A 56,464-nucleotide genomic window follows, 5' to 3' on the forward strand; every position below is an offset into this window, starting at 1 on the left:
GAAGTGGGAAAATCTGTCGGCTTACTTCCGCTATCCGGCAAATATCCGTAAGGTTATTTACACCACAAATGTCATCGAATCGGTGCATCGCCAGTTCAGAAAGCTGACGAAAACCAAAGGGGCCTTCCCTAACGAAAACAGTCTGCTGAAGCTGCTTTATCTGGGGCTGATGAACGCACAGGAAAAATGGACAATGCCCATTCAGAGCTGGAATTTGACATTGTCTCAGTTAGCCATTTATTTTGACGGACGTCTGAATAGCGTGATGACGTTGTAGAGTTTTTAACGTGACACAGAATTCTGAACGCTCTCGTGTTGTCAGTCATACAACCAGCGACCCGCTTTGGCCGATTCAATAATCATTGCTACCGTTAGTGGTTTTATTTCTATCTCTGGTTTTTTCTGCCAGAACGGGTACTCATATTCAATATAGTTACGGGTATCCATGTCGCTGTAATCAATATTGAAATGAGTGAACACGTCCAGGAGCATATCTTCCGCATCTTCCGGAACAAGCCGAAAATCATCGTTAAGCGTCCAGTCTTTGGTAATTTGCTTGTATCCGGGCTTAAACCAGTGCGATCTGATGGGGTAGCGTTCCATCAGATAATCAATTACTTCTTTTTCGAAATCGCGATCGGCCATTAGAAATACGTCCATTGAATGCGGTCCTGAGGTCTGGCTATGAGATTGTATTGTGTTCGTGTTTTGCTCATCACCTGCTGGACAGCCACTAAGGCCATCGCGTACCCAACGTAAGGAATATACCTACCAACAAAGGTAGCAACCTTATTCGATGGAACCATTTTAAGAGAACGGAGTTTCCCCACGGGTGCCAGTGGCCGCCAGCCGAATGGGAAACGGGCATCTCTTAAAATCTTCCTGCTGACGATTGAGGCAATGCTGGTTCCCGGTGTATTTTGCCTCGCCGCCAGCTTCCCCGAAACCGGTATGTATGGCTGGCCGATAAGAACCATTGCAGCAGATGCAACATCTAAACCAAAACTGTCCGCAAAATTCTCAAGGAATATAAGGTTAAACAACTCACCAGCGGATACATTAGTATGTCCGTGATAAAAGTAAGTTCCATTAAGCTCTTCAACTGTATCCACCAGTATTTATCCCTTGTCAAACCTGAGTCTGAAAATACTGACCGATAATGAATGCCTGGTCCAGTCATGACGAGGACAATTCGGAATGTTACGCACCAGCTACCAGCAATAAGACCTTCCTTCAGGCGTCCCCTGAACGGGCCAGGAAAATTAACCTGGCGCGTTCAGGATCATATTTCCGTTCGTGAAAATATACTCGTAATACTTCCCATTCTGCTGGCTGTGCCAGCGCCAGCGGATACCGATCTGCCTGCCATAAAAGGCCGTATAATCATACCATCCGTATTTGATATACATCTCTGTGCCGGTACTGCTGGATGATAACTGGCTTATCCAGTCGCGCGGCGGTGGACAGTAGTTGGACGGGTTAACCGCAACGGTTACCCCATTCATCCGGGTATTGGTCACCACGCCATCTTTAAGCTCTACCTTAGTCCACATCTCATCCGATGTACCCGTGGACCAGACGCCAAAGGGCAGCACCTCCTGCGTATCGATGGCAATGATATCCAGCGCTGACCAGTCCACATCCGTATTACTGGAGGCGAGGTTTATTTTCAGGGGAATAACCAGTTTGTTTATTTTCCAGGCGTTCTGTGTGGCGCTTTCGGATGTTCGCGAAAGGGTCAGCGCCGGAATGGTGGCGCCGGTCATGTCATAATCAGTGGTTGGATCCGCATAAACGATATCGTGAAAAAATGCCCTGCTTACCCCCATACCGTTACAGAGAGGGCATTCGGGATTCGGATCAAGGGTGGCATCAAACCCGTAGCCTCCGTCATCACGCGGAGCGGCTTTTTTCTTTTCCTTTGCCTCTGCACCGGCTTCCTCAAACTCAATGCGCGGAAGATGGATTCTTTTTCGTAGCAGTGTTTTTCGGCGGCTGTCATGTTTTCACCAACCCCTCTTTCTTCCAGATGGCAAGCGTGCGCATTACGCCTTCAGCGTGCATGAGTCGCAACTCGTCGCGGCTGTATTCGGTTTTTACGCGCCCGTCGATGACATCATGGCAGCAGCTACAGGCGATCGCCGCCTGTGTATCATCCGGCTTAATTCCCGTGCCGCAGGTTCCCGCCAGGCAGTAATGTGCCAGCACGCTTGTTTCGGGATTACCGCTACAGATACCGGGGATACGAACCTGACATTCACGGCCGTGCGCCGCTTTGCGTAAATCAGCCAAGGCGACCTCCCCACGGGCGACCGCGTTTACCGTTTTGTTGTTCGGGAAGCCTGGCGCTGACAGTCCAGGTGATGAAATCGGGATTCAGGCTGCGCTGAACTTCAACGCCGCGGCACCGGTATTGTTCCACCAGTTCGTCGGCCTGTTGAGTGGTGCATTCGGTGTGCTGGAACCAGCTCTTTCTGGTCATCATCACGCGAAGCTCATCAGTTGAGATGCAGCGTTTTCTGCTTCTTGCTGCGAGCTAAATGAACTGGACAATATCCAGCACCAGAGGACATCCAGCGCGGCTTTGTAGAGCTGCTGGAATTCTGTTTCATCCATATTGCCAAAGGCGATGCTGCGGGGGTGTTTCCGGAGGGTGCCGTCTGGTAGCTCGATGGCGTCATAATGCCCTGCTTCTACAGTCACCCACGCGCGGTACGCATCGAAGGATTTGCAGAGGCTGATCCCGTTGGTGATGCGGCGATTTGCGACCTGCGCCAGATACTGCTCAGCAGCATCCAACAGTGCGGACTCGTTGCCGCCGAACGATGCGAGGAAGGCGGATGATCCACGCCAGCAGCTTGCTTACCTTGCGGTTAAGCGCTGGGCGCGACTCTTCTGCCCGGATGTGATCCCTGGCGTATACACACCGGATGAGCTTGAAGATCGTCAGGAAAGAATCATCAACCCAGACCCGGCACCACGCGTAAGCGTCCAGGAGATTACTGAGAGCGAGCAACAAAATCAGACGGCGATCGATAACACTAATGGACAGGAAACCAAAGCAGAGGCATTCCGCGCGCGCATTGATGCCGCTGAAACACTGGAGGCTGCGACTGCTGTCGGTAATCAGATTAACGAGGCGAAAAAAGCCAGAAAGCACCGCGGATGATTCATATTCAGGATCTCGCCGATTACATAGAGAAACAAAGGGCGGCAGGAAGAGAACTTTTTAAACAAATGAACAGCTAGTGACATGCCGGGCTTAGCCCGGCTTTTTCGTATTGTTTGATATTATTCTTTTATATTTTATCACAGCCCGGCACCCCATAAGCACCCCATGCAAGCATAAGGAAATGATAAATATATAATAAACCCCGACATTGTGTCGGGGATTTCCTTCAGTGCGTTATTTTTTCAGTTCAGCAAGTGAGAGCCACGTCTGCACCACGGTGTCCGGATTCAGCGACAGACTGTCGATCCCCTCCTCCATCAGCCAGGCGGCGAAATCTTCGTGATCTGACGGCCCCTGACCGCAGATACCGACATATTTGCCGTGTTTTTTCGCTGCGCGGATAGCCATCGACAGCAGGGCTTTCACCGCCTCATTGCGTTCATCGAACAGTTCGGAAACCACGCCGGAGTCGCGATCGAGACCCAACGTAAGCTGCGTCATATCGTTGGAACCAATCGAGAAACCATCAAAGTGCTCAAGGAACTGCTCCGCCAGCAATGCATTGGACGGGATTTCGCACATCATAATGATCTTCAACCCGTTCTCACCGCGTTTCAACCCCTGGCGCGCAAGTTCATCAACCACGGCTTTCGCCTGCTCCACAGTACGAACGAACGGGATCATGATCTCAACGTTTGTCAGCCCCATCTCGTTGCGCACGCGTTTTACCGCCTCGCATTCGAGCGCAAAGCAGTCGCGGAAACTGTCAGCCACATAACGACCCGCGCCACGGAAACCGAGCATCGGGTTCTCTTCTTCCGGCTCATAACGCTCGCCGCCGACCAGGTTGGCGTATTCGTTCGATTTAAAATCCGATAAACGCACAATCACGCGTTTCGGCCAGAACGCCGCGCCCAGCGTGGAAATCCCTTCCGTAAGACGACCGACGTAAAACTCAACTGGCGAGTCAAAGCCTTTCATCATCTCGCGAATTTCACTTTGCAGTTTCGCTTCCTGATCATCAAACTCCAGCAACGCGCGCGGGTGGACGCCAATCATGCGGTTAATGATAAATTCGAGGCGCGCCAGCCCGACGCCTTCGTTCGGCAAACAGGCGAAATCAAAGGCGCGATCCGGGTTCCCGACGTTCATCATAATCTTCAGCGGCAGATCCGGCATGGTATCGACGCTGGAGCTTTTCACACTGAAATCGAGCAGATCGGCATACACATAACCAGTGTCGCCTTCAGCACAGGAGACAGTCACTTTTTCGCCGGTCTTGATACGTTCAGTGGCATCACCGCAACCGACTACTGCGGGGATCCCCAATTCACGGGCAATAATCGCCGCATGGCAGGTTCGACCGCCACGGTTGGTGACAATCGCCGCCGCCTTCTTCATGATCGGTTCCCAGTCGGGGTCAGTCATATCGGTGACCAGCACATCGCCCGCTTCAATCAGGTTCATTTCGCTGATGTCATGGATCACTTTGACCGTACCGGCACCGATACGATGACCGATTGCACGACCTTCAGAGATGATTCGCCCTTGCGCATGCAGCGTGTAGCGTTCCATCACCTGCCCGCGGGAGCGTACCGTTTCCGGACGCGCCTGCACGATGAATAACTTGCCAGTATGGCCGTCTTTCGCCCATTCAATATCCATTGGACGACCATAGTGTTTTTCAATTTGCACCGCCTGTTTAGCCAGCGCCTGCACATCGGCATCGCTTAGCGAGAAGCGATCGCGATCGGCCTGCGGCACATCTTCAATCTGTACCTGTTTGCCGTGTTCCTGCGTTGGCGCATAAATCATGCGGATTTTTTTCGAACCCATAGTGCGGCGTACAATCGCCGGACGGCCAGCCGCCAACGTCGGTTTATGCACGTAAAACTCATCCGGGTTGACCGCGCCCTGCACCACCATCTCACCCAGCCCCCACGCAGAGGTGATAAATACCACCTGGTCGAAGCCAGATTCGGTGTCAATGGAGAACATCACCCCGGAAGCGCCGATGTCCGAACGCACCATACGCTGTACGCCCGCAGAAAGCGCCACGCCTCGGTGGTCATAACCCTGATGCACGCGGTAAGAGATAGCACGGTCGTTAAACAGCGAGGCAAAGACATGTTTAACTGCTACCAGCACGGCGTCATAGCCCTGAACATTGAGGAATGTTTCTTGCTGACCGGCGAAAGAGGCATCCGGCATATCTTCCGCCGTAGCTGAGGAGCGTACGGCAAACGAGGCCTGCGCGTCATCTTCCGACAATTTTGCATACGCATCTTGAACCGCTTTTTCCAGCGCCGGCTGGAAAGGCGTGTCGACAATCCACTGGCGGATCTGTGCGCCAGCTTTCGCCAGCTCAGAGACATCGTCAATATCCGTGTTATCCAGCAGCGCATAAATACGTTGATTTAAGCCGCTCTGTTCAAGGAACTGGTTAAACGCATCGGCGGTGGTCGCGAACCCATTCGGCACGGAAACACCCACGCCTGACAGGTTAGTAATCATTTCACCAAGGGAGGCATTTTTGCCCCCAACTCTGTCTACATCATTCATGCCGAGTTGGTCATACCAAAGCACCAGCGGAGACGAGCCATTGTTGGACATCGAAACAATCCTTTTGTGATATATGAATGGGTAAAATCTCAGACTGCGTGTTAATCCTGGCATAATTAATTCACCGGAAAAAACGGTGAATCGTGTAAGCAATTTCAGATTATGGTTTTTCGGACAGATTCGCACCAATAAATCACGCGGTGGGAATATTTCTTTTTAGAATAACCTCATTTTTTATGTGACATTAAAAAAGTGAACCATGCAGTTCATAAAAAATAAAAATAGCATTTCATTTTAAAATGAGAAAAAGGAGATACGCACAGTGAGGATTTTAATTTATGCTTTCACGGAATTACGTATGAAAGTCAGGATGAGTTAAATGGACAGTTCTGTTGATCGCCATGTGTTTTATATTTCTGATGGAACCGCTATCACCGCTGAAGTATTGGGCCATGCGGTGATGTCACAATTTCCGGTCACCATCAGCAGCATTACCTTGCCTTTCGTGGAAAACGAGAGCCGCGCCCGCGCCGTCAAAGATCAGATTGATGCTATCTATCAGCAAACGGGTAGCCGTCCATTAGTTTTTTATTCTATTGTGATACCCGAAATTCGCTCCATTATTTTGCAAAGCGAAGGATTTTGTCAGGACATTGTTCAGGCGCTGGTTGCCCCATTACAGCAGGAATTAAAGCTCGATCCGACCCCCATTGCACATCGCACGCACGGGCTTAATCCGGGTAATTTAACTAAATATGATGCGCGTATTGCCGCAATTGATTACACACTGGCACATGATGACGGTATTTCGTTGCGCAATCTCGATCAGGCTCAGGTCATTTTACTGGGCGTATCGCGCTGTGGAAAAACCCCAACCAGCCTCTATCTGGCGATGCAATTTGGTATTCGCGCCGCGAATTATCCTTTTATTGCCGATGATATGGATAACCTGGTGCTTCCGGCCGCGTTAAAACCATTGCAACATAAATTATTTGGTCTGACCATTAATCCGGAGCGTCTTGCTGCGATTCGTGAAGAGCGGCGGGAGAACAGTCGGTACGCTTCTTTGCGACAGTGCCGCATGGAAGTGGCGGAAGTGGAAGCGCTTTACCGCAAAAATCAGATTCCCTGTCTGAACAGTACCAACTACTCAGTTGAAGAGATTGCAACCAAAATGCTCGACATTATGGGGCTGAACCGCCGCATGTATTAGTGGCTCACGGACAGGTGCTGCGTATGTCCCCAAAAGCCAGCGGCATGAAGACAGAAAGCGGTATTTGCGGACATATCAAACTAAGTGACATATCGAGGGAAATGTCACTTAGAGTCTATCCCATTAGGCTCTTATACGTATTTTAACAATGCGAGATCATTAGTAATTTAATGGGTTGCCATTAGATAAATAACAGAAGCGGAGAGAGGCAAAGGAACCCTACGCCAACTACTCACCGCCTGCTCATGTCCAATTGAAAAATAAAGGATACCTGACTCAACAGACGCTCTCCCTGTAGAAGACAAATCACAGCAAAGCTGTGCTCAAAATAGACTCATTTACAGAGTGTCATTTGCGCCCTTGTACTAATAAGCTAGTACAATGATTCATAACGCGCTATGATAGCTACCACTGAAGTAATGTGCCTCACGGCCATACTTGAAATAAGCCGCGATTGGTTTATGGTGTGCGCATCACTTCCGGTATTCCTGCCGCTGAAGCACCTAATTTTGAGACGTTTGATGAACAAGACCGATGAGCTTCGCACTGCGCGCATCGACAGCCTGGTGACACCGGCTGAACTGGCGCAGCGTTATCCCGTTAAACCTGAGGTCGCCGAACATGTTGTTGCATCCCGGCGGCGAATAGAAAAAATCCTCAATGGCGAAGATCGCCGCTTACTGGTGATTATTGGCCCCTGCTCTATCCACGATCTTGATGCGGCGGTAGATTACGCACAGTGCTTGCAGACGCTGCGTGAGAAACATCACGCCCAGCTCGAGATCGTGATGCGCACCTATTTTGAAAAACCGCGCACAGTTGTTGGCTGGAAGGGACTGATCTCCGATCCTGACCTGAATGGCAGCTATCGTGTTAATCATGGTCTCGAACTGGCGCGCAAACTGTTGCTTCAGGTCAACGAACTGGGCGTGCCGACGGCGACTGAATTTCTCGACATGGTGACAGGGCAATTTATAGCCGATCTGATTAGCTGGGGCGCGATTGGTGCGCGCACGACGGAAAGCCAGATCCACCGTGAAATGGCATCGGCGCTCTCCTGCCCGGTCGGTTTTAAAAACGGCACCGATGGCAATACCCGCATCGCGGTGGATGCGATCCGCGCTTCCCGCGCCAGCCATATGTTCCTCTCACCGGATAAATCCGGGCAGATGACCATCTATCAAACCAGCGGTAATCCTTACGGGCATATCATTATGCGTGGCGGTAAAACGCCAAACTATTACGCCGAAGATATCGTCAATGCCTGCGATACGCTGAGCGAATTTGATCTGCCGGAATACCTGGTGGTGGATTTCAGTCACGGCAACTGCCAGAAGCAACATCGACGTCAACTTGATGTCTGTGACAATGTTTGTTCGCAGATCCGTAACGGTTCGACCGCCATCGCTGGTGTGATGGTAGAAAGCTTCCTGCAGGAAGGCACGCAGAAAATTGTCAGCGGCCAGCCGCTGGTTTACGGGCAATCCATTACCGATCCTTGCCTGGGTTGGGACGACAGTAAATTCCTGCTGGAAAAACTGGCGGCCGCCGTCGCCACTCGCCTTTGATCGCATCCCGCCGCCAGCCGGCGGGCTCCTCATAAACCTGTTCAACTTGAACAACTGACTTCCAGTCGCTTTCCCCAGTCCGGTGGGCGGCTGACATAATCATCGTCACGATCGCGGAACGGCTGGCGCAGCGCTTCATGTAGCTGTGTCAGTTCAGTGGCGTCGCCTTTCTCAGCCGCATCAATCGCCCGCTGTGCCAACCAGTTGCGCAACACCAGTGCCGGATTCACGCCGGACATCTGCTGTTGCCGCTGTGCATCATCAACCTGCTCCTGTTGCAGACGCATCCGGTACAGCGCAAACCAACTGTCAAATGCCGCGCGATCGATAAATTCATCGCGCAGCGGCGAAGAGGCGCTCTGCTGCTCCGTCTGGCTAAGCAGGCGGAAGGTACGCGTATAATCACTCCCTTCCCGCGCCATCAGTGAAAACAGTTCCGTCAGAAGCTGGTTATCGCCCTGCTGCTGCGTGAGGAAACCAAGCTTACCGCGCATCAGCATGCCATATTCTGTCAGCAGCTGATGTTGATAATCATCCAGCGCACTGTTCAGCGCCTCAATATCAATAAATGGCGACAGCGACTGTGCCAGCCGTTGCAGGTTCCACAAAGCCACTGCGGGTTGATTATCGAAGCTATAACGCCCCTGGTAATCCGAATGATTGCAGACAAATGACGGCTGATAATCGTCGAGGAAGCCAAAGGGACCGTAATCAATGGTCAGTCCGAGGATCGACATGTTGTCGGTATTCATCACGCCGTGCGCAAAACCGACCGCCTGCCAGCGGGCAATCAGCATAGCAGTACGCCGGACAATATCGTAGAACCACAGCACGTACTTATCGGATTCAGTCTGCAAATGCGGCCAGTGGTGGCGGATGGCAAAGTCGGCCAGTTGGCGTACTTTCTGCGGTTCGCGACGATAATAAAAATGCTCAAAATGCCCGAAACGAAGATGGCTTTCAGCGATGCGCATCAGCATGGCACCCTGTTCGCGGCTTTCTCGCATGACCGGCGTATCGCTGGTAACAATGCTCAGTGCACGGGTCGTCGGAATGCCAAGGTAGTGCATCGCCTCTGATGCCAGACTTTCACGGATGGTCGAACGCAAAACTGCACGTCCGTCGCCCATACGTGAATAAGGCGTCAACCCCGCGCCTTTCAGATGCCAGTCGCGGGTAGTGCCATCCGGCAATTGTTGTTCACCGAGCAGGATCCCGCGCCCATCGCCCAGTTGCCCGGCCCAGACACCAAACTGATGCCCGCTGTAGACTTGCGCCAGCGGCGACATGCCGGGCAGCAATGCTTCGCCGCCCCAGACACCGGCACCCGATTCGGGATGAAAAAGCGCATTCTCCACACCCAGCTCCTGCGCCAGTGGCGCGTTATGCCAGATCAGACGGGCATTGTGTAGTGGTGTCGAAGATAATGCTGTGTAAAATTCTGGCAGTTCATCACGCCAGCGGGTAGTAAAAGACAGGGTCATGATTCCTCCTGTCTTTAGTGTAGTGCCAACAATCAGGTTTAAACACCGGCGAAAAGCAGGGCTATGAGTGAATAAGAGATGTGATCTGTGCAGCGGTGACCGGTGGCCATAATGCCCCTTGCATTGCGCTGAAGTGAAAAGGTTCCGCCCGCTTCAGGGCAGATTCGTCATCAATACCCGCGATCATCATCGACTGACAATAGGGGCTTATCTGTGAAACGATCGCGCGCATAAAAGGTTCAAACGACGGAGAAGCTAATCGATGCTGAACAAAATTTTTATCTAACGTGACCCGTTTAAATAGCCCGTCAAAAATGGCTTTAGTCGATGACGTTCCCACACCAAAATTTGCCAGTACCAGCGGATATTGTTTCGCCAGTAGAGACAGAGAAGGATCCTCTTCTCCTTTATTGAAGTTGGGGAAATTCTCATTTACGGTAAATTCCAGAAAGGGAAATTTAGCCACGCTGGCAGCCAGTTCCTCGTTGGTAAGTAAGGCTCCAGCAATAACCGGAGAAATATTAATCCAGACGATTAATTGATGTTGTAATAAAAAAAGCTGGCAGGCCTCTATCAGCGCCAGTTGCTCCCTAAAGAGTTGCAGGGTTTCATCGAGTTTCAGGCGCGGGGAAACTAGCTCTGACGGGGCACGGACGTTACTGTCTATCCCCACAAAGTTAACGATAACTTCCAGCCCCTGAAGCGTTCCGTTACTCTTCCTCGCTGGCTGTAATAAAAGCTCCGGGCGATATGTATCATCAAGCAGAATCATCATCGTGCCAGTCCCGCGTTGTGGGTGATATCAGGCATGGCTAAACACAAGTAGATGAATTCCAGGCGTAATGCTTTTAGTGAGGCTAACTTCATTTTTATCCCATTCTATATTTGGCTTCTCCTTGATTAGGATTGGGCAGCTCACTAATAGTCTTTTCGCCAGATTCAACGTCCACTTATGGTATTTAATATTATAAAAGATAATTAGTGGAAATATCCTGGTTTAACGAATTTTTACCGCGCCTGGCCGACTCTTAAATACGCCGCGCCTGCCAAAAATTTTTCCGCCAATAGACGTTATCCAGTGAAGAACGCATCACGCCGCGACTGGTGGAAGCATGAATAAATTCATTGTCAGTATCATAAATTCCAACATGCAGCCCACTTTCACCAGAGCCAGTTTTGAAGAACACCAGATCGCCAGGCAATAAATCATCTTTGTCGATTTTTGTGCCGATCTCAGCCTGCAGACGCGTTTCACGCGGTAGCTGAAGCGCAAATTTATCGCGAAAAGTCATCATCACAAACCCGGAGCAATCAACACCTGAACGCGTCATACCGCCGTAGCGATACGGTGTACCTCGCCACTCGCTCAGTTGATCGTTCAGGTCCGCAATCACCGTGATCGAATCCGACAACCTTGGGTTAGGTGGCGGAGCACGATGAGAACTACATCCTGCAAGCAACAGTGCCGCCACCAGAAGAAACCAGATACGCATTCTGGATCTCGCCTCGTACTTTATTTTTATCGTAACAATTTACCGTGTGAATCAGTTGTGTGGCAAGTCACCTTTTCGTCACGTCGCTGGGATCAGCACACGATGCCCGTCCACGTCGAAACGGCGAAAAGCCATCCCGTACGCTTCCGCCAGATGAGCAGGCGTCAACACCTCCTCTTGTTTGCCACTACCCAGTAGTCGCCCGGCGCTCAGTAACCACACCTGTTGCGCATGGCGCAGCGTATGGTTGAGATCATGGCTACTCATCACGACGGTCACTCCACCGCTTACCAGCTCTGCTATAAGCTTGTCCAGCGCAGCCTGCTGCGCCACATCAAGGCTATTCATTGGCTCATCCAGCAACAGCAACTGCCCTGAGGGATTCACCTCCGGGTGGATCTGTAAAATCACTGCGGCCAGCCTCACCCGCTGCCATTCACCGCCAGAAAGTTGATTGACCCTACGGCTAAGCTTGTCACCCAGCCCAAGCTTAGTGGCAATTTGCCCCAGACAGCGGGTTTGCGCAGTATCGCGCTGATGCAACAGCAAATAGTGCCAGACGGGCATGGCAAAGGGCGGGGTCTGCTGCTGGGCAAGGTAAGCGCGATGTTGTGCCAGCGCCAGGGAAGGCCATTGTTCCAGCGAGCGGTTATTCAATAACACCTCGCCCTGTCCGCCAGATAAACCAGCAAGCCGGGCAAGTAGAGTACTTTTCCCGGCGCCATTTGGTCCGACCAGATGCAAAATCTCCGCCCGATCAACCGATGCTGTAATCGGCCCCAGTCTGCCCGACTCTCCCACATCTTGCAGTTGCAACAGCGCAGACATTATTTCACCAGAGCCTGTTTAACCGCCTGTTGCAACGCCGGATCTTCCGGGGACATATCCGGCGAGAAACGCTGGATCACGAGACCGTCGCGGCCAATGAGGAATTTTTCGAAATTCCATAGAATATCGCCCGGCTCTTTCGGCGCACGACCTTTACTCTCCATACGCGCATAGAAACCACTACCTTCTGGTACAACAGCGGACGGCGCGGCGGCGATCAATTTTTTATACAGCGGATGACGCTCGTCACCATTCACTTCAATTTTGCTGAACATCGGGAATGTCACACCATAAGTCGTGCTGCAAAAAGTTTTAATCTCCTCTTCCGAACCCGGCTCCTGGCCGAGGAACTGGTTGCAGGGGAATCCCAGAACCGTGAAACCCTCATCACTGAGCGTTTTTTGCAGGTTTTCCAGTTGTTCATACTGCGGCGTCAGGCCGCATTTAGATGCCACATTGACGATCAGCAACACCTTACCGCGGTAAGCTTCCAGTGTTGTCTGTTCGCCATCAATGGTCGTGACTTCAGTATTCAGAATATCCTGTTGCATAGCGTACCCTTCGTTGATGTTATAAATTTCAGGCTTCGCGCCCGACCTTTAATAATAACCAGATAAACACTGGCGCACCCAGCGTCGCCGTAACAACGCCGATGGGTAACTCAGCGGCGCTGAGCGTCAGTCGGGCAACAATATCGGCGAACAATAACGCCACCGCACCCGCCAGCGCGCAAGCAGGAAGCAACACCCGGTGATCGGTCAGCCCGCAGAGACGTAAAATATGCGGGATCACCAGGCCAATAAAACCAATAGCTCCCGCCAGAGCAACGCTGACGCCTACCATCCAGCCCGTCGCTACCACCAGCAAATTTCGCCACAGCCACAGTGGCAACCCTAACTGTCGCGCGGATATCTCACCCAGTGCCAAAACGTTCAGCGGTTTTGATTGAAAACAGACCCAGATCATAGCCGGTAACAACGCCACCATCAGCCAGCTTTGTTGCCAGTCTACCCCGCCAAAACCGCCCATCATCCAGTACATAAGCTGGCGTAAATCGAATGAGGTAGAAAAGTAAACCGCCCACGTCATTAACGCGGTACAGATGATGCCAAGCGCCACACCTGCAAGCAGCAGGCGACTGGTGGTGAGATGACGCCGGGCAAAGCGTAGCAGAATAAGCGTCACGATCAGCGCTCCGGCGATGGCGCACACGCCCAGCGACCAGCCAGGCAGCATACCGCCGCCCAGCAGTACCGCGGCGATCAGACCGACACCCGCGCCGCTTGAGACCCCAAGCAATCCCGGCTCCGCCAGCGGATTTTCAAAAAGCGCCTGCATCACTGCACCACAGAGCGCCAGCGCAGCACCCACCAGCACTACCGCCAGCGTACGGGGAAGACGAATTTGCCAGACAAAGAGCTGGCCATCAGGAGTAAACCAGCCGCCGGGAGCGATCCATTGCTCGCCCGCGCAGAGGCTAATAAACACAGAGAATAATAAAAGCAGCAATAATCCGCCAAGGCAGCGGCGATTTCGTTGCTGTTGAAGATGAGCGTATGCCAGCATGTTAACCGTTTTACCGTCAGTCAGGTGACTGATTTTATGATTGATGCCGGGCGCTGAAAAGGAAAAAGGCCGCAGCGCGGCCTTTTTAGTTAGTTCATGTCATTCAGCTTTGGGCGAAGCGTTTTCAACACGGCTCTTTAACTTCTGACCGGGTCTGAAGGTCACCACGCGCCGGGCTGTAATGGGAATATCTTCGCCCGTTTTCGGGTTACGCCCCGGACGTTGATTTTTGTCACGCAAATCGAAATTGCCAAAGCCGGAGAGTTTTACCTGTTCACCGTTTTCCAGAGCACGACGGATCTCTTCGAAAAACAGCTCAACCAGCTCTTTTGCGTCCCGCTTGCTAAGCCCGAGCTTATCAAACAGATATTCTGACATTTCAGCTTTTGTAAGCGCCATAGGTTCAATCCCTCAATGATGCCTGGAATCGCTCTTTTAATGCCTCTACACATCTGGCAACGGTAGCGGCAATCTCCTCTTCTTCGAGTGTACGGCTGGTATCCTGAAGGATCAGGCTAATGGCAAGGCTTTTATACCCCTCCGCTACGCCCTTACCGCAGTACACGTCAAATAAGTTTACGCCAACTACCTGATTTACGCCAACTTTCTTACACTCGGCCAAAACATCTGCTGCAGGCACATTTTCAGCCACAACAACCGCGATATCGCGACGGTTCGCCGGGAAGCGTGAAATCTCCTGAGCCTGAGGAACCACGCGGTCTGCAAGCGCATTCCACTCCAGCTCAAATACCAAAGTGCGACCGTTCAGATCAAGCTTACGCTCCAGTTCCGGATGCATAACACCAATGAAACCAATACGTTTATCTTTCAGATAAATCGCCGCAGATTGTCCCGGATGGAGCGCCGGATTTGTTTCTGCACGAAATTCAATGGCGGATAATTTGCCCGTCAGTTCCAGAACGGATTCCAGATCACCTTTCAGGTCAAAGAAATCCACGCTGCCTTTCGCCAGATCCCAATGTTCTTCATAGCGGTTGCCGCAAATGGCACCCGCCAGCATGACATCCTGACGAATACCAAGATTTGCCTGGGTATCAGGTACAAAGCGCAGACCCGTTTCAAAAATACGTACCCGGCTCTGCTGGCGGTTCTGGTTATAAACAATAGTGCTCAACAGACCAGTCCACAGCGACAGACGCATTGCCGACATTTCGCTGGAGATCGGGCTTGGAAGGATCAACGCCTCTTCGCCCGGGTGGATCAGTTGCTGCAATTTCGGATCAACGAAACTGTAGGTGATCACTTCCTGGTAACCTTTATCGTTGAGCATGGTTTTCACACGTTTCAGCGACAGATCCGCTTCACGGTGTTCTCCCATGACCAGACTGGCCTGAACCGGCGCATCCGGAATGTTGTTGTAGCCGTAAATACGCGCCACTTCTTCCACCAGATCTTCTTCGATTTCCATATCAAAACGCCAGCTCGGCGCGACCGCCAGCCACTCATCCTGGCCCTCAGTGACTTCGCAACCAAGGCGCTTAAGGATATCGCTGACCTGCTCATCGGCAATATGATGACCAATCAGGCGATCCAGCTTGCTGCGGCGCAGACGAATGGTCGCACGTTTCGGCAGAGTAGCTTCGTTCGTGACATCAATGATCGGCCCAGCTTCACCGCCGCAGATATCCAGCAACAGGCGAGTTGCACGCTCCATGGCTTTGTATTGCAATTGTGGGTCAACACCGCGCTCATAACGATGCGAAGCATCAGTGTGCAGACCATGACGTCGTGCACGACCGGTAATAGAGAGCGGATTGAAGAAAGCGCATTCCAGCAGCACATTCTGAGTTTCGCTGTTCACGCCAGAGTGTTCGCCGCCAAAGATGCCGCCCATCGCCAGCGCTTTGTTATGGTCGGCAATCACCAGCGTATCTGCACTCAGTTTCGCTTCGCTACCGTCCAATAACACCAGGGTTTCACCCTCTTTTGCCATGCGCACCACGATGCCGCCTTCCAGGCGATCGCGGTCAAACGCATGCATCGGCTGACCCAGTTCCAGCAAAACGTAGTTGGTCACGTCCACGACAGCATCGATTGAACGAATACCACAGCGACGCAGCTTCTCTTTCATCCACAGCGGAGTTGGCGCTTTAACATTGATACCCTTCACTACTCGCCCGAGATAGCGCGGGCAGGCATCTGCAGCTTCCACTGCGATCGGCAGCGTGTCGGTAATTGTCGCAGCAACCGGCGAGATTTCCGGTGCGGTCAGCGGAGACTGGTTCAGTACCGCCACATCGCGCGCGACACCGATGATCCCTAAGCAATCTGCACGGTTCGGCGTGACGCTGATTTCAATGGTATTATCATCAAGTTTTAGGTATTCACGGATATTGGTGCCAATCGGCGCATCTGCCGGCAGTTCGATAATGCCGCTGTGATCGTCAGAAATACCCAGCTCGGAGAAGGAGCACAGCATACCTTCCGACGGTTCACCGCGCAGTTTTGCCGCTTTGATTTTGAAATCACCAGGCAGTACCGCACCAACTGTCGCCACGGCGACTTTCAGGCCCAGACGGCAGTTCGGCGCACCACAAACGATGTCCAGCAGGCGATCGCCGCCAACATTTACTTTCGTCACACGCAGTTTGTCTGCGTTCGGGTGTTGAGCGCACTCCATTACTTCACCGACCACAACACCATCAAACGACCCGGCAACCGGTTCTACGCCGTCCACTTCCAGCCCAGCCATGGTGATTTGTTCTGACAGTGCTTCACTGTCAATGGCTGGATTGACCCATTCGCGTAACCACAGTTCACTGAATTTCATTGTCTTGCCTGCCTTTATTTAAACTGTTTGAGGAAACGCAGATCGTTTTCGAAGAATGCGCGCAAATCGGTAACGCCATAACGCAGCATGGTCAGACGCTCCATTCCCATACCAAATGCGAAGCCAGAATAAACTTCCGGATCAATTCCAACATTACGCAGTACGTTTGGATGTACCATGCCGCAGCCCAGCACTTCCAGCCATTTGCCGTTTTTGCCCATCACATCGACTTCTGCAGATGGTTCAGTGAACGGGAAGTAAGACGGGCGGAAACGAATCTGCAGATCTTCTTCAAAGAAGTTAAGCAGGAAGTCGTGCAGTGTACCTTTCAGGTTAGTAAAGCTGATGTTTTTATCTACGATCAGCCCTTCCATCTGATGGAACATTGGGGTATGCGTTTGGTCGTAATCGTTACGGTAAACGCGTCCAGGGGCGATGATGCGGATTGGCGGCTGCTGATTTTCCATGGTACGAATCTGCACACCGGAGGTCTGGGTACGTAGCAAACGCGTCGCATCGAACCAGAAAGTATCGTGATCCGCACGTGCCGGGTGATGGCCCGGAATATTCAGCGCGTCAAAGTTATGGTAATCGTCTTCGATTTCCGGGCCAGTGGCGACGGTAAAGCCCAATTTACCGAAGAAACTCTCAATACGATCGATCGTACGGGTTACCGGGTGTAATCCCCCATTCTCTACGCGACGACCCGGCAGGGAGACATCGATGGTTTCGGCAGCCAGACGTACATTCAGCGCAGCATTTTCCAGATCCGATTTACGGGCGTTCAGCGCTTGCTGGACTTGCTCTTTTGCTTCGTTGATCACTGCCCCGGCAGCCGGGCGCTCTTCTGGCGGCAGCTCACGCAGGGTGGTCATCTGAAGGGTCAGGTGCCCTTTTTTGCCCAGGTATTCGACGCGGACGTTGTCCAGAGCGGCGACATCTGAAGCATCGTTAATGGCTGCCTTCGCACTGGCAACCAGCTCTGCGAGATGTGACATGGTTTTCCTCGTTATATGACGATGTTTACAAACGGCAGATACAAAAAAAGCCTCCACAAGGGAGGCTTTCTGGCGCTGTTTTCCGTTTCTTCTTTCACGCGCTAGCCTCCCGGGTTCAGGTGCTAAAGTAAAAAAAGAAGCGGAAAATAGCAGCATTCATGCTTGCGTTACCTTAACAGGGTAAGTGTCGGTGATGGACTATTGAAAACGCATCACTGCAAAATGTCAATGTATTGATAATCTTAAAGCAAAAGAGGGAGCCAGGCTCCCTCTCTTAAACTGGCTTATGCCAGAGCTGCTTTCGCTTTTTCAACCAGTGCAGAGAATGCCACTTTGTCGAATACGGCGATGTCAGCCAGGATCTTACGGTCGATTTCAACAGAGGCTTTTTTCAGGCCATTGATGAATTTGCTGTAAGAGATACCGTTCTGACGTGCTGCTGCGTTGATACGTGCAATCCACAGTTGACGGAACTGACGCTTCTTCTGACGACGGTCACGATAAGCGTACTGACCAGCTTTGATAACAGCCTGGAAGGCAACACGGTAAACACGTGAACGCGCGCCGTAGTAACCTTTAGCTTGTTTCAAAATTTTCTTATGACGTGCACGTGCAATCACACCACGTTTTACGCGAGCCATATGCTCTCTCCTGTATCTATATTCTTAAAAAAAGTTAAAAGGTTAACGACTTATGCGTACGGCAGGCACGCGATTACCAGACCCAGATCGCCTTTAGAAACCATGGCTTTCGGGCGCAGGTGACGTTTACGCTTGGTAGCTTTTTTGGTCAGAATATGACGCAGGTTAGCGTGCTTGTGCTTAAAACCACCTTTACCGGTTTTTTTGAAGCGCTTAGCAGCACCGCGTACGGTCTTAATTTTTGGCATTTTTTAACTTCCACTTCGCATTGTTAATAAACGAAACAAAGGCGAATTAAACCCGTGAGTCTGTGGCCCACAGGTTTAATTACTTGATGGCCTTACTGTTTCTTCTTCGGAGCAAGCACCATAATCATCTGGCGGCCTTCGATCTTCGTTGGGAAGGATTCGACAACTGCCAGTTCATTCAGATCGTCTTTCACGCGATTAAGCACTTCCATACCGATCTGTTGGTGGGCCATTTCACGACCACGGAAACGCAGTGTGATCTTGGCCTTATCGCCCTCTTCGAGAAAGCGAATCAGGCTGCGGAGTTTTACCTGATAGTCGCCTTCATCTGTACCAGGTCGGAATTTGATTTCCTTAACCTGAATAACTTTTTGCTTCTTCTTCTGTTCCTTAGAAGATTTGCTCTTTTCATAGAGGAACTTGCCGTAATCCATTATACGGCAAACGGGCGGCTCGGCGTTAGGGCTAATTTCAACTAAATCACCCCCGGCTTCTTCAGCTTTTTCCAGAGCTTCTCTCAGACTCACAATACCAAGCTGCTCGCCTTCCAGACCTGTTAAGCGAACTTCCATGGCGCGAATTTCGCCGTTGATACGATTGGGACGCGCCGTTTGAACTCGTTTTCCGCCTTTAATACTTTATTCCTCCAATTGTTGAAGACTGCGGCTGCGAATCTCTCGCTGCAGCTGCTCGATAACATCATTTACGTCCAGGCTCCCCAGGTCTTTACCACGGCGGGTACGCACGGCAACTTTGCCGGCCTCAACCTCTTTGTCACCGCAAACCAGCATATAAGGGACGCGACGTAAAGTGTGCTCGCGGATTTTAAAGCCTATCTTCTCGTTTCTCAAGTCTGCTTTTACACGAATGCCCGCATTTTGTAGTTTACGCGTCAATTCATTAACGTATTCAGACTGTGAATCGGTGATATTCATGACCACTACCTGCACCGGCGCCAGCCAGGTCGGGAAGAAGCCAGCGAACTCTTCAGTCAGGATGCCGATAAAGCGCTCCAGAGAACCGAGAATCGCGCGGTGAATCATCACCGGAACCTGACGTTCGTTGCTTTCGCCTACATAAGAAGCATTCAGACGAGCCGGCAGGGAGAAATCTAGCTGTACTGTTCCGCACTGCCATGCACGATCGAGGCAGTCATATAAGGTAAACTCAATTTTCGGACCGTAGAATGCACCTTCACCCAGTTGGAACTCAAACGGGATATTGTTCTCTTCCAGCGCAACCGCCAGATCCGCCTCAGCACGATCCCACATCTCATCACTGCCGATACGTTTTTCCGGGCGAGTAGAGAGTTTGACGACGATTTTCTCAAAACCGAAGGTGCTGTACATATCGTAGACTAAACGAATACATGCGTTCACTTCATCACGCACCTGCTCTTCCGTACAGAAGATATGGGCGTCATCCTGAGTGAAACCACGTACGCGCATCAATCCGTGCAGTGCTCCTGATGGCTCATTGCGATGGCAGCTACCGAACTCAGCCATACGCAACGGCAAATCGCGGTAAGATTTTAAGCCCTGATTGAAAATCTGTACGTGACCCGGGCAGTTCATCGGCTTGATGCAGTATTCACGGTTCTCGGAAGAGGTCGTAAACATCGCATCTTTGTAGTTGTCCCAGTGGCCAGTTTTTTCCCACAAGACACGGTCCATCATGAACGGGCCTTTCACTTCCTGATACTGGTACTCTTTTAACTTAGAGCGAACAAATGTTTCCAGTTCACGGAAGATAGTCCACCCATCATTATGCCAGAAAACCATACCCGGCGCCTCTTCCTGCATATGATACAGGTCGAGTTGCTTACCGATTTTACGGTGATCGCGTTTTGCCGCTTCTTCCAGGCGTTGCAGATAGGCATTCAGCGCTTTTTTATCTGCCCACGCGGTGCCGTAGATACGCTGCAACATCTTGTTGTTGCTATCGCCGCGCCAGTAAGCCCCTGCTGTTTTCATCAATTTGAAGTGATGGCAGAAACGCATGTTCGGCACGTGCGGCCCACGGCACATGTCGATGTATTCTTGATGATGATACAAGCCCGGCTTGTCATCATGCGCAATGTTCTCATCAAGGATGGAGACTTTATAGTTTTCGCCGCGTTTGACAAAGGTCTCGCGCGCTTCCTGCCAGCTCACTTTTTTCTTGATGACGTCATAGTTGGTTTCGGCGAGCTCATGCATACGCTTTTCGAGCGCGTCAATGTCTTCCTGGGTCAGGGTGTGGTCAAGATCAACGTCATAATAGAAGCCGTTATCAATAACCGGGCCAATCGCCATTTTGGTATGCGGCCACAATTGCTTGATCGCATGGCCTAACAGGTGCGCACAGGAGTGACGGATAATTTCCAGACCATCGTCATCTTTAGCAGTGATGATGGCGAGGTTGGCGTCACTGTTAATCACATCAGAAGCATCAACCAGTTCGCCATTAACACGGCCAGCGATACAGGCTTTCGCCAGTCCTGGACCGATATCCAGCGCAACATCCATAGGGCTTACGGCGTGGTCATAATGGCGTTGACTGCCATCAGGAAGAGTAATTACAGGCATTTCATTTCCTTATTTGCAGTGGTGCCCCACACGAAAGAGCACATACAAAATTAAATAATGTATTTATATCAGCATGTTAAGGATGTTTATTTGCTTCACTCTGCAAACTGTGCACACCAGATTGTACGAAAACCTGACTGTGCTCATCCCCACCTGTTGATAACGCCCCACAATAGTACACGGCATCGCGGCGACATAAAAGCGTGAACAGAATCATATTCCTGGCGTACAGCGCAGAGATCAGGCTGGTCACGCCCTTATGGCGCACGAACAACAATAAATTCACCTTCAATGAAGGTTGCCGCAACACGGGATTTATGCAACTCAGGCGCTTTATGCGCCATCGAAAAAAATATAGCGAATTCACATTTCATCCATCATGTCCTCAATATCTCATGATGAAATCAGATGAAAAATATTCACCATTTTACTGGAATAACGAACAAACCTGGCTGAGTGATTTTTACCGTCCTGCATCCCCATTAGAAAAAATGGTGGGAATGTTTGTTGTGAATAAAGAAAAAGGTAGTCGTGATGCAACACACAGCCACAGAAATGCCTGTCGGAAAGTTTAAAAAAATAAGAGCACTCAACAGACGTCGTAATTACTTTATAAAAAAAATACGTATGTTGATACGCGTTTATATCGCTAAAATGCTATGGGATAGTCCTGTCCGAAGTGAGCCAAATTTAATCTCAGCGAGAAAAGTTCTGTTGATGCGCAACGAAGGGGCAATTGGCGACGTCGTCGTCGATTCAGCACTGGTTAAATGTCTGCACGAATCTGGGTATATCGTTGATTTTCTGCTGACAAAATCAAACCGCGAGGTAATGCGCTATAACCCCCGCATTCGCCATATCTACGAGGCAGAGGATGTCACTTCCTCCAGCTATCTCAAAAAATTCACCCATAATGTCCCCCACTCTGTGGTTACCGAATTAGCTAATAATAAATACGATATTGTTATCGATCCCTCCCTTCTTGATATCCCGGTGCATCGGTTGTTGTTGTTAAGACAAATAAATGCCAAAGCCGTGTTAGGATTTAATAAGTGGCCCTCTATTAATCATTATACGAAATCCTTTGATTTTGATTGCGCAAACTGGCATGTCAGTAAAACCTTTTTTTGCATCGCAGATTGCATGCAATTAGATAAAAAACAACTGGAAACTTATGAACTGCATATCCCCCAGGATATTTATGCTGAGACGCAACAATTTCTGGCAGCCATCGAAGGCCGTAAGGTTATCATTAATATCTTTGCCAGCAATAAGGATCGCTGTTTATCCCAGACGCAACTTGCGGCAATTATTGAACAGTTGCAGTCCACTTATCCTGCAGTAAATATTATTCTGCTCGATCACCGCAAAGAGATCCGCCTGTCCCTCCCCGACAGAGTCGTCGTAAATCCCTTTAAAACCCTGCATCATGCGATGGCTCTTATTGCACAAGCCGACCTGATTATCTCACCCGATACCTCGATCGTGCATATAGCGGCAGCCTGGCAGAAACCGCTCATTGCTATTTACAAAAATGTACGCCTCAATAATCAGCTTTGGGCACCAGGATATGAAAACGCAAGGCAGATCATCATCAAATATGGAAAGGTGCATCAAAAACAGGATATCGCCAGTTTAATCATGGCGGAAATAGATCCTGTGCGATTGAGATAACACATTTCCTGCGTGAATTATCGGTTCCCAACAACCGACAATTCAGCGAGTTAGCTCCCGATACGGCGCATTGCATTATCACACCAGCGGTAACCATCCACCACAGCCTTGGCCAGCCGCAGAAAAGACGTATAAAACGGGATTTCCGGGATATAACAGCAAAGGAGTACTTTTTATTCACCCCAGCGTGGCAGTCCTGCATGTCTGAAAACAGGATATTCATAAACGGCAGTGATGAATGTTAATGTAAAAAAAGGTTTCAAAATTAATCAAATAGCATGCGTTTAATCTGATTTTTAGTGGTCACCTTGACACAACAGTACCACTGGCAGTCTAGTTGGCTTCCCATTAACATCTAACTCAATGATAAAGCATGGCAATCGTTTATACCGTTATTATTATCGCACTCCTTGCGATCATTATTTTTTCTTTTTATAAGCACCACAGCATTAAATCAGCAAGAAGCTTACCGGATCGTCATAAAAAGCGGCGCTAACGGCACACATCTACTTTGAAAGACAGATCCGCACTCATACAAGGCACGCGCAAGCGTGCCTTTCTACATTTATCAGGATTGATATCCCAGCGCGCGGATCACGGTTTCCATTGCTTCCTGCGTTAACGCAGAACGCGTGACTCGCTTATTTGCCAGCATCGTTCTGACCACGCCGGCAATGACAATATGCTTTGGCTCCTGCCCCAGATCGCGCATCTCGAGCACTACCTTCCCCACCACCCGGCACATCTCCTCGTATAACGCCGCATCTTTGGAATTCCCCATTGCTCCTCCGGTTGTTGTGGTTTTTACCTGGCTTAATTGGCATCAGGATAGGGATAAACCGCCTCTTTGTAACCCCTGTAAATAACTTCCTTCACTTTCAAGCAGGTGTACACATATTAAGCCGACTGATAAATGCTGGCGCAACAAAATGTGGCCACTCAGGCGGCAAAAAGCCGTATCGAAGACGCGGATTATGCGCTGGAAACCAGCAAGATGGTGAAAGCACAAATATTACAACAGGGGCAGGATGCCGTACTCAAAGGGGCAAACCAGTCGGCAGAAAATATTTTGTCTTTGCTTCGGAGTTAAACAGCTAATCTATTTACCAACAGATGTTTTTAAAGAACACCTCAGTTTTCGTCAATATGCGATAAAATACAGGTGTTAATTTTACATTACGATATAAATACAAAAACCGGTACTACACTCTCCGGTTTTTCAAACTTAATGAATTAACCAGGAATCTACTTAATTCCATTCACCGGCAACCAGCGTATGTGCATCAAATGCCTGATCGTTGGTTCCGTGAGCAGATTGCGCGACTGGCACCATATTGGAACCCGCTTCGATGTTAGTGATATTCGTGTTGCTCTGACTGGCTGAAGTGGCAGGCTGAGCCGCGAAGACGCCAAAAGAGAGTGCAGAAAGCACCATGGCAACTGCGGCAGTTTTGATTGTTTTCATAGTTGAGTTCTCTTTCTGTAATACAAACATTATTGGCTTGGCCGTTTTTTTGCTTGTAATACCAGTGTAGATCTGCATCACACCTTTGCCCAGCCAATTTATTTATCCATTCGTGTCAAATAAACTGAATATGTGTCCAGCTAATTAATTATGAAGGCAATGTGGAGAGAAAATTAACTTAAATAAAATTGAATATAAAGCGCGGGAAATAGTACAGATAAAAACAGTGGGCCGGAATTTCCGGCCCGGCGTATCACATTTTATAACCTAACGTTACCGTCGTTCTGCGATCGGTATGATCCGGCGCAGTTGAAGGCGGCTGGGAGTTCCAGGTCAGGTTGTAACTCATCTTCAAGGCAAAGTGGGCGTTAATTGCCACTTCCAGCGCTGTTTCTGAGTTCACTGTGGTATCGTCCGCACCAAACACAGACACACCCTGCGTGAATTTAGTGGTATCGGTCATTTGCCAGGTATAAGTACCGGATGCATAACCCAACGCGGTGGTTTTGGTGTTGTCATCGGTGTACTTGTCGTAACGAACACCAGGACCGAATTCAAAGCGCAGGCTATGAACCGGGCCATTCAGGAACTGGCGACCATAACCGGCGGTAAACACATCGCGGTCCTGATAACCGTTATAGCGATCGGTCAACCAACTGGCCTGGCCGAAAATATAGTCATAATCCGTCATGTTATAACGGCTACGGCCGCCAACGGCGTATTTCTCAGACGAACGAACATCGTTCGATGAGGTATTACTGGCGTTGCCCCACAGAGACCAGGCCGTGGTCTCGCCGTACCACGTCAGGGTGGAATCGGCAGTCAAAGAGGAGTTCTTTGTGTTGCCGGCCTGCGACAAGTAACCGCCGTTCACGCTACCTTCAAACGGGTGTTTCGCGGTGGATGGGTCATCCATGACAGTAAAAACGGTATCATTTGCGGCGGCATTCATTGCCGCAAATACGCCCGCGACCAGTGCAAACGCGGGTACTGTCTTCAAAAGCTTCATTTTTTAGAGTCCGAACAGCAAAAAAAAAGAGACCATCACGGTCCCGGAAACTTTCATCAGGATCAACGAGTAACGTTCCAAAGAAAGATAACAAATTATAAAAAGGCCGCTTAAACATATCAATGAAATCTTATTGGAATTTTTGAATAAGAGAGATCTCGAAAACAACAAAATGGTTATTAATCCTCTAAGCCAATTTAATCGATACCATATTTAAATCAGGCTGTTATTTCCTTTCCCTTCGCTTGATTCAGTGCCAGGATTACTGCAACCGAAGAAAAAGGAGGTCATCATGGTCGCGATTTATACTTTGACGCTGGCACCTTCCCTGGACAGCGCAACATTAACGCCGCAGATTTATCCAGAAGGGAAACTGCGCTGCACTGCACCTGTTTTTGAGCCCGGTGGCGGCGGCATTAATGTCGCAAGAGCCATTACCCATCTTGGCGGTAAAGCCACAGCGATTTTTCCGGCCGGTGGCGCAACCGGCGAACACCTGACGGCGCTGTTAGCGGATGAAAACGTGCCAACTATCAGCATCAACGCCAAAGACTGGACACGGCAGAACCTACATGTTCACGTTGAATCCAGCGACGAGCAGTACCGCTTTGTCATGCCGGGCGCCAGCCTCAGTGAAGATGAGTTTCGTCAGCTCGAAGAAAAAGTGCTCATCATTGAGCCAGGCTCGTTACTGGTGGTGAGCGGCAGTCTGCCGCCAGGCATTACCGTCGGGAAACTGACACAACTTATAAAAACTGCACAGCAACATGGTCTACGCTGCATCGTTGACAGTTCCGGCGAAGCCCTTAGCGCTGCACTGGCTATCGGCAATATCGAACTGGTTAAACCGAATCAGAAAGAACTGAGCGCGCTGGTGGGGCGGGAGTTGACCCAGCCGGATGATGTGCGCAAGGCAGCACAGGAGATCGTTGATAGCGGTAAAGCGCTGCGCGTCGTCGTATCCCTGGGTCCTCAGGGTGCGCTGGCCGTCGATGCGAACCAATGTGTGCAGATCGTACCACCGCCGATGAAAAGTCAGAGCACGGTAGGCGCTGGCGACAGTATGGTGGGTGCGATGACGCTAAAACTGGCGCAGGACGCGCCGCTGGACGATATGGTCCGTTACGGTGTTGCCGCCGGGAGCGCCGCCACGATTAACCATGGTACTCGCCTGTGCGCGCTGGCCGACACGCAAAAGATCTATGATTACTTGCGTAATGCCTGAAAATCGACAAATAGCGCCTGACGACTATGCTAAAAAAACCTTCATGATTACAACGAGGTGACATATGAGCAGCGGCGACATCACGCGCTACGTAGTAGTGGTGAAATTTCATGAGCAAAGCCTGGTCGAAATTAACGAGCTAAATAACTACTTTACACGTGCGGGTTTCCTGCTCACGATGACCGATGACGATGGCAATGTTCACGATCTAGGTACCAACACCTTTGGGCTTATCAGTGCACTCGATGAACAGGAAGTGCTTGAACTCGCCCATGGATTAGCCGCCGCTGCGGTGGCTGAAGAGGCCGACATTACTGTCAGCACCTGGGAGGCGTGGCAGCCAAAAGAGCATTAAGTGCCATGGCGGACCATCTGACCCGCAGGTGTGCGTTACGTCGTATTTTTTCACAGCTTTAGTGCGCTAACCTTATGATCTGGCTGATTACATGGGAGAGACATCATGTGGCAAGCGATAAGTAGTCTGTTACGCGAACAACTGGGAAGTGGCCAGATTGAGCAGCGGGATGAGCTGCCAGGCGGCGAAATACATGCTGCATGGCATGCCCGTTACGCGGGCCATGAACTTTTCGTTAAATGCGATGAACGTGAACTGTTGCCTATTTTTACCGCCGAAGCCGATCAGCTCTCGCTGTTGGCGCGCAGCAATACGGTAAAGGTGCCAACTGTATGGGCTGTGGGCAGCGATCGTGACTACAGCTTTCTGGTCATGGAGTATCTCCCTGCCCGTCCGCTGGATGCGCACAACGCGTTTCTGCTCGGTCAGCAACTGGCACGCCTGCATCAGTGGAGCGATCAACCGCAGTTTGGCCTCGATTTTGATAACGACCTTTCCACTACGCCACAGCCCAACGCCTGGCAGCGCCGCTGGTCAACGTTTTTTGCCGAACAGCGTATTGGCTGGCAGTTGGAGCTGGCGGCAGAAAAAGGTATGGAGTTCGGCAATATCGACGCCATTGTCGAGCATGTTCAGCAGCGCCTGAGCGCCCACCAACCGCAGCCGTCATTACTGCATGGCGATCTGTGGTCCGATAACTGTGCGCTGGGGCCAGACGGTCCTTATATTTACGATCCGGCCTGTTACTGGGGCGATCGGGAGTGCGATCTGGCGATGCTGCCGCTGCATCCGGACCAGCCGCCGCAGATTTACGACGGCTACCAGTCAGTCTCGCCATTGCCCCTTGATTTTCCCGAACGTCAGCCGATCTACCAGCTTTATACGCTTTTCAACCGGGCCATTCTTTTTGGCGGCGAACATCTGCTGAACGCACAAAAAGCGCTTGATCGAGTACTGGCAGCGTAGAACAGACAGGCCCGGGAGCGTTATTGCTTGCGGGCCTGTGACTACTTACAAAAAGCCCAGCAGTGAAAAGAAGAAGTAGCCCGCGATAATCATAATCACCGGCAGCACATACAGTGGGAAAACTTGCAGCAGAATGGTGTGGTGCGGCACGACAATGCGCGCTTCGATCTGCTCGCGAGACAACCCTTCTGGCCCTTTGGCTTGTTCAAGAATCATCTGATTTTCCACGCCTTCACGCAGAAAACGCGCCTGACGGCTCATGCGTGCGCCGGAAGCCTGCAACGCCAGACCAACAAAGATCAGCACGTAGATAAGCCAGAACACAATGTTCAGGCTATGATGGAAGTCGGGGGTCGGTGAGTTGTACCAGAAAAGGTTAAGGAAAGGCGTATTAAAACGCATCATATCAATCATCACATGCGCAAAATCCAGCATCACGGCACTAATGCCTGGCTGTTTTTCACTGTGGTCATACATAAATTTCAGCACAGAAATGACTGTCGAAATTACGGTCGGAATAAAAATCACCCAACCCAGAACGCGTTTCAGAATGGCGATGCGTCCAGCTTGTTGATACGTCATGGATTCCCCTTGTAAGTGACGCACTGTTTCCGCCTTAGTCTACCTGCTGATAATCATTTTCGCCTGATCTTTAAAGTCGGTATGATGAACGTTTAACCACATTTACCGTTTATTCCCGGCGACATGCCATAAAAAAGAGAGGTTTTATGACAGCTCCGCGTCAAATTCATGCTGCCATTTTTGATATGGATGGATTAATTATTGACTCCGAGCCACTATGGGATCGCGCCGAACTGGAGGTTGTGGCAAGCCTTGGCGTGGATATTAACCGACGTCATGAATTGCCCGACACGCTCGGCCTTCGCATCGACATGGTGGTGGAACTCTGGTACGCGCAGCAACCATGGAACGGCCCGGATCGCAAGGAAGTGACAGACCGCATTATTCAGCGTGCAATTTCACTGGTTGAAGAGAAACGCCCGCTACTGCCTGGAGTGCGTGAAGCCATTGCGTTGTGTAAGGCCAATGGCCTGCTGGTCGGGCTGGCCTCCGCGTCGCCGCTACATATGCTGGAAAAAGTGCTGGCGATGTTTGAACTACGCGACAACTTTGATGCGCTGGCCTCGGCGGAAAAACTCCCCTACAGCAAACCGCACCCGCAAGTGTATCTGGATTGTGCCGCCAAACTGGGCGTTGATCCGCTGACCTGCGTGGCGCTGGAAGATTCAGTCAATGGCATGATCGCCAGTAAAGCAGCGCGGATGCGATCGATTGTGGTACCGGATGAAGAACACCGCGCCGATCCTCGTTATGTGCTGGCTAATGCCAGGCTCACCAGCCTGGAACAACTCACGCTAGCTCATATTTTCGGTTAATCCTGCCGGGGTAGCTGCTTTTGCTGCCCCTTTATTTTTGAAACGCAGTTTCATTTTTATTTGTATTTTGCTTGCCCACCTCCTATTCTGATCCCCAGGCGCTGATGCCCTGTCACAATAATAACGATTACGCCGGAGAGAACATGATACTGGATGCCTTTAAGCTTGCAGGTAGAGTAGCCATTGTAACCGGGTGCGATACCGGTCTGGGTCAGGGAATGGCATTAGGACTTGCGGAGGCGGGCTGCGATATTGTCGGCGTGGGCCGGAAAATTCCGCACGACACTGCCAAACGCGTCCATGCTCTCGGGCGTCGTTTTGTTTCTGTACAGGCGGATCTGCGACACCAGCACGGACTGGATTATATTGTTAATCAGACGGTGGACCAGATGGGCCGGGTGGATATTCTGGTGAATAATGCTGGCGCCATTCGACGCTGCGACGCGCTTGATTTCAGCGAGCAGGACTGGGATGACGTCATGAACCTGAATTTGAAGACGGTCTTCTTTTTATCGCAGGCCGTCGCCCGGCAATTTATCGCACAGAATAACGGCGGCAAAATTATTAATATTGCCTCGATGCTCTCTTTCCAGGGTGGCATTCGTGTACCCTCTTATACCGCGTCGAAAAGTGGCGTGATGGGGCTGACCCGTCAGCTGGCCAATGAATGGGCGCCGCACCAGATTAACGTCAACGCTATCGCGCCAGGCTATATGGCGACCAATAACACCCTGCAACTGCGGGAAGATGCCGAACGCAGCCAGGAGATCCTCGATCGCATTCCCGCAGGGCGTTGGGGCGAGCCAGAAGATTTAAAAGGCGCGACGGTGTTTCTCGCTTCACAGGCATCCGATTACATTAATGGCTTCACTCTCGCCGTCGATGGCGGCTGGCTGGCGCGATAATCTAACAGGATTGTGACAAAGAGTTACAACGTCACCTCTTCCGCCTACTGTATAAACATCCTATACTGTATACATCGACAGTTTAGTGAGTTTGATCATGACGGCCGAAGGACACCTGCTTTTTTCCATTGCCTGCGCGGTGTTTGCCAAAAATGCCGAATTAACACCCATCCTTGCTCAGGGTGACTGGTGGCATATTGTTCCGTCTGCCATTCTTACCTGCCTGTTACCGGACATCGATCACCCGAAATCCTTCCTCGGCCAGCGTCTGAAGTGGATATCAAAACCGATGGCGCGAGCCTTCGGCCATCGGGGATTTACGCACAGCCTGCTGGCAGTTTTTCTCTCGCTCGCGCTGTTTACGCTAAAAGTCCCGGAAAGCTGGATTGTCCCTGCGGATGCATTGCAGGGAATGGTGGTGGGCTATTTGAGCCATATCCTTGCAGATATGCTGACACCTGCGGGTGTGCCGCTGCTATGGCCTTGTCGCTGGCGCTTTCGCCTGCCTATCCTGGCCCCGCAAAAAGGCAACCAGCTCGAGCGCGTATTATGTATGGCGCTGTTCACCTGGGCGGTGTGGATGCCGCAATCGCTGCCCGAAAACGGTGCAATTCGCTGGTCATCACAGATGATAAACTCGCTGCAAAATCAGTTTAATCGTTTTATTCATCCACAATCTGGCCATTAAGCCAACAATCCCCCTGCTTTTGGCATAAAACATTCTATTTGGATATAAGGCCACCTCGGCACTTCTGCTAACCTTCCGCCACTGGGTTAACTGGCAAGGTTGACCGAATAATGAAATCAGGAGAACGGGGATGAATCTTCCATTAATCGCGAACGTCGCTGTGTTCGTGGCATTGCTGTTTTTGCTGGCGCAGACACGCCACAAACAGTGGAGCCTGGCAAAAAAAGTGCTGGTCGGCTTAGGGCTTGGCGTCGCCTTCGGCCTGGCGCTACAGGCTATCTATGGCGCTGACAGCCCGGTACTGAAAACCTCTATCCAGTGGTTTAACGTGGTTGGAAACGGTTATGTTCAGTTGCTGCAAATGATCGTGATGCCGCTGGTATTCGCCTCCATTTTAAGCGCCGTCGCGCGCCTGCATAACGCCTCCCAGTTGGGTAAAATCAGCTTCTTAACCATCGGCACGCTGCTATTTACTACGTTGATCGCCGCGCTGGTCGGGGTGCTGGTGACTAACCTGTTTGGCCTGACCGCCGAAGGTTTGGTACAGGGAACCGCAGAAACAGCGCGTCTGAATGCCATCCAGAGCAATTATATTGGTAAAGTAGCCGATCTGACCGTACCGCAACTGCTGCTCTCTTTCGTGCCAAAAAATCCGTTTGCCGATCTGACCGGCGCAAACCCGACTTCGATCATCAGCATCGTCATTTTTGCTGCTTTCCTCGGCGTCGCTGCGTTGAAATTGCTGAAAGATGACGCGCCAAAAGGCCAGAGAGTGCTAACCGCTATTGACACGCTGCAAAGCTGGGTGATGAAACTGGTGCGTCTGGTGATGCAGCTTACGCCGTACGGCGTACTGGCGCTGATGACTAAAGTCGTGGCGGGCTCCAACATTCAGGACATCATCAAGCTGGGCAGCTTTGTTATCGCCTCCTATCTTGGCCTCGGCATTATGTTTGTCGTGCACGGCCTGCTGCTAGGCGTTAACGGCATCAGCCCGCTGAAATTCTTCCGCAAAGTGTGGCCAGTGCTGACCTTTGCCTTCACCAGCCGTTCCAGCGCCGCGTCAATTCCGCTGAACGTGGAAGCGCAAACCCGCCGTCTGGGCGTACCAGAATCGATCGCCAGCTTCTCGGCCTCTTTCGGTGCAACGATTGGTCAGAATGGCTGTGCCGGCCTTTACCCGGCAATGCTGGCCGTCATGGTAGCACCCACTGTCGGCATTAACCCGCTGGATCCAGTGTGGATTGCCACATTGGTAGGGATTGTTACCGTCAGCTCCGCCGGTGTCGCGGGTGTCGGCGGTGGCGCGACGTTTGCCGCTCTGATTGTACTGCCAGCCATGGGCCTGCCGGTCACGCTGGTTGCACTACTGATTTCTGTTGAGCCGCTAATTGATATGGGCCGTACCGCGCTGAACGTGAGCGGCTCCATGACCGCCGGAACGCTAACCAGCCAGTGGCTGAAGCAGACCGACAAAGCCATTCTGGAAAGCGAAGACGACGCCGAACTGGCACATCGTTAAGTCAAAAACGACAAGGCGGGGAACCTCCCCCCGCCACCTTCTTTACCCGCAAAACGGCATCTTTCAGCCAGAGTCAGAATGTTTGCTGATTATCGGGTCACCGCACTTCGCCAGCCGTAGTGCCGGTATTACTCTTCGTCAAGCTCATTCTGCTGGCGCATCTGCATTGCCCAGCGCTGGGCCGCTTCCGGCACGCTGAAGACCGGTGAACGGTGAAAATTTTCACCCATCAGCACAAACGCAACATATTTACCGCGCAGCAGCCAGACATCACGAAACCCGTTCACTTTTTCGGCATGATCGGGCGGAGCGGGTTCAACCCGAGGGACATAGCTGATAACGACTCGGTTTTGTTGGCGAAGAGGTTTCATAAGCGATGCATTCACTAAAGACAAAATCTACAGACATGAAAGACCTATCATAGCCGATTGTTACCCCGCCCGTCGCCTCCGGCGCACTTTTCGCAATTTTTTCATCGAACCGCTATCTACCGGGCGACCGGGCATCAGCAGGGCAATGTTCTATAGTTAGAGGGGTTTTGCCATAACAACGACCATTTTTCAGTAATGAAAACAGGAGACGAGTTCAATGTCGCAACAGAAAAAAGCCCCTCAACGAGCCCCGGTGCATGATGCTAACGAATCCCGTCCTGGGCTGGATTCCCTCGCGCCAGAAGACAATTCTCACCGTCCTTCCCCTCACCCCACAGCGCCTGGCGAACAGCCGACCGCGCCGGGTAGCCTGAAAGCGCCGGATACGTCCAACGACAAACTGAACGCGCTTGAATACTTCCGCAAGGGCAGTGAGAATTTTCCACTTACCACCAATCAAGGGGTGCGCATCGCCGACGATCAAAACTCCCTGCGCGCCGGAACCCGTGGCCCCACACTGCTGGAAGATTTTATTCTGCGGGAGAAAATTACCCATTTTGACCATGAACGCATTCCGGAGCGGATCGTGCACGCACGTGGTTCAGCGGCGCACGGCTATTTTCAGCCCTATCGCAGCCTGAGCGATATCACCAAAGCCGATTTTCTCTCCGATCCGGAGAAAATCACGCCGGTTTTTGTTCGCTTCTCCACGGTTCAGGGTGGTGCCGGTTCGGCAGATACCGTGCGTGACATCCGTGGTTTTGCCACTAAGTTTTATACCGATGAGGGCATTTTTGATCTGGTGGGCAACAACACGCCGATCTTTTTTATTCAGGATGCGCATAAATTCCCCGATTTTGTTCATGCCGTAAAACCGGAGCCACACTGGGCAATCCCGCAGGGACAAAGCGCTCATGACACCTTTTGGGATTACGTTTCTCTGCAACCGGAAACGCTGCACAACGTGATGTGGGCGATGTCAGATCGCGGCATTCCGCGCAGCTATCGCACCATGGAAGGGTTTGGTATTCATACTTTCCGGCTGATTAACGCCGAAGGGAAATCGACCTTTGTGCGCTTTCACTGGAAACCACTGGCAGGCAAGGCGTCGCTGGTATGGGATGAGGCACAAAAACTGACCGGGCGCGATCCGGATTTCCATCGCCGCGAGTTGTGGGAAGCCATTGAAGCGGGGGATTACCCGGAGTATGAGCTGGGACTGCAACTGATCCCTGAAGAAGATGAGTTCAAATTTGATTTTGACCTGCTGGATCCAACCAAACTGATCCCGGAAGAACTGGTGCCGGTGCAGCGCGTGGGCAAGATGGTGCTAAACCGGAACCCGGATAATTTCTTCACCGAAAACGAGCAGGCCGCGTTCCATCCAGGGCATATTGTTCCAGGGCTGGATTTCACCAACGACCCACTTTTGCAAGGGCGCCTTTTCTCCTACACAGATACACAAATCAGCCGTCTCGGCGGGCCAAACTTCCATGAAATTCCGATTAACCGCCCTACCTGCCCGTATCACAATTTCCAGCGCGACGGCATGCACCGCATAGATATTGATACCAATCCGGCCAACTATGAACCGAACTCAATCAACGATAACTGGCCGCGAGAAACACCGCCAGGGCCGAAACGCGGCGGTTTTGAGACCTGGCAGGAACGTGTTGAAGGCCATAAAATCCGCGAGCGCAGCGCCTCTTTTGCCGAGTATTACGCCCATCCACGACTTTTCTGGCTTAGCCAGACGCCTTTTGAGCAGCGCCATATCATTGATGCATTCAGCTCCGAGCTCAGTAAAGTGGTACGCGCCTATATTCGCGAACGCGTTGTTGATCAATTGGCACATATCGACGTTCATCTGGCACAGGGCGTTGCCGGGAATCTTGGGATTACACTCAGCGATGAACAACGCAATATCGCTCCACCACCGGATGTTAACGGCCTGAAAAAAGATCCGGCGCTGAGCCTGTATGCGGTTCCGGACGGTAACGTCAAAGGCAGGGTAGTGGCTGTCCTGTTGCATGATAACGTCAGCGCTGCCGATGTACTGACCGTACTGCAAGGGCTTCAGGCAAAAGGCGTTCACAGCAAACTGTTGTACGCCCGCATGGGTGAAGTGACCGCTGATGACGGCTCCAGCCTGCCAGTGGCTGCAACGTTTGCAGGATCTCCCTCGCTCACAGTGGACGGTGTGTTTGTCCCCGGCGGCGATGTGAGCGAACTTTTACAAAATGGTGATGCGAAATACTACCTGCTGGAGGCGTATAAGCACCTGAAAACCATTGCCTTGCTGGGCGATGCGCGTCAGTTCAAAGCACTGCTGGGCGTAAATGCGCAGGGGGAAGACGGTATTGTGGAAGCGGACTCAGCCTCATCAATGCTGGTGGATGATTTCCTCGTCCATCTTGCCGCGCACCGGGTGTGGTCGCGAATGGGCAAGATTGGCAGCATACCGGCATAAGCTAAAAAACCAGCCATCAGGATAATGTCTATCACTTAAGGAGCGGTTGACCGATCCTGTGGATCATGTAAAAAGGGTTCCATAATGTACATGGAACCCTTTTTAAAGGTAACTTTCAAAACCTCAGAAGGCAGCCAGGTCTTATTTCAATAACGATTACCGCATTGAATTAAAACGCTCTACCATGTTATGCGCAATCCTTACGGTAATAAATAAACGCATTGCTGGCATCGCCGCCCTGAGGAACGCGAAAATATTCATTTTCATTAGTTTCTTTTAATCCGGCATCAACAGATTCATAGGTAAAATAAGATGAATCATAGCTGATATCATCAGACATATAACGCTCCTCTCAAGGATGAGTTTACCCCTGCGCAATGCGTTAACATTGTGCCCGAGGTGATTGCAGAGAAAAGTTATTGAGTGTTTATTCGGGTTTAAATCCTGGTTTGCCGTTGGCTGCGCACCATTCTTTTATCTCATTGATAATCCCTTGTGTTGAATTATCTGCATTCGGTTCAGGATGATATATAAGATCCCAGCCATCGGGATGCTCTGTTAATCGACTAAAGTTGTAAATAGCTTCGTCATGAGCTGATTCTGATGGGAAATCCGCCGCTCTGATTTTTGTGATGAAATCATGAAATTCTTTTTCTGTATAATCGGATAATTTTTTTTCAGCCATTTTATTTACTCTTATGAATATCAATGTGTCGTTCTGGTGTTACAGGGAAGAGATCAATGCTGCGGGGTGGGTTCTCTAAGCATGGCGGTCAGTACGTTTTTTGTACTGTCTATATTAGATCAAAGTCCTGACCTTACGTTACGGCCAGGACCCTGTCAGTAGTCTGAACCGGCCATCAGGCCGGTTTTTTTATGCTCAGGCAAAATAACTTACTGCTTAGCTTGCGGATCAGTATCGTATTCTGCACATGTTTGATAACCGGAATTCATCACGTGGCCAGTTTCATCAAGTGCCACAAAGTATGTTTCGGTTTTACCGCCACGTTGACCCAGAATGTAGGTCTGGCAGGTACCGCGCGCGTGAATCATCGTGACTTCAGAAGAAGGACGACCTGCAATCTGCATAACCTGCTGGCGGCTCATGCCTTTTTTCACATCTTTCACAACCGGTTGAGCGACCTGATCTTTTGCGCGATCGTAGGCAGTACACCCTGCCAGCATGGTCAGTACAGCGGCGGCGCCCAGAATTCCTGCGATGTTTTTATTCATATTCCATCCTCTTCAGTATCCACTTGTGTATCAGCGTGTTATCTAATCCTGGAATAGAAAAGTACATTTTTCAACTATGGGTTGCCGATGGTATATCTTTCGGAAAAATCTAATGAAAGTGACATAAGCTGCTAAAACGCAGCAAATTGCGCCACTCAAATCTGTGATCCTTGTCGTTTTACTGCCAAAGGGTTAATTTGGCTCTATATTAACTATTTGCAACCTGCCAGGCAGGATTACATAACGGAGGGGTAAATGACTCTGCAACAAGAGATTATTCAGGCGCTGGGCGTGAAGCCGGGCATCAACGCCGAAGACGAAGTTCGCCGCAGCGTGGATTTTCTGAAAACCTATCTGAAGACGTTTCCCTTTATTAAATCGCTGGTACTCGGCATCAGCGGCGGCCAGGATTCCACGCTGACCGGCAAAATCAGCCAGTTGGCTATCAGCGAACTGCGCGCGGAAACTGGCGATGAAGCGTATCAGTTTATCGCCGTACGTCTGCCTTACGGCGCGCAGGCAGACGAGCAAGATTGCCAGGATGCCATCAGCTTTATCCAGCCGGATCGCGTATTGACCGTAAACATTAAAGGCGCAGTGCTGGCGAGTGAACAGGCGCTGCGCGATGCCGGCATCGAGTTGAGCGATTTTGTTCGTGGCAATGAGAAGGCCCGTGAACGTATGAAAGCGCAATATAGCATCGCTGGCATGACTAAAGGTGTGGTAGTCGGCACCGATCACGCCGCTGAAGCGGTAACCGGCTTCTTCACCAAATATGGCGATGGCGGTACCGACATCAATCCGATTTTCCGTCTGAATAAACGTCAGGGGAAACAATTGCTGGCATATCTGGGCTGCCCGGAACATCTCTATAAGAAAGCGCCAACGGCAGATCTGGAAGACGATCGCCCGTCGCTGCCTGATGAAGCCGCACTGGGTGTCACCTACGAAAATATCGATGATTATCTGGAAGGCAAAACGCTGGATGCCGGTATCGCCAAAATTATCGAAGGCTGGTATCTGAAAACCGAACACAAACGCCGCCCGCCGATTACCGTTTTCGATGACTTCTGGAAAAAATAATTCCTGAAATTCATCATGATCTTATCAGGCCTGCCTGACGGGCCTGATAAGCGTAGCCACCTCCGCGTCCTCCCCCGCTCCCTGACGTTGTCACAGCTCTTCCGGCCTACTCTGGTTGCCACTTTTTTAACCTGCCGTTAATTGTTATACTGGATAGGTAAACAGTATCAGGAGTTTCTGAGTGGCAAGGCGTCAATCAGCCCCGCGTCTCGAGTTTGACGCAGCGGCAATTTATGAATACCCCGAACATTTGCGCCAGTGGCTGGAGGCCATGCCAAAGCACCCTGGCGTCTATATTTTTCATGGCGAAAGCGAGGCGATGCCACTGTATATCGGCAAAAGCGTCAATATCCGCAGCCGGGTGCTGTCGCATATGCGCACCCCGGATGAAGCCTCGATGCTGCGCCAGTCCAGGCGCATCAGTTGGATCTGCACCGCCGGAGAGTTGGGCGCATTGCTGCTGGAAGCACGGCTGATCAAAGAGCAGCAGCCGCTGTTTAATAAACGCCTGCGCCGCAATCGCCAGCTCTGCTCGCTACTGCTGGGCGGCGAAAAACCACAGGTGGTTTATGCGCGCGAAGTGGATTTTTCCACCACGCCGGAGCTCCACGGGCTGTTCGCCAACCGCCGCGCCGCGTTACAGGCGCTGCAATCCATTGCCGATGACGAAAAGCTCTGCTACGGCCTGCTGGGGCTGGAGTCGGTCACACGCGGTCGTCCCTGCTTTCGCTCAGCGCTGCAACGCTGCGCCGGCGCATGCTGCGGCAAAGAACCACGCGAAGCGCACGATGCGCGTTTCGCCGCGGCGATGGCGCGCATGAAGCTGGTGTGCTGGCCCTGGCAAGGGCCGGTCGGATTGAAAGAGAGTTTCGGCGTGATGACGCAATACCACATCATTCACAACTGGCTGTGGCTGGGTTCGGTTAACACCCTGAGCGAGGCCACCGCGCTGCTGCGCACGCCAGCCGGTTTCGACCATGATGGTTACAAAATACTCTGCAAGCCGCTGCTCAGCGGCTTGCATGAAATCATCAACCTGGATTAATGCCCGGGCAGCCAGTTGATCTCACTGAACAGCAACTGCCCTTCTGGCTTCAACAGCCGTAGCGTGTGCCGCCCTTCCTGCCAACAAGCGCCCTGATCGGCGGTTAACAGTTTATCCCCAAGTTGCCACGCGCCACTAAGAATAAACACCACACCGCCGCGCGCCCCGAAGGTGGTAAATGTGCGATCGGCGATACGTACTTTTGCCTGACAACGGTCACGACGCGTCAGGATATTGAAATCCATCGACATTTTCCCCTCCGACAACTCCACTTTCACCGACTGTTCACCGGCAAAGGTAAAGGGCTGATGGTGTTTCAGGGTGTGGCGGAAAACGCTACCACCATCCAGCGTTACTTCACCACCTTCCAGTAGAGTTATCACACGGTCAACACCAGGGAACTGCGGAAACTCACCATTACTTGCCAATGAAGCGATACTGACGCGCCAGTTAAAATCGCGGGTGGCGGGCGGAAAACAGCAAATCTCCCGGGTCTCGCCCGCACCATTACGCCAGAGATTCACCGGCATTTTGCGAATATCAAAGAATTCCATCATCACTCCTGAAGGGCGCGGTCATGAGATCCGCGCCGCTGCTTTAGCAGGCAGCGTGGCAGCTTGTTATTGTTTATTGTCGTTGTCGGATTATCGGCAGCAGCAACAATTTGCCTTAGGCCACAGCGTAACCAGACATGTAAAAAATTATAAATTTCAGATAAGTAACACGCCCTGAGAAAAGGGGCCTCACGAGAATACCGCGCTACGAGCGGCTGGCAAGAGGGAAGAAAAGAAAAAACCGCCAGTTCTGCCCATCACGTACTGCATGAAATAGGCAAAACTGGCGGTCTTGATAGGGAGTGCTGAATTATTCAGCAGGTGCAGGAGGCATTTTACCTTCCGGTGCTGGACGTTCTGTCAGACGCTTCTCAAAATTCGCATTGAACTGCTTTTTCTGTTCCGGCGTCAGGATGTTGTAAATTTTGTTCTGCGTTTCCATGTGTCTCAGCATGCCAGCTTTATGCTGTTCTTCCATTTTCGCGATCTGTGCTTCCGCTTTCGCTTTATCGAAGCTATCACTGGTGATAATGTCATGCATTGCACGCATCTCTTCAACCTGCGGACGTTTCATCTCATCACGCTGGCTTTTCATAATTTCCCGGATCTGCTGTTTCTGTGCAACGGTCAGATTCAGGTCTCTGAACATCATATCGTGCAGACCTTTACCAGTGCGGTGCATCATCGGTTTGCCATCAGCAGGAGCAGCCGTTGTGTCGGCGGCGTGTGCGAGGCCAGCAGCGCCAAAAGCCAGGGTAGAGGCAACAAACAGAGCAGTCAATTTACGCATATTTTATTCCTTATTTCGGTTTTACTTACGGCAATAGCCGTGTTGACGCCATTTACTTTACCGTCTTTATCGTCAATTAATCAGAGCGACAGTAAAACAATGAAAGTGTAAAGACCCTTTTTACGTCAAATGTGAGGAAAATAAGGAAAAACAGTGGAGAGTTGAGAATTAAATAATCAATTAATTGATTAATAGTGAATTATTAAGAGTATAAAGTCATAGTGATTAATAATAAACCCAATCACCAGGATTTTTCTGTAATTTATTTAAAAAGGCACTAAAAAATAAGCCCTGCGGTAACAGGGCTGATGTATTAGTTTATTTTTTCCAGCATCAATCCGGCGCGCAAACCAATCGCGACACCTGGATTCGGAAATAGCACATACTCTTCATCATGTTGCACAACGTAGCGTTCACCGCGATCTTCCGCCAGCAGCGTCCCGGTGCTGAAAGGCGTAAAGTTCAGTGTTTCTGCTGACATATACAGTTTAAACGCCTCGCTGTGTCGCGTCAGTTGCTGCACAACCCGGTAACGCACCGGCACGTTCTGCGTGTCCGGTGCAGGTTCACCAGCCAGTAGCGCCGCCAGCGCCCAGGCAGTACGCTGAAACTGGCTGAGATCGTTCTCGCCAAATGGTAGCGCTTTACCCAGCTCCAGCGTACAAGACAGTGTCTCAAATTGCGCACACGTGAAGTGGGTAAACGTGCCGCCCGGCGCCTGATGGAACACCAGCGCTTCCAGCCCTGCTGAGCCGAGCCACTCCAGAAACAGCTCATCCCACGGCTGAGCGCGCTGCGGCAACACGCCGAAACGCACATGATACGACCCGCGAATCGCCGTATGCAGATCGAGATGCCAGCGTTCCTCATCACCGCCAGCAAAAAAGTGGGTAACCGCGCGTTCAAGCTGCGCGGCACGCACCGTTTCATCGCTGGGCGGGAGTTGCCGCCAGCGTCCACCAAACATGCGGTTCAAATCGCTATGCAGAAAACGCTTTCCTTCCCGCAGCGCCTGCGGGTTGCCAAGGATAACCAACAGCCGCCATGTAAGCGGCTGCGTACCGGAAAACAGATTTTTCAGCAAGATATCCAGCATTTCCACCGGCGCGGTTTCATTGCCGTGGATGGCGCAAGAGAGCACCAGCGAGCGTCCGGTAGGGTACGGCGGCACCAGTTCAAGGATCCCTTGTTCATGCCACAGCCAGTGAATACCGCCCGACTCCCCTGACATTTTACGCGGGATGTCACCCGATAAAGTGGCGGCAAGAAAGTTCTCCATACGACCTCCGGTTAACGCTGGAAGGGATAAACAGAACCGAGGTTCAGCAACTGTGTGAGTCTGTCCAGAGCTTCCCGCCCTTCCCGCAACAACTGCGGATCGGCAAGATCGTCCTGTGTCAGGCAGTCGCGATAGTGGCGATCAACCCAATCATTGAGCGTAGCGAACAACGTATCGTTCATCATCACCGCCGGATTTACCGCCTGCTGCTCCGCCCCAGTCAACACCATGCGCAAGCGCAAACACGCCGGGCCACCGCCGTTTGCCATACTCTCACGCAGGTCGAACACCTTCAGTTCACTTATCGGGTTATCCTGCGCCAGCAACTGGTTAAGATAACGCCAGACGCCTTCATGCTCCTGCGATTCCTGCGGCAACACCAGCACCATACGACCATCTTCATGGCTCAGTAGCTGACTGTTGAACAGATATGTCGACACCGCATCGGCAACCGATACCGCCTGCTGCGGTACTTCGATCGCCATAAAGCCCGGCATGCGACGGCGTAACTCCGCCAGCAGTTGTGCTTGAGCGGCAAAGGCGTGCTCATGGCAAAACAGCAACTGGCGATTAGAAACGGCAATGACATCATTATGGAACACGCCCTGATCGATGACCTGGGGATTTTGCCTGGCGTACAATACCTGCGAAGGGCGAACCTGGTTGAGGCGCGCCACCGCCTGGCTGGCCTCCAGCGTCTGCCGAGCCGGATAGCGTGTCGGTGCGAGCATGCTGCCCTCTTCCCGCCCATAGACAAAAAGCTGAACGCCCGGATCGCCATAATCGCCGCTAAAGCGGTTGTGGTTAGCAGCACCTTCATCGCCCAGCATTGCCACTTGCGGTAGCGCCGAATGCACGCTGAATGTTTTTTCATCGCGGAAAATCGCCCGCAGCAGCGCTTCGGTGGTCGGCGCTTCAATCGCGCGATGGAATTTATTGTTGAGATTCGCCACTGTCAGATGGACTTTGCCATCCACGGAGTCCGCCGAAGGGCAAACCGTGGCGGCATTGGCAACCCACATCGCCGACGCCGAGCTGGCAGAAGAGAGGATATGTGGTGCCTGAGCCGCGGCTTTTTCGACCACTTGCTCATCGCTGCCGCTAAATCCTAACTGGCGCAACACCGGCACATTCGGGCGCTCGTGCGGTGGGATCACCGCCTGCGGGAAACCGGCATCGGCTAGCGCCTTCATTTTCAGCAGCCCCTGCTTCGCTGCCAGTTTAGGGTTGGATACCTGGAAACGGTGCCGGGTCGATGCTTCATTGCCAAACGACAACCCGGCATAGTGGTGCGTCAGGCCGACCAGTCCGTCAAAGTTCACTTCACGCGCTTTCATGGTTGTTCCTCGCGGGAAAAATCGAGACCCGGACTGAGCGTTTGCGGCAGGGTCAGAGCGGCGGATTCAAGGCTCGCCATTGGCCATGCGCAGTAATCTGCCGCATACCAGGCACTGGCGCGATGATTTCCGGAAGCACCCACACCGCCGAATGGCGCGGTGCTGGCCGCGCCCGTCAGCGGTTTGTTCCAGTTAACAATCCCGGCGCGCGCTTCCAGCAACAACCGATCAAACTTCTCGCGCTGCGGGGAGATCAACCCACAGGAGAGCCCGTAACGCGTATTGTTTGCCAGCGCGATCGCTTCATCGAAATCGTCATAGCGCCAGACGCACAGCAGCGGGCCAAACACCTCTTCATCCGGAACATCGGCAACCCAGGTCATCTCAATGATGCCCGGCGTCAGCAGTGAAGTTCCTTCTTCCAGCAGACGTGGCGCCAGCAAGGTTTTGCCGCCGCGCGTTTCATGCGCCTGCCACGCGTGCAGCACATGCTGCGCGGCCTGAGCGGAGATCAAACCGCCAAGGAACGGCTGCGGCTCTGCATCCCATGCCTGCGGCGTGAGACGCGCGCTCACCTCCACCAACCGCGCAAGAAAAGCGTCACCCTCCGGTGAGCGTTTCACCAGCAAACGTCGCGCGCAGGTGCAGCGCTGGCCAGCGGTAATAAAAGCGGACTGGATCGCCAGATGCACGGCGGCATCAATATCCTGAGGATCTTCGACAATCAGCGGATTATTGCCGCCCATTTCCAGTGCGAGGATCTTCTCTGGTTGACCAGCCAACTGGCGATGCAATTGATAACCGGTATTGGCGCTACCGGTGAACAGCAAACCGTCCAGCCCCGGCAGCGCACTCAGCGCCTGCCCGGTTTCACGTCCGCCCTGCACTAAATTAAGCACCCCGGCGGGCAGACCAGCCTGCTCCCATAGTTTAACCACCGCTTCGCCGCTCCACGGCGTCAATTCACTCGGTTTGAACAGCAGTGTATTGCCCGCCAGCAGCGCCGGAATAATATGGCCGTTCGGCAAGTGGCCTGGAAAATTATATGGTCCGAAAACAGCCAGAACACCATGCGGACGGTGGCGCAGCGTTGCCGCACCGCCGGCCATTTCTGTGTGCTGTTCGCCGGTTCGCGTGTGATAAGACTTCACCGAAATGGTGGCTTTATTGATCATGGCCGCCACTTCGGTCGCTGCTTCCCAGCGCGGTTTTCCAGTTTCACGGGCAATGATTTCCGCCAGCGCGGCTTTATTGGCTTCCAGCAGGCTGGCGAATTTTTCCACCACAGCCTGTCGCGCAGCAAAAGATTCGCGAGCCCATGCAGGAAAGGTATTACGCGCAGCCCGATAAGCCGCTTCTATCTGTGTGGCACTGGCATCAAAACCGTGCCACAGCGCTTCATGACTTACCGGATTACTTTTCACCCGGCGCTCACCTTCACCGGTTACCCAGTCGCCATTGATCCATAAACTCATTGTGATTTCTCCTCGGCACAAAGGCGAACCAGCCGCACGGTATCGCCCGGCTGACATTTCAGCGCATCCAGTTCCGCAGCACTTAGCAGCAGCCGCTCAGTATTGGGATCTGCTTTGATAAGCATGACTCTAAATTGCTCGTATTGCTCATTCGCCACCATGCAGGCTGGCCACTCTCCCGGCGCGCGCTGCCCTTGTGCCACGGTAACCAGTCGGCTTTTGCGGATCGCCCGCACCCGGTCAATATCGCACTCCAGTGTCGGTCCGCCATCAAAAATGTCGACATAATTGCGGTAGCGAAAGCCCTCTTTCTCCAGCACCACGCGGGCAGGCGCGGTCTGAGGATGCACCTCGCCAATGACCGCCTGCGCTTCTTCGGAGAGGAAGTGGGTATAGATAGGATGCTTGGGCATCAATTCGGCGATAAACGCTTTCTGTCCGGTACCGCACAGATAATCAGCACGACTGAATTCCATCGAAAAGAAGCGTTTTCCCAGGCTCTCCCAGAACGGTGAGTAGCCATGCTCGTCAATGACACCGCGCATCTCCGCCACCACTTTTTCGTTAAAACGATCGCGAAAGGCCGCCATAAACATAAAGCGCGACTTCGACAGCAAATAGCCATTGCCCTCTTTGCGCCAGGCCGGATCGAGAAACAGCGTACATAGCTCGCTGCTGCCGGTGTGATCGTTACTGAGGAACAACGTCGGCCGTGCGTTGTAGACTTTCAACTCTTTCGAGGCGTGAACCTGAGTCCCCATACGGTAGTTATACCAGGGATCGTTGAGCCCTACCGCCACTTCGATGGCGCAGATCCCAGCCACTTCGCCGCTTTGCGTCTCCTCCAGCACAAAAACATAGCCCTGTTCACCCTTCGGCAGTTCCCCTTGCCACGTGCGGCGAGCGCGTTCAATACGCGCAGCGAGTGTCGTTTCATCAGCAGGTAACGATGTCAGCCCGCCGCCGGTTTTCCCGGCCAGCTTCATCAACGCCGGTAGATCGCTTGCCGCGACAGGACGGATCACCATCATGATATGTTCTCCGCAAGGAATTTTTCACAGGCGCGGGTAAAGCGTGTAAGCCCAGTGCGCACCTCTTCTTCACTGATATTCAGCGCCGGAGCAAAACGCACCACGTTACCACCGGCAATCAGCACCATCACCCCTTCCGCTGCCGCCAGTTGCGAAATCTGTTTCGCTTTTCCTGCATGTTCCGTCACCAGTTGGCAGCCAATTAGCAGCCCCAGGCCGCGAATGTCACTGAACAAAGGATGACGATCATTGAACGCCATCAGTTGCTCAACAAACCACTGGTGGCGCTGTTTGACACCGTCCAGCGTTTCCGGCGTATTGACGATATCCAGCACTGCGCCAGCAACAGCACCCGCCAGCGGATTACCGCCGTAGGTCGTACCGTGCGTACCCACATTCATTACTTTGCCGAAGGTCTCAGTGGTGAGCATCGCGCCAATCGGGAAACCGCCGCCCAGCGCTTTTGCGGTGGTCAGCACATCCGGCGTCACACCATAGTGCATATAGGCATACAGTTCGCCAGTGCGACCGACGCCGGTTTGCACTTCATCAAAAATCAGCACTGCGTTGTGACGGGTACAGAGCTCACGCAGCCCCTGTAAAAAGGCCTGATTAGCCGGTACCACACCGCCTTCACCCTGCATTGGCTCAACAATTACCGCGCAGGTGTCGTCATTGATCAGTACGCTGGCGGAAGCCAGATCGTTGTAAATCGCATGCTGGATCTGCGGCGGTAGCGGCGCAAAGTCCTGCGAGTAGGCTGGTTGTCCGCCTGCGCTGACGGTAAACAGCGTGCGGCCGTGGAAAGCATTTTTGAAAGCAACAATACCGCTTTTCTGTGGGCCGAAAGTGTCGTGGGCATATTTACGTGCCAATTTCAGCGCCGCTTCATTCGCCTCCGCACCGGAGTTACAGAAGAAAGCACGATCGGCAAACGTGGCATCCAGTAACTGTTTCGCCAGCTTCAGTACCGGCTCATTGGTGTAGCCGTTGCCGGTATGCCAGAACCTCGCCGCCTGCTCGCTCAGTGCCTTGCACAATGCAGGATGGGCGTGACCCAGCGCATTTACCGCAATACCCCCGGCAAAATCGATGTACTCGTTGCCTTGTTGATCCCATAAACGCGAACCTTCCCCGCGAACCGGAATAAAAGGCGCTGGCGCGTAAACAGGCAACATCCATTGATCAAAATTTTCACGCGTAATTGACGTAGACATAGCGACCTCATCCGGTAAATTAAAAGTTGAATAAATGTTAATTAATATGAGAATTTTCGCTGTAAATGTAGATTGCACAGTTCGTGCCAGCCAGCGATGAAAATGCATAAACGTCCTGGATAAACGAAATATCAGTAACTTACAACCTTTCGCTATTCATCTAAATTGCATAAAAAGTGAATAATTCCATATCCAGCCGAGGTGATAGGCGATCGAAGGCGCGGGTTTATGCAATAAGAATATTTAATTATTGAACTGTGATCATCAGCGAAATTAATTTTAGCGTTCCGCCCCATTTCGGCGCATTGCGCACCAAACCAGGGCGGCTGGTGCGTTTTTTGCTCATCGGCGCCAGCAATATCAATAAGTGGCGGTGGTTAAATGTAAATTCTGCTAACATCTGTGCATCTTTTTACTGCTAAGTGGCGGCGACTATGAAATTTGTCTCTTTTAATATCAATGGCCTGCGTGCCAGACCTCATCAACTGGAAGCGCTTGTTGAGCAGCATCAGCCGGACGTGATCGGTCTACAGGAGACAAAAGTCCATGATGATATGTTTCCGCTCGAAGAGGTGGCACGTCTGGGTTACAACGTCTTTTATCACGGGCAAAAAGGCCATTACGGCGTTGCGCTTTTGACCAAAGGTACGCCGGTTTCCGTACGTCGCGGCTTTCCCAACGACGGCGAAGAGGCGCAGCGTCGCATTATCATGGCGGAAATCCCGTCGCCTCTCGGCAATATCACCGTGATTAACGGCTACTTTCCGCAGGGCGAAAGCCGCGACCACCCGCTGAAATTTCCGGCGAAAGAGAAGTTCTACCAGGATCTGCAAACCTTCCTCGAAACTGAGCTGAAAAAAGAGAACCCGGTGCTCATTATGGGCGATATGAATATCAGCCCAACGGATCTGGATATCGGCATCGGCGAAGAGAACCGTAAACGCTGGCTGCGCACCGGGAAATGCTCGTTCCTGCCGGAAGAGCGTGAATGGATGGCACGCCTGAAGGGCTGGGGTCTGGTGGATACTTATCGCGAAGCAAACCCGGAAACCAACGATCGCTTCTCCTGGTTTGATTACCGCTCCAAAGGTTTTGATGATAATCGTGGCCTGCGTATCGATCTACTGCTGGCGAGCCAGCCGTTGGCCGAACGCTGCATCGAAACCGGGATTGATTACGACATTCGCAGCATGGAAAAACCGTCCGATCACGCGCCGGTATGGGCCAAATTTAAGGTCTGATGTCATGACGTCTGGCAATCCGTGGGTTACCGCACAGTGGCTGGACGATTTACTGCACCGCAATCCTCCAGCCGAAACATGGCGGCTGCTGGAAGTCGGCTATAACGCCGAACAAACCTATCGCGCCGGCCACATTCCCGGCGCGTATTACATTGACACCCAGCTTGTCGAAAGCCTGCCGTTGTGGAATGTGGTACCACCCGAAATACTGCGTGCAGTACTGTCCCGTTACGGTTTACGCAGTGATATAACCATCGTTCTCTATGGCCGTGGCAACTACGCTGCCGAACGGCTGGCGCAAATCCTGCTGTACGCTGGCGTTAACGATATTCGTCTGCTGAATGGCGGCTGGCAGAGCTGGCAACGCGCAGGGCTGCGGCAAACGATCGAGCTGCCGCCCGCCATCACCCCGCAGGATTTCGGCGCGCCGCTCCCTTCACAACCCCACTTTTTACTTAACATGGCGCAAACCCGGCAACTGATGGCACAGCCAGAGACCGTGTTGGTTAGCGTGCGCACCTGGGGTGAGTTCAGCGGCGGCACCAGTGGTTATCACTATATTTCCCCCACTGGCGATATTCCCGGGGCGCGCTGGGGACACGCTGGCGGCAACAGCCAGTTTATTGCTGATTACCATCATCCGGATGGTACTGTACGCTCCCCGCAAGAGATTGCCGCGCTGTGGCAGCAGCAGCACATCACTGGCGATAAACAGGTGATTTTTTACTGTGGCACTGGCTGGCGCGCATCGCTGGCATTTTTGCTTGCCCGCGCGCTCGGCTGGCCGAAGATCGCCGTGTATGATGGCGGCTGGTTCGAGTGGAGCCAGCCGCAGAAAATGGAACAGACGGATGACAAACCAGAAAACAGTTGAGGTGGTCGCGGCGATCATCGAGCGCGATGGCAAAATTTTGCTGGCACAGCGCCCGCCGCACGCCGATCAAGCCGGGCTATGGGAGTTTGCTGGCGGCAAAGTGGAAGCCGGTGAAACGCAGCTGCAGGCGCTAACGCGTGAGCTGCGCGAGGAGCTGGGTATTGATGCCCTGCCGGCACGTTATGTTGCCAGCCACTTGCGAGAAGTATCCGGGCGGATGATCCATCTGCATGCGTGGCATATTGTTACCTTTCATGGCGAGCCAGCCCGCCATTATCACAGCGCCTTGTTGTGGTGCAAACCCGCGGACGCCCTGAAGCAGAGGCTGGCGCCAGCGGATATCCCGCTGCTGGAAGCGTTTATGGCTTCACGCGACGCCAGACCAGCGGATTAGTGGAAATCGCGTGTTCATCGCGCTGGCACTGTAACAACACACCCTCGGCTTTGACCACCGCGCCTTCACTGTAATTCTGATTACCATACACGCAGCACTGGATGCACGGCTGCGTAGTTTGCGTCTGCCCACCGGAGCTAAAGACTTCAGGAGGGACATTCACTTCAATTCCCGGTGAGGGTAAACGTTCGGCCAGCGCGCTGCCCGCTGCTGCCACCAGTAACGCTGCTGCTATCCACGATAAACGGGCCATAACTCTTCCTTTCTGATTGACGCCACGTATTACTATAACGGATCTATTTCCCACAGCTTTAGTTTCCTCGGTCATCGTTTTTCATTATGACATTACATACATTATTAATTTCCCTGCCGTGAGGTGTTTTCGCTTCCGGTATGTACCCTTATGAATGTTATAGTCCTAAAGCGTCCATTTTTTGCGCATCACCATCACAACAAATTCACTAAAAATAAGAGACACTTATATCTATGGATCAGACACACTCTCTTGAATCTTTTCTCGGTTATGTTCAGCAGCGCGATCCGCACCAGCCAGAGTTCGCCCAGGCCGTGCGCGAAGTGATGACTACCCTCTGGCCGTTTCTTGAAGCTAACCCGCGCTATCGTCAGCTTTCACTGCTGGAGCGGCTGGTTGAGCCGGAACGCGTGATCCAGTTTCGCGTGGCCTGGGTTAATGACCACAACCAGGTGCAGGTCAACCGCGCATGGCGCGTGCAATTCAACTCCGCCATTGGTCCCTACAAAGGCGGGATGCGTTTTCACCCGTCGGTGAATCTGTCGATTTTGAAATTCCTCGGTTTCGAGCAAACCTTTAAAAATGCGCTGACCACCTTGCCGATGGGTGGCGGCAAAGGCGGCAGCGACTTCGATCCAAAAGGCAAAAGCGAGGGTGAAGTGATGCGTTTTTGCCAGGCGTTGATCGGCGAGCTGTACCGCCATCTTGGCGCGGATACCGACGTTCCGGCGGGTGATATCGGCGTCGGCGCGCGTGAAGTCGGCTTTATGGCCGGGATGATGAAAAAACTCTCCAACAACACCGCCTGCGTCTTCACCGGAAAAGGATTATCGTTCGGTGGCAGTTTGATACGACCGGAAGCCACCGGCTACGGACTGGCTTACTTCACCGAAGCGATGCTGAAACGCCACGGTCTTGGTTTTGAAGGAATGCGCGTGGCGGTTTCCGGTTCCGGCAATGTGGCGCAGTACGCCATTGAAAAAGCAATGTCCTTTGGCGCACGCGTGATCACGGCTTCTGATTCCAGCGGTACTGTCGTTGATGAAGCCGGTTTTACGGCGGAAAAACTGGCCCGGCTGTGTGAAATCAAAGCCAGTCGCGATGGCCGGATCGCCGACTATGCGCGGGAATTTGGCCTGCATTATCTACAGGGCCAGCAACCGTGGTCCGTGCCCGTGGATATCGCTCTGCCGTGCGCTACGCAGAATGAGCTGGATATGGATGCCGCACGAGTGCTGATTGCCAATGGCGTTAAAGCGGTGGCCGAGGGGGCGAATATGCCTACCACAATTGCGGCGACCGAACTGTTCCTTGCAGCAGACGTGCTGTTCGCACCGGGTAAAGCCGCCAACGCGGGCGGCGTAGCCACATCCGGGCTGGAGATGGCGCAGAATGCCGCACGTTTAAGCTGGAAGGCGGAAAAAGTGGATGCGCGTCTGCACCACATCATGCTTGATATTCATCAGGCCTGCGTCGAATACGGCGGTGAAGGTAAACAGACGCACTATGTGCGCGGCGCCAACATCGCCGGTTTTGTGAAAGTCGCCGACGCGATGCTGGCGCAGGGTGTGATTTAATTATGCCGCTGTCTGGCAATGCCTGATGGCACTTCGCTTATCAGGCTTACGGAACGACTGCGTCGCTGCCCGCCTCTGCTGATGGCGGGCGTTTTTTACTCCGCCCTTTGGCAAACGTCTTCTTCTTCTCGCTGCCTGGAGCCACCAGCCCACGGAACTGACGCACCGGCGTATTACGCGCCTGGTGGATCAGTTCATGCAACGTACTGACCAGCGGCTGCATGAAGTCCTGATAACGGCACTTTTTTTCGCTGATTTTCGTCAGCACCGACTCCCAGTGCGCCGTCATATCCGGTCTGGCCGCCATCTCCGGCAATGAATGGATTAGCGCCCGTCCGGGTTCGGTGGCGTGAATATAGCGCCCTTTTTTAACCAGAAAACTGCGTTTAAACAGCAGTTCGATAATTCCGGCGCGTGTCGCTTCCGTCCCCAACCCGTCTGTGGCGCGCAGGATCTTTTTCAGCTCTTTATCCTGCACAAAGCGGGCGATACCGGTCATTGCCGACAACAATGTCGCATCGGTAAAGTGGCGCGGCGGCTGCGTCTGACGGGCCACCACTTCGCCCTTCTCGCACAGCAGCTCATCACCCTTCGCCACCACTGGCAACGGCGTGCCGTCGTTCTCCTCGTCGCGCTCTTTCGAACCCAACAGCGTTCGCCAGCCCGCTTCCGCCAGGAAACGCGCTTTGGCGATAAACTTGCCGTTGGCGATATCCAGATCGATCTGGCATTTGCGGAACACTGCATCCGGGCAGAACTGCATCAGATACTGGCGGGCAATCAGGTTATAAACCCCGGCTTCGTTATCGCTGAGATTTACTTTCGACGCCCGCGCAGTCGGAATAATCGCGTGGTGCGCATCGACCTTTTTGTCATCCCAGCAGCGGTTGTGCGTATCCGGGTTGACTACCGGCTGCGGCAGTAGATCCGGCGCATGCGAGCCAATCGCGTTCATTACGGCATGACGCCCGGCAAAGTGCTCTTCAGGCAGATAACGGCAATCCGAACGCGGATAGGTAATCAGCTTGTGGGTTTCGTACAGCTTCTGGCAGATATCCAGCACATTTTGCGCGCTGAGGCCGTAGCGTTTCGCCGCTTCAATCTGCAACGCCGAAAGCGAAAACGGCAGCGGAGCAAGCTCCGATTCGCGCTTGTCGTTATACGCCGTAACAAGCGCTGGCTGGCCGGTGATGCGGCTGACCACATGTTCCGTCAGCGGGCGATGCAGCAGACGCCCTTCCTCATCCTGATACGGCTCGCAGGCATCGCTCGGCTGCCACAGGGCGGTAAAGCGCTCCCCGGCAGGCGTGACAATATGCGCTTTCACCTCAAAGAAATCTTTCGCCACGAAGTTTTCGATCTCTTCGTCGCGGCGCACCACCAGCCCGAGCACTGGCGTCTGTACGCGTCCGACCGAGAGCACACCCTGATAACCAGCATTGCGCCCCAGCAGCGTATAAGCACGGGTCATGTTGATACCGTATAGCCAGTCGGCGCGGGCGCGGGCCAGCGCCGATACGCACAGCGGAATAAACTCGCTGTTGGCACGCAGGCGTTCGATCGCGCGCTCCACCGCCTGCGGGTTGAGATCGTTAATCAGGCAGCGTTGCACCTGTTGACGTTTTTCCGGTGCCAGTTGCAGGTAGTCGATCACCTCGTCTACCAGCAACTGTCCTTCGCGATCCGGGTCGCCGGCGTGCACCACCTGTTCGGCATCCGCGAGCAGGCGTTTAATGACATTGATCTGTTTCAGCACCGACGGACGTGGTTGCAGCTGCCATTTTTCCGGCACAATCGGCAAATCCGCCAGATTCCAACGGGCGTAGCGGTTGTCGTAGGCATCCGGCTGCGCCTGCTCCAGCAGGTGACCGATACACCAGGTCACCACCTGACCATTACCGCACTCAATATAACCATCGCCTTTGCGATGTGGTTTGGGTAGTACATCGGCAATGGCACGGGCCAGACTGGGCTTTTCGGCAATAAATAACCGCATGAATTAACGGATCTCGATCATTGGACGACCGCCGCGAGCGCTGACCAACTCGCCAATGGCGCTCAGTTCAATACCATACTCTGCCGCCGTGGCTTTCACTTCGTTTTCCGCTTCCGGCGACACCGCCAGTAGCAGGCCGCCGGATGTTTGCGGATCGCACAACAGATCGCGCACAGACGCTGGCATTTCACCCATCAAATGACCATAGCTGGCGAAGTTACGCTGTGTACCACCCGGCACGGCGCCTTTGGCAATATACTCTTCGACGCCAGACAGTTTCGGCACAGCCTGATAATTCACCTGCGCCTGCACGCCAGCGCCCTGGCACATCTCACTCAGATGGCCGAGCAGACCAAAGCCAGTAACGTCGGTCATCGCTTGCACGCCGCCGATATTCGCAAAGGCTGCGCCAGCAATATTCATCCGGCACATCACTTCCGTTGCCAGACCCACATGCTCCGGCCTGAGCAGTGATTTTTTCTCGGCGGTGGTTAATACGCCAATGCCCAGCGGTTTAGTGAGGAACAGTTTGCAGCCCGCCTGTGCAGTGCTGTTTTTCTTCACACGATCTGTCGGTACTACGCCGGTAACGGCGAGACCAAAAATAGGCTCCGGCGCATCAATAGAGTGACCACCCGCCAGCGCAATGCCCGCCTGCCGGCAGGCAAAACGTCCGCCGTCGATCACTTCGCGGGCAATTTCCGGTGGCAGTTTATCGAGCGGCCAGCCGAGGATGGCTATCGCCATGATCGGTTTTCCCCCCATCGCGAAGACATCGCTGATGGCGTTGGTAGCCGCAATACGGCCAAAATCGAACGGATTATCGACAATCGGCATGAAAAAATCGGTGGTACTGATAATGCAAGTGCCGTTACCAAGATCATAAACCGCAGCATCGTCGCGCGTCTCATTACCGACCAGCAGATTCGGGTCGAGAAATTTTGCCTGCTCACTGTGCAGAATGGTATCCAGCACTTTGGGAGAAATTTTACAACCGCAACCGGCTCCGTGGCTGTATTGCGTTAAACGAATGGCTTGCTCGCTCATGGACATCTCCTGTCATTGCAACCCCGTTATGGTAGCGCCCAAACGGCATGGTGGTAAGTCTGCGTGTCTGAATTCACGCGCTATTGCTCATTAAGCGAACGAATAACAGCATTTTGCTGCTGAGTATGTCGCCACATAACATCACTGAATTCAATACAACAGCCATTTTGCGATGCAGAGCAACTTCTCAAACCGTGAGTTTATTTATTACTGTTGCATGACAGAAATATTACTTATCTTTTCCGCCTGAGGATGTCATTGATAATTAAAGGAACCACTAATGAAAAGACGTTTACTTACCCTCTGCATTGCCAGTTTGTTCTCTATTAATGCCTTTGCGCTTGTCCCGGCGGGCAACGATGCCACCACAAAACCAGACCTCTACTACCTGAAAAATGCGCAGGCGATTGACAGTCTGGCACTGCTGCCACCACCGCCGGAAGTGGGCAGCATTGCGTTTCTCAACGATCAGGCGCTGTATGAACAAGGCCGTCTGCTGCGCAACACTGAACGCGGTAAACAGGCGGCGGAAGATGCTAATCTGAGCGGCGGCGGCGTCGCCAATGCCTTCTCGACGGCATTCGGTTCAGCAATTACTGAAAAAGATTCCCCGCAATTGCATAAACTGCTGACCAATATGATTGAGGATGCGGGCGATCTGGCGACGCGCGGAGCCAAACAGAAGTACATGCGCATCCGCCCGTTTGCCTTCTATGGTGTGCCGACCTGCAATACCAAAGAGCAGGGTGAATTGTCGAAAAACGGCTCTTATCCTTCCGGACACACCTCGATTGGCTGGGCGACAGCGTTGGTGCTCGCAGAAATTAACCCGCAGCGACAGGATCAGATCCTCAAACGTGGCTACGATCTCGGGCAAAGCCGGGTAATTTGCGGCTACCACTGGCAGAGTGATGTTGATGCCGCGCGGATCGTCGGTTCTGCCGTTGTCGCCACGCTGCACACCAACCCAGCATTCCAGCAGCAATTGCAGAAAGCCAAAGAGGAGTTTGCCGCGAAGAATAAGTAGCGTATGCATAAGGCAGGCCGGATGGCGCTAACGCTTACCCGGCCTGCGAAAATAGATGCGGTGATTAAAAACGCGTTACGAACGGAGCAATATTCGGAACCGTAACGGTGGTGGAGGCTTTCAGTTGCGGCGTGCCAAGGTACAGAAATCCGACGATTTTGTCCTGCTCGCGGCAAGTAAACGCCTCACGCACCTGCGGGCTGTCGGTCAGCGGGCCGGTACGCCAGATACCATTAAATCCCTGTGCCAGCGCTGCCATCTGCATCGCCATCACTGCGCAACCAGCAGAAAGCAGTTGTTCCCACTGCGGTACTTTATGACCCACTTCACATTTAGCGACCACAGTAATAATCAGTGGCGCGCGTAGCGGTGAAGTGCGCGCTTTTTCAATGCCCTTCTCATCCTGGCCCGCCGCAATCGCGCCTTGCTCCAGCACCTTACCTAAACGTTCGCGCCCTTCGTCCTCAATAACGAAAAAGTGCCACGGTTGCAGCGTACCGTGATCGGGTGCGCGCATACCGGCACGCAGAATGTTATCCAGTTGTTCACCCGCTGGTGCCGGTTCCGTCAGACGTGACGCGCTACGACGGTTGACGAGTAGTTCAAGTGCATCCATTAGTTAAACTCCTGTATTGAAATTTACTCTTAAAATTAACACGGACGTAGAATTTGTTACAGAGCCGCAGGCGATTCCTGCTGACAAGAGGCGGCAGGGTAATTAGGATAACCACACTTCGCCGCGCGGGCAGCGGTGGCCTAAACAAACCAGGGAGAATACATGCGAACACTTTGGCGTTTTATTGCCGGTTTTTTTCGATGGAGCTGGCGGTTGCTGAACTTTACCCGCAATCTGGTGTTGAATTTGTTCTTTATCCTGCTGGTTCTGGTGGGCGTCGGGATCTGGATGCAGGTAAGCGACAGCAAAACCGAGCACAGCAATCGCGGCGCATTACTGCTGAATATCACTGGCGTGGTGGTCGATAAAACGTCAACCAGCGGACGTTTGGGCGCACTGGGCCGCCAGTTCTTTGGCGCCAGTTCCGATCGCCTGCAGGAGAATTCGCTGTTTGATATTGTTGAGACCATTCGCCAGGCGCAGCATGATCGCAATATCACCGGTATTGTGATAGATCTAAAAAACTTCGCCGGCGCCGATCAACCATCAATGCAGTATATCGGTAAAGCGCTGCGCGAGTTCCGCGACAGCGGTAAACCGATTTACGCCATTGGTGATAACTACAGCCAGGGCCAGTACTACCTTGCCAGCTTCGCCAATAAGATCTGGCTATCGCCGCAGGGTGTAGTGGATCTGCACGGTTTTGCCACCAATGGCCTCTACTACAAGACGCTGCTGGATAAACTGAAAGTCACCACGCACGTATTCCGCGTCGGCACGTATAAATCTGCCGTTGAACCGTTTATTCGTGACGATATGTCTCCTGCCGCACGCGAAGCAGACAGCCGCTGGATCAACGAGCTGTGGCAAAACTACCTTAATACCGTTGCTGCAAACCGCCAGATCACGGCGCAACAGGTCTTCCCTGGCGCGCAGGCGATGCTGGACGGTCTGCGCAAAGCCGATGGCGACACGGCAAAATATGCGCTCGACAACAAGCTGGTGGATGAGCTGGGTTCCGCTGCCGACGCCGAAAAAGCGATGACCAAACAGTTTGGCTGGAGCAGCGACGATAAAAACTTCCGCGCCGTCAGCATGTATGACTATCAGACGAAGAAACCGAGCGACGTCGGCGGTACCATTGCCGTGATCTTCGCTAATGGGGCCATCATGGATGGCGAAGAAACGGCGGGGAATGTCGGCGGCGATACCACGGC

The 56,464-nt window shown here is 52.4% G+C and carries 61 protein-coding genes, 4 pseudogenes and 1 other annotated feature (1 of these 66 cut by a window edge); of the genes and pseudogenes, 24 read left to right on the plus strand and 41 right to left on the minus strand.

Annotated elements, in window-relative coordinates; all coding sequences use genetic code 11:
• The coding region (locus GA0061070_RS11495; protein WP_139109754.1) for a transposase at positions 1–277 on the plus strand (277 nt) is incomplete at its 5' end.
• A gap of 41 nt (positions 278–318) precedes the next feature.
• Here GA0061070_RS11495 and GA0061070_RS11500 read toward each other — a convergent pair.
• From GA0061070_RS11500 to GA0061070_RS11525, 7 genes and pseudogenes are all read right to left on the minus strand, one after another.
• Positions 319–660, minus strand: coding sequence for a DUF1493 family protein (locus GA0061070_RS11500; protein WP_090136263.1), 342 nt, complete (start codon positions 658–660; stop codon positions 319–321).
• Positions 645–1,112: an STM2901 family protein gene (locus GA0061070_RS11505; protein WP_090136265.1), complete on the minus strand. Its 468-nt coding sequence runs from the start codon at positions 1,110–1,112 to the stop codon at positions 645–647. Before GA0061070_RS11505 ends, GA0061070_RS11500 begins: the two co-directional genes overlap by 16 nt.
• A 150-nt stretch (positions 1,113–1,262) precedes the next feature.
• Complete coding sequence (locus GA0061070_RS24760; RefSeq protein WP_139109755.1) at positions 1,263–1,766, minus strand: hypothetical protein; 504 nt, start codon at positions 1,764–1,766, stop codon at positions 1,263–1,265.
• 33 nt (positions 1,767–1,799) lie between these two features.
• Positions 1,800–1,952 (minus strand): annotated as a pseudogene (locus tag GA0061070_RS25520) (terminase small subunit); the annotation flags it as partial.
• Between the two features lie 46 nt (positions 1,953–1,998).
• Positions 1,999–2,292, minus strand: coding sequence for a DUF1364 domain-containing protein (locus GA0061070_RS11515; protein ID WP_090136266.1), 294 nt, complete (start codon positions 2,290–2,292; stop codon positions 1,999–2,001).
• Positions 2,285–2,485 (minus strand): hypothetical protein, encoded by a 201-nt coding sequence (locus GA0061070_RS11520; protein WP_090136268.1) that lies wholly within the window; start codon positions 2,483–2,485, stop codon positions 2,285–2,287. Before GA0061070_RS11520 ends, GA0061070_RS11515 begins: the two co-directional genes overlap by 8 nt.
• Positions 2,485–2,847 (minus strand): annotated as a pseudogene (locus tag GA0061070_RS11525) (DUF1367 family protein); the annotation flags it as partial. The gene GA0061070_RS11520 and the pseudogene GA0061070_RS11525, both read right to left, overlap by 1 nt.
• On the opposite strand from GA0061070_RS11525, the pseudogene GA0061070_RS11530 reads away from it, so the two are divergent.
• A pseudogene (locus GA0061070_RS11530) lies at positions 2,822–3,169 on the plus strand (recombinase RecT); the annotation flags it as partial. The pseudogenes GA0061070_RS11525 and GA0061070_RS11530 overlap by 26 nt on opposite strands.
• Complete coding sequence (locus GA0061070_RS11535; protein ID WP_244153107.1) at positions 3,166–3,249, plus strand: pyocin activator PrtN family protein; 84 nt, start codon at positions 3,166–3,168, stop codon at positions 3,247–3,249. The pseudogene GA0061070_RS11530 and the gene GA0061070_RS11535, both read left to right, overlap by 4 nt.
• Before the next feature lie 157 nt (positions 3,250–3,406).
• On the opposite strand, the gene ppsA is transcribed toward GA0061070_RS11535, so the two are convergent.
• On the minus strand, positions 3,407–5,785 hold the full coding sequence (ppsA, locus tag GA0061070_RS11540; protein WP_090136270.1) for a phosphoenolpyruvate synthase: 2,379 nt from the start codon (positions 5,783–5,785) through the stop codon (positions 3,407–3,409).
• Between the two features lie 328 nt (positions 5,786–6,113).
• Here ppsA and ppsR point away from each other — a divergent pair, with 328 nt between their 5' ends.
• Both ppsR and aroH read left to right on the plus strand, forming a co-directional pair.
• Positions 6,114–6,947, plus strand: coding sequence for a posphoenolpyruvate synthetase regulatory kinase/phosphorylase PpsR (gene ppsR, locus GA0061070_RS11545; RefSeq protein ID WP_090136272.1), 834 nt, complete (start codon positions 6,114–6,116; stop codon positions 6,945–6,947).
• A gap of 521 nt (positions 6,948–7,468) precedes the next feature.
• Positions 7,469–8,515 (plus strand): 3-deoxy-7-phosphoheptulonate synthase AroH, encoded by a 1,047-nt coding sequence (gene aroH, locus GA0061070_RS11550; RefSeq protein WP_090136274.1) that lies wholly within the window; start codon positions 7,469–7,471, stop codon positions 8,513–8,515.
• A gap of 41 nt (positions 8,516–8,556) precedes the next feature.
• Here aroH and selO read toward each other — a convergent pair whose 3' ends face one another.
• The 14 genes from selO to thrS all read right to left on the minus strand — a co-directional run bounded on the left by selO (position 8,557) and on the right by thrS (position 21,131).
• Positions 8,557–9,999: a protein adenylyltransferase SelO gene (gene selO, locus GA0061070_RS11555; protein ID WP_090136276.1), complete on the minus strand. Its 1,443-nt coding sequence runs from the start codon at positions 9,997–9,999 to the stop codon at positions 8,557–8,559.
• A gap of 61 nt (positions 10,000–10,060) precedes the next feature.
• A complete protein-coding gene (locus tag GA0061070_RS11560; RefSeq protein WP_090136278.1) occupies positions 10,061–10,774 on the minus strand; it encodes an EAL domain-containing protein in 714 nt (237 codons plus the stop codon).
• 253 nt (positions 10,775–11,027) lie between these two features.
• Complete coding sequence (locus tag GA0061070_RS11565; RefSeq protein WP_090136280.1) at positions 11,028–11,492, minus strand: C40 family peptidase; 465 nt, start codon at positions 11,490–11,492, stop codon at positions 11,028–11,030.
• A gap of 78 nt (positions 11,493–11,570) precedes the next feature.
• A complete protein-coding gene (gene btuD, locus GA0061070_RS11570) occupies positions 11,571–12,320 on the minus strand; it encodes a vitamin B12 ABC transporter ATP-binding protein BtuD (RefSeq protein ID WP_090136282.1) in 750 nt (249 codons plus the stop codon).
• Positions 12,320–12,871: a glutathione peroxidase gene (locus tag GA0061070_RS11575; protein WP_090136284.1), complete on the minus strand. Its 552-nt coding sequence runs from the start codon at positions 12,869–12,871 to the stop codon at positions 12,320–12,322. Before GA0061070_RS11575 ends, btuD begins: the two co-directional genes overlap by 1 nt.
• Before the next feature lie 28 nt (positions 12,872–12,899).
• Complete coding sequence (btuC, locus tag GA0061070_RS11580; RefSeq protein ID WP_090136287.1) at positions 12,900–13,886, minus strand: vitamin B12 ABC transporter permease BtuC; 987 nt, start codon at positions 13,884–13,886, stop codon at positions 12,900–12,902.
• Between the two features lie 99 nt (positions 13,887–13,985).
• A complete protein-coding gene (gene ihfA, locus GA0061070_RS11585; RefSeq protein WP_006820203.1) occupies positions 13,986–14,285 on the minus strand; it encodes an integration host factor subunit alpha in 300 nt (99 codons plus the stop codon).
• 4 nt (positions 14,286–14,289) lie between these two features.
• Entirely contained in the window at positions 14,290–16,677 is a 2,388-nt protein-coding gene (gene pheT, locus GA0061070_RS11590) for a phenylalanine--tRNA ligase subunit beta (protein ID WP_090136289.1), read from the minus strand.
• Positions 16,678–16,691: 14 nt separating this feature from the next.
• Positions 16,692–17,675, minus strand: a complete 984-nt coding sequence (pheS, locus tag GA0061070_RS11595) for a phenylalanine--tRNA ligase subunit alpha (RefSeq protein WP_090136291.1) — start codon at positions 17,673–17,675, stop codon at positions 16,692–16,694.
• 40 nt (positions 17,676–17,715) lie between these two features.
• Positions 17,716–17,840: a sequence feature (Phe leader region), on the minus strand.
• Positions 17,791–17,835 (minus strand): pheST operon leader peptide PheM, encoded by a 45-nt coding sequence (gene pheM, locus GA0061070_RS25165; RefSeq protein WP_001386830.1) that lies wholly within the window; start codon positions 17,833–17,835, stop codon positions 17,791–17,793. It overlaps the preceding feature by 45 nt.
• 119 nt (positions 17,841–17,959) lie before the next feature.
• Entirely contained in the window at positions 17,960–18,316 is a 357-nt protein-coding gene (rplT, locus tag GA0061070_RS11600; RefSeq protein ID WP_007374646.1) for a 50S ribosomal protein L20, read from the minus strand.
• Positions 18,317–18,366: 50 nt separating this feature from the next.
• Positions 18,367–18,564, minus strand: a complete 198-nt coding sequence (gene rpmI / locus GA0061070_RS11605; RefSeq protein ID WP_001124225.1) for a 50S ribosomal protein L35 — start codon at positions 18,562–18,564, stop codon at positions 18,367–18,369.
• 92 nt (positions 18,565–18,656) lie between these two features.
• Positions 18,657–19,199 (minus strand): translation initiation factor IF-3, encoded by a 543-nt coding sequence (gene infC / locus GA0061070_RS11610; RefSeq protein ID WP_090136293.1) that lies wholly within the window; start codon positions 19,197–19,199, stop codon positions 18,657–18,659.
• 3 nt (positions 19,200–19,202) lie between these two features.
• Positions 19,203–21,131 carry a threonine--tRNA ligase gene (thrS, locus tag GA0061070_RS11615; RefSeq protein ID WP_090136295.1) on the minus strand — a complete coding sequence of 643 codons (1,929 nt, stop codon included), beginning with the start codon at positions 21,129–21,131 and terminating at the stop codon, positions 19,203–19,205.
• A 203-nt stretch (positions 21,132–21,334) separates the two neighbouring features.
• Here thrS and GA0061070_RS24765 point away from each other — a divergent pair, with 203 nt between their 5' ends.
• Together GA0061070_RS24765 and GA0061070_RS11620 are read left to right on the plus strand one after the other, a co-directional pair.
• On the plus strand, positions 21,335–21,706 hold the full coding sequence (locus GA0061070_RS24765) for a hypothetical protein (protein ID WP_139109757.1): 372 nt from the start codon (positions 21,335–21,337) through the stop codon (positions 21,704–21,706).
• Positions 21,666–22,805, plus strand: coding sequence for a glycosyltransferase family 9 protein (locus GA0061070_RS11620; RefSeq protein ID WP_425256053.1), 1,140 nt, complete (start codon positions 21,666–21,668; stop codon positions 22,803–22,805). Before GA0061070_RS24765 ends, GA0061070_RS11620 begins: the two co-directional genes overlap by 41 nt.
• Before the next feature lie 568 nt (positions 22,806–23,373).
• Here GA0061070_RS11620 and fumD read toward each other — a convergent pair.
• On the minus strand, positions 23,374–23,586 hold the full coding sequence (fumD, locus tag GA0061070_RS11625; RefSeq protein ID WP_090136299.1) for a fumarate hydratase FumD: 213 nt from the start codon (positions 23,584–23,586) through the stop codon (positions 23,374–23,376).
• 135 nt (positions 23,587–23,721) lie between these two features.
• On the opposite strand from fumD, the pseudogene GA0061070_RS11630 reads away from it, so the two are divergent.
• Positions 23,722–23,895: pseudogene (locus GA0061070_RS11630) on the plus strand (flagellin); the annotation flags it as partial.
• Between the two features lie 159 nt (positions 23,896–24,054).
• On the opposite strand, the gene GA0061070_RS11635 reads toward GA0061070_RS11630, so the two are convergent.
• Together GA0061070_RS11635 and GA0061070_RS11640 are read right to left on the minus strand one after the other, a co-directional pair.
• A complete protein-coding gene (locus GA0061070_RS11635) occupies positions 24,055–24,270 on the minus strand; it encodes a YdgH/BhsA/McbA family protein (protein WP_090136354.1) in 216 nt (71 codons plus the stop codon).
• Between the two features lie 253 nt (positions 24,271–24,523).
• Positions 24,524–25,279, minus strand: a complete 756-nt coding sequence (locus tag GA0061070_RS11640; RefSeq protein WP_090136302.1) for a DUF481 domain-containing protein — start codon at positions 25,277–25,279, stop codon at positions 24,524–24,526.
• A 292-nt stretch (positions 25,280–25,571) separates the two neighbouring features.
• On the opposite strand from GA0061070_RS11640, the gene pfkB reads away from it, so the two are divergent.
• From pfkB to GA0061070_RS11655, 3 genes are all read left to right on the plus strand, one after another.
• Positions 25,572–26,504 carry a 6-phosphofructokinase II gene (gene pfkB, locus GA0061070_RS11645; RefSeq protein ID WP_090136304.1) on the plus strand — a complete coding sequence of 311 codons (933 nt, stop codon included), beginning with the start codon at positions 25,572–25,574 and terminating at the stop codon, positions 26,502–26,504.
• 64 nt (positions 26,505–26,568) lie between these two features.
• Entirely contained in the window at positions 26,569–26,859 is a 291-nt protein-coding gene (gene ghoS / locus GA0061070_RS11650) for a type V toxin-antitoxin system endoribonuclease antitoxin GhoS (protein WP_090136306.1), read from the plus strand.
• 105 nt (positions 26,860–26,964) lie between these two features.
• Positions 26,965–27,825, plus strand: a complete 861-nt coding sequence (locus tag GA0061070_RS11655) for a fructosamine kinase family protein (protein ID WP_090136308.1) — start codon at positions 26,965–26,967, stop codon at positions 27,823–27,825.
• A gap of 45 nt (positions 27,826–27,870) precedes the next feature.
• On the opposite strand, the gene GA0061070_RS11660 is transcribed toward GA0061070_RS11655, so the two are convergent.
• Positions 27,871–28,407 (minus strand): YniB family protein, encoded by a 537-nt coding sequence (locus GA0061070_RS11660; RefSeq protein ID WP_090136310.1) that lies wholly within the window; start codon positions 28,405–28,407, stop codon positions 27,871–27,873.
• Positions 28,408–28,553: 146 nt separating this feature from the next.
• Between GA0061070_RS11660 and hxpB the strand changes: the two genes are divergently transcribed.
• From hxpB to GA0061070_RS11680, 4 genes are all read left to right on the plus strand, one after another.
• Positions 28,554–29,222 carry a hexitol phosphatase HxpB gene (gene hxpB, locus GA0061070_RS11665; protein ID WP_090136312.1) on the plus strand — a complete coding sequence of 223 codons (669 nt, stop codon included), beginning with the start codon at positions 28,554–28,556 and terminating at the stop codon, positions 29,220–29,222.
• Between the two features lie 143 nt (positions 29,223–29,365).
• Positions 29,366–30,127, plus strand: coding sequence for a 2-dehydro-3-deoxy-D-gluconate 5-dehydrogenase KduD (gene kduD / locus GA0061070_RS11670; protein ID WP_090136314.1), 762 nt, complete (start codon positions 29,366–29,368; stop codon positions 30,125–30,127).
• Between the two features lie 97 nt (positions 30,128–30,224).
• Positions 30,225–30,815, plus strand: coding sequence for a metal-dependent hydrolase (locus GA0061070_RS11675; protein ID WP_090136316.1), 591 nt, complete (start codon positions 30,225–30,227; stop codon positions 30,813–30,815).
• Between the two features lie 130 nt (positions 30,816–30,945).
• Positions 30,946–32,337, plus strand: a complete 1,392-nt coding sequence (locus tag GA0061070_RS11680; RefSeq protein ID WP_090136317.1) for an L-cystine transporter — start codon at positions 30,946–30,948, stop codon at positions 32,335–32,337.
• 128 nt (positions 32,338–32,465) lie between these two features.
• Here the strand turns inward: GA0061070_RS11680 and cedA are convergent, their stop codons facing one another.
• Positions 32,466–32,723 (minus strand): cell division activator CedA, encoded by a 258-nt coding sequence (gene cedA / locus GA0061070_RS11685; protein ID WP_090136318.1) that lies wholly within the window; start codon positions 32,721–32,723, stop codon positions 32,466–32,468.
• Positions 32,724–32,925: 202 nt separating this feature from the next.
• Here cedA and katE point away from each other — a divergent pair, with 202 nt between their 5' ends.
• A complete protein-coding gene (gene katE, locus GA0061070_RS11690) occupies positions 32,926–35,178 on the plus strand; it encodes a catalase HPII (RefSeq protein ID WP_090136319.1) in 2,253 nt (750 codons plus the stop codon).
• Positions 35,179–35,365: 187 nt separating this feature from the next.
• Here the strand turns inward: katE and GA0061070_RS25170 are convergent, their stop codons facing one another.
• The 3 genes from GA0061070_RS25170 to osmE all read right to left on the minus strand — a co-directional run bounded on the left by GA0061070_RS25170 (position 35,366) and on the right by osmE (position 36,411).
• A complete protein-coding gene (locus GA0061070_RS25170) occupies positions 35,366–35,518 on the minus strand; it encodes a hypothetical protein (RefSeq protein WP_167353571.1) in 153 nt (50 codons plus the stop codon).
• 87 nt (positions 35,519–35,605) lie between these two features.
• The gene (locus GA0061070_RS11695) at positions 35,606–35,863 is read right to left on the minus strand and encodes a bacteriocin immunity protein (protein ID WP_090136320.1); all 258 of its coding nucleotides are present in this window, start codon (positions 35,861–35,863) and stop codon (positions 35,606–35,608) included.
• A gap of 209 nt (positions 35,864–36,072) precedes the next feature.
• A complete protein-coding gene (gene osmE, locus GA0061070_RS11700) occupies positions 36,073–36,411 on the minus strand; it encodes an osmotically-inducible lipoprotein OsmE (protein WP_090136321.1) in 339 nt (112 codons plus the stop codon).
• Positions 36,412–36,666: 255 nt separating this feature from the next.
• On the opposite strand from osmE, the gene nadE reads away from it, so the two are divergent.
• The gene (gene nadE, locus GA0061070_RS11705; RefSeq protein ID WP_090136322.1) at positions 36,667–37,494 is read left to right on the plus strand and encodes an ammonia-dependent NAD(+) synthetase; all 828 of its coding nucleotides are present in this window, start codon (positions 36,667–36,669) and stop codon (positions 37,492–37,494) included.
• A gap of 181 nt (positions 37,495–37,675) precedes the next feature.
• A complete protein-coding gene (cho, locus tag GA0061070_RS11710) occupies positions 37,676–38,539 on the plus strand; it encodes an excinuclease Cho (RefSeq protein ID WP_090136323.1) in 864 nt (287 codons plus the stop codon).
• Here the strand turns inward: cho and ves are convergent.
• The 7 genes from ves to astC form a co-directional block, all read right to left on the minus strand.
• Entirely contained in the window at positions 38,536–39,093 is a 558-nt protein-coding gene (ves, locus tag GA0061070_RS11715; RefSeq protein ID WP_090136324.1) for an environmental stress-induced protein Ves, read from the minus strand. The genes cho and ves overlap by 4 nt on opposite strands.
• Before the next feature lie 310 nt (positions 39,094–39,403).
• On the minus strand, positions 39,404–39,883 hold the full coding sequence (gene spy / locus GA0061070_RS11720; protein ID WP_090136325.1) for an ATP-independent periplasmic protein-refolding chaperone Spy: 480 nt from the start codon (positions 39,881–39,883) through the stop codon (positions 39,404–39,406).
• Between the two features lie 313 nt (positions 39,884–40,196).
• Positions 40,197–41,162 (minus strand): succinylglutamate desuccinylase, encoded by a 966-nt coding sequence (astE, locus tag GA0061070_RS11725; protein WP_090136326.1) that lies wholly within the window; start codon positions 41,160–41,162, stop codon positions 40,197–40,199.
• An 11-nt stretch (positions 41,163–41,173) separates the two neighbouring features.
• A complete protein-coding gene (gene astB, locus GA0061070_RS11730; protein WP_090136327.1) occupies positions 41,174–42,499 on the minus strand; it encodes an N-succinylarginine dihydrolase in 1,326 nt (441 codons plus the stop codon).
• Positions 42,496–43,974 carry a succinylglutamate-semialdehyde dehydrogenase gene (gene astD, locus GA0061070_RS11735; protein ID WP_090136328.1) on the minus strand — a complete coding sequence of 493 codons (1,479 nt, stop codon included), beginning with the start codon at positions 43,972–43,974 and terminating at the stop codon, positions 42,496–42,498. Before astD ends, astB begins: the two co-directional genes overlap by 4 nt.
• Positions 43,971–45,005, minus strand: a complete 1,035-nt coding sequence (astA, locus tag GA0061070_RS11740) for an arginine N-succinyltransferase (RefSeq protein WP_090136329.1) — start codon at positions 45,003–45,005, stop codon at positions 43,971–43,973. Before astA ends, astD begins: the two co-directional genes overlap by 4 nt.
• Positions 45,002–46,222 carry a succinylornithine/acetylornithine transaminase gene (gene astC / locus GA0061070_RS11745; protein WP_090136355.1) on the minus strand — a complete coding sequence of 407 codons (1,221 nt, stop codon included), beginning with the start codon at positions 46,220–46,222 and terminating at the stop codon, positions 45,002–45,004. Before astC ends, astA begins: the two co-directional genes overlap by 4 nt.
• Before the next feature lie 434 nt (positions 46,223–46,656).
• Between astC and xthA the strand changes: the two genes are divergently transcribed.
• The 3 genes from xthA to GA0061070_RS11760 are packed head-to-tail and all read left to right on the plus strand — an operon-like array spanning position 46,657 to position 48,731.
• The gene (xthA, locus tag GA0061070_RS11750; RefSeq protein WP_090136330.1) at positions 46,657–47,463 is read left to right on the plus strand and encodes an exodeoxyribonuclease III; all 807 of its coding nucleotides are present in this window, start codon (positions 46,657–46,659) and stop codon (positions 47,461–47,463) included.
• Positions 47,464–47,467: 4 nt separating this feature from the next.
• The gene (locus GA0061070_RS11755; protein WP_090136331.1) at positions 47,468–48,337 is read left to right on the plus strand and encodes a sulfurtransferase; all 870 of its coding nucleotides are present in this window, start codon (positions 47,468–47,470) and stop codon (positions 48,335–48,337) included.
• Entirely contained in the window at positions 48,315–48,731 is a 417-nt protein-coding gene (locus tag GA0061070_RS11760) for a pyrimidine (deoxy)nucleoside triphosphate diphosphatase (protein WP_090136332.1), read from the plus strand. The genes GA0061070_RS11755 and GA0061070_RS11760 overlap by 23 nt, the downstream gene beginning before the upstream one ends.
• On the opposite strand, the gene GA0061070_RS11765 is transcribed toward GA0061070_RS11760, so the two are convergent.
• Positions 48,697–48,984 carry a DUF1496 domain-containing protein gene (locus GA0061070_RS11765; RefSeq protein ID WP_090136333.1) on the minus strand — a complete coding sequence of 96 codons (288 nt, stop codon included), beginning with the start codon at positions 48,982–48,984 and terminating at the stop codon, positions 48,697–48,699. The two genes, GA0061070_RS11760 and GA0061070_RS11765, sit on opposite strands and share 35 nt — an antisense overlap.
• Positions 48,985–49,217: 233 nt before the next feature.
• Between GA0061070_RS11765 and gdhA the strand changes: the two genes are divergently transcribed.
• On the plus strand, positions 49,218–50,561 hold the full coding sequence (gene gdhA, locus GA0061070_RS11770; protein ID WP_090136334.1) for an NADP-specific glutamate dehydrogenase: 1,344 nt from the start codon (positions 49,218–49,220) through the stop codon (positions 50,559–50,561).
• A 46-nt stretch (positions 50,562–50,607) separates the two neighbouring features.
• Here the strand turns inward: gdhA and GA0061070_RS11775 are convergent, their stop codons facing one another.
• Positions 50,608–52,557 (minus strand): DNA topoisomerase III, encoded by a 1,950-nt coding sequence (locus tag GA0061070_RS11775; RefSeq protein WP_090136335.1) that lies wholly within the window; start codon positions 52,555–52,557, stop codon positions 50,608–50,610.
• A gap of 3 nt (positions 52,558–52,560) precedes the next feature.
• A complete protein-coding gene (gene selD, locus GA0061070_RS11780; protein ID WP_090136336.1) occupies positions 52,561–53,604 on the minus strand; it encodes a selenide, water dikinase SelD in 1,044 nt (347 codons plus the stop codon).
• A 280-nt stretch (positions 53,605–53,884) separates the two neighbouring features.
• Here selD and phoC point away from each other — a divergent pair, with 280 nt between their 5' ends.
• Positions 53,885–54,631, plus strand: coding sequence for an acid phosphatase PhoC (gene phoC / locus GA0061070_RS11785; protein WP_090136337.1), 747 nt, complete (start codon positions 53,885–53,887; stop codon positions 54,629–54,631).
• Between the two features lie 64 nt (positions 54,632–54,695).
• Here the strand turns inward: phoC and GA0061070_RS11790 are convergent, their stop codons facing one another.
• Entirely contained in the window at positions 54,696–55,247 is a 552-nt protein-coding gene (locus tag GA0061070_RS11790) for an NAD(P)H nitroreductase (RefSeq protein ID WP_090136338.1), read from the minus strand.
• 162 nt (positions 55,248–55,409) lie between these two features.
• Between GA0061070_RS11790 and sppA the strand changes: the two genes are divergently transcribed.
• Positions 55,410–56,464, plus strand: partial view of a signal peptide peptidase SppA gene (gene sppA / locus GA0061070_RS11795; protein WP_090136339.1) — the 5' portion only. Its footprint extends 799 nt past the window's final position; only the first 1,055 of its 1,854 coding nucleotides appear in the window; the start codon lies at positions 55,410–55,412; its stop codon lies off the right edge, out of view.

The organism is Kosakonia oryziphila, from assembly GCF_900094795.1.
Lineage (GTDB): Bacteria > Pseudomonadota > Gammaproteobacteria > Enterobacterales > Enterobacteriaceae > Kosakonia > Kosakonia oryziphila.

Coding starts and splice junctions, on each gene's coding strand:
- btuD (WP_090136282.1), bottom strand. CDS start 12,320: ATGTCTGCGCTGTTGCAACTGCAAGATGTGGGAGAGTCGGGCAGACTG.
- GA0061070_RS11660 (WP_090136310.1), bottom strand. CDS start 28,407: ATGACGTATCAACAAGCTGGACGCATCGCCATTCTGAAACGCGTTCTG.
- osmE (WP_090136321.1), bottom strand. CDS start 36,411: ATGAATAAAAACATCGCAGGAATTCTGGGCGCCGCCGCTGTACTGACC.
- GA0061070_RS11565 (WP_090136280.1), bottom strand. CDS start 11,492: ATGCGTATCTGGTTTCTTCTGGTGGCGGCACTGTTGCTTGCAGGATGT.
- nadE (WP_090136322.1), top strand. CDS start 36,667: ATGACTCTGCAACAAGAGATTATTCAGGCGCTGGGCGTGAAGCCGGGC.
- rplT (WP_007374646.1), bottom strand. CDS start 18,316: ATGGCTCGCGTAAAACGTGGTGTGATTGCACGTGCACGTCATAAGAAA.
- kduD (WP_090136314.1), top strand. CDS start 29,366: ATGATACTGGATGCCTTTAAGCTTGCAGGTAGAGTAGCCATTGTAACC.
- GA0061070_RS11775 (WP_090136335.1), bottom strand. CDS start 52,557: ATGCGGTTATTTATTGCCGAAAAGCCCAGTCTGGCCCGTGCCATTGCC.
- GA0061070_RS11790 (WP_090136338.1), bottom strand. CDS start 55,247: ATGGATGCACTTGAACTACTCGTCAACCGTCGTAGCGCGTCACGTCTG.
- GA0061070_RS11620 (WP_425256053.1), top strand. CDS start 21,666: ATGCAACACACAGCCACAGAAATGCCTGTCGGAAAGTTTAAAAAAATA.
- GA0061070_RS11635 (WP_090136354.1), bottom strand. CDS start 24,270: ATGAAAACAATCAAAACTGCCGCAGTTGCCATGGTGCTTTCTGCACTC.
- GA0061070_RS11765 (WP_090136333.1), bottom strand. CDS start 48,984: ATGGCCCGTTTATCGTGGATAGCAGCAGCGTTACTGGTGGCAGCAGCG.
- pheS (WP_090136291.1), bottom strand. CDS start 17,675: ATGTCACATCTCGCAGAGCTGGTTGCCAGTGCGAAGGCAGCCATTAAC.
- astE (WP_090136326.1), bottom strand. CDS start 41,162: ATGGAGAACTTTCTTGCCGCCACTTTATCGGGTGACATCCCGCGTAAA.
- ves (WP_090136324.1), bottom strand. CDS start 39,093: ATGGAATTCTTTGATATTCGCAAAATGCCGGTGAATCTCTGGCGTAAT.
- astD (WP_090136328.1), bottom strand. CDS start 43,974: ATGAGTTTATGGATCAATGGCGACTGGGTAACCGGTGAAGGTGAGCGC.
- astB (WP_090136327.1), bottom strand. CDS start 42,499: ATGAAAGCGCGTGAAGTGAACTTTGACGGACTGGTCGGCCTGACGCAC.
- GA0061070_RS11640 (WP_090136302.1), bottom strand. CDS start 25,279: ATGAAGCTTTTGAAGACAGTACCCGCGTTTGCACTGGTCGCGGGCGTA.
- ppsA (WP_090136270.1), bottom strand. CDS start 5,785: ATGTCCAACAATGGCTCGTCTCCGCTGGTGCTTTGGTATGACCAACTC.
- ihfA (WP_006820203.1), bottom strand. CDS start 14,285: ATGGCGCTTACAAAAGCTGAAATGTCAGAATATCTGTTTGATAAGCTC.
- phoC (WP_090136337.1), top strand. CDS start 53,885: ATGAAAAGACGTTTACTTACCCTCTGCATTGCCAGTTTGTTCTCTATT.
- GA0061070_RS11535 (WP_244153107.1), top strand. CDS start 3,166: ATGATTCATATTCAGGATCTCGCCGATTACATAGAGAAACAAAGGGCG.
- pfkB (WP_090136304.1), top strand. CDS start 25,572: ATGGTCGCGATTTATACTTTGACGCTGGCACCTTCCCTGGACAGCGCA.
- GA0061070_RS11675 (WP_090136316.1), top strand. CDS start 30,225: ATGACGGCCGAAGGACACCTGCTTTTTTCCATTGCCTGCGCGGTGTTT.
- gdhA (WP_090136334.1), top strand. CDS start 49,218: ATGGATCAGACACACTCTCTTGAATCTTTTCTCGGTTATGTTCAGCAG.
- GA0061070_RS11695 (WP_090136320.1), bottom strand. CDS start 35,863: ATGGCTGAAAAAAAATTATCCGATTATACAGAAAAAGAATTTCATGAT.
- GA0061070_RS11575 (WP_090136284.1), bottom strand. CDS start 12,871: ATGCAACAGGATATTCTGAATACTGAAGTCACGACCATTGATGGCGAA.
- GA0061070_RS11680 (WP_090136317.1), top strand. CDS start 30,946: ATGAATCTTCCATTAATCGCGAACGTCGCTGTGTTCGTGGCATTGCTG.
- katE (WP_090136319.1), top strand. CDS start 32,926: ATGTCGCAACAGAAAAAAGCCCCTCAACGAGCCCCGGTGCATGATGCT.
- selO (WP_090136276.1), bottom strand. CDS start 9,999: ATGACCCTGTCTTTTACTACCCGCTGGCGTGATGAACTGCCAGAATTT.
- astA (WP_090136329.1), bottom strand. CDS start 45,005: ATGATGGTGATCCGTCCTGTCGCGGCAAGCGATCTACCGGCGTTGATG.
- GA0061070_RS11520 (WP_090136268.1), bottom strand. CDS start 2,485: ATGATGACCAGAAAGAGCTGGTTCCAGCACACCGAATGCACCACTCAA.
- rpmI (WP_001124225.1), bottom strand. CDS start 18,564: ATGCCAAAAATTAAGACCGTACGCGGTGCTGCTAAGCGCTTCAAAAAA.
- ghoS (WP_090136306.1), top strand. CDS start 26,569: ATGAGCAGCGGCGACATCACGCGCTACGTAGTAGTGGTGAAATTTCAT.
- btuC (WP_090136287.1), bottom strand. CDS start 13,886: ATGCTGGCATACGCTCATCTTCAACAGCAACGAAATCGCCGCTGCCTT.
- fumD (WP_090136299.1), bottom strand. CDS start 23,586: ATGGGGAATTCCAAAGATGCGGCGTTATACGAGGAGATGTGCCGGGTG.
- thrS (WP_090136295.1), bottom strand. CDS start 21,131: ATGCCTGTAATTACTCTTCCTGATGGCAGTCAACGCCATTATGACCAC.
- GA0061070_RS11760 (WP_090136332.1), top strand. CDS start 48,315: ATGACAAACCAGAAAACAGTTGAGGTGGTCGCGGCGATCATCGAGCGC.
- GA0061070_RS24760 (WP_139109755.1), bottom strand. CDS start 1,766: ATGACCGGCGCCACCATTCCGGCGCTGACCCTTTCGCGAACATCCGAA.
- GA0061070_RS11500 (WP_090136263.1), bottom strand. CDS start 660: ATGGACGTATTTCTAATGGCCGATCGCGATTTCGAAAAAGAAGTAATT.
- pheT (WP_090136289.1), bottom strand. CDS start 16,677: ATGAAATTCAGTGAACTGTGGTTACGCGAATGGGTCAATCCAGCCATT.
- ppsR (WP_090136272.1), top strand. CDS start 6,114: ATGGACAGTTCTGTTGATCGCCATGTGTTTTATATTTCTGATGGAACC.
- GA0061070_RS25170 (WP_167353571.1), bottom strand. CDS start 35,518: ATGTCTGATGATATCAGCTATGATTCATCTTATTTTACCTATGAATCT.
- xthA (WP_090136330.1), top strand. CDS start 46,657: ATGAAATTTGTCTCTTTTAATATCAATGGCCTGCGTGCCAGACCTCAT.
- spy (WP_090136325.1), bottom strand. CDS start 39,883: ATGCGTAAATTGACTGCTCTGTTTGTTGCCTCTACCCTGGCTTTTGGC.
- GA0061070_RS11655 (WP_090136308.1), top strand. CDS start 26,965: ATGTGGCAAGCGATAAGTAGTCTGTTACGCGAACAACTGGGAAGTGGC.
- astC (WP_090136355.1), bottom strand. CDS start 46,222: ATGTCTACGTCAATTACGCGTGAAAATTTTGATCAATGGATGTTGCCT.
- GA0061070_RS11755 (WP_090136331.1), top strand. CDS start 47,468: ATGACGTCTGGCAATCCGTGGGTTACCGCACAGTGGCTGGACGATTTA.
- GA0061070_RS11560 (WP_090136278.1), bottom strand. CDS start 10,774: ATGATGATTCTGCTTGATGATACATATCGCCCGGAGCTTTTATTACAG.
- aroH (WP_090136274.1), top strand. CDS start 7,469: ATGAACAAGACCGATGAGCTTCGCACTGCGCGCATCGACAGCCTGGTG.
- selD (WP_090136336.1), bottom strand. CDS start 53,604: ATGAGCGAGCAAGCCATTCGTTTAACGCAATACAGCCACGGAGCCGGT.
- hxpB (WP_090136312.1), top strand. CDS start 28,554: ATGACAGCTCCGCGTCAAATTCATGCTGCCATTTTTGATATGGATGGA.